We start from the raw sequence: 57,671 nt of genomic DNA on the forward strand, positions 1-57,671 counted from the left end.
CGTAGCGTCAGCAACAAATGTTTTCTGTGCGAAAGCGTAGCGTCAGCAACAAATGTTTTCTGTGCGAAAGCGTAGCGTCAGCAACAAATGTTTTCATGTAGCGAAAGCAAAGCGACAGCTACAAATGTTTTCATGTAGCGAAAGCAAAGCGACAGCTACAAAGCGCCAAGCCGGAACGGAAATCAACCCGTCGTTTTGCCATTGAACTATACTTGATTTAATAAGACACCTTAATTTCATTGACATATTAGTTTTTCAACATTGTGAAGGCTGAGTTATAGAAATTAATATAATTGTGTATGCATGGATTAATTTTAGAGTGTTATGATAGGTGAGTATAAATTGCTATGAGAGGAGAGTTTTGGATTGTTTATTCGATTAACAAAAGAACAACAAGAAACAATAATAGCTGATATTCAACGATTTTTCTATAATAATCGAGATGAGGATATTACAGAATTCGAAGCAGAAAGAGTATTAGATTTTATAAAGGAAAATATTGCTCCGCATATTTATAATGCGGCTATCTCGGATGCAAAATATGTTGTAGAAAGACAATATGCATCGATTGAGGATGAACTTGCAGCATTAGAAAGACCGATTAAAATAAAATAATTTTATTCGAATCAAATAATTGGAAATTTTTGTGATTATATGATATTTTTATCTTGGATTAAAGATAATTTAATTCAAAGTAAAAAATAATGATTTTAATTAACCATCAATGCATTGAATAAAGGAATGGATTCCTGTACAACATGGTTAGGGAAACCGCTTTTAAATTCAAATGAATGATTCGGTCACAATTTGAGGGATGAATGAAGGAGGAGTATATGTTGAAAATTGGGGTTATTTTAGGAAGTACACGTGAGGGACGTTTAAGTCCACAAGTTGGAGAATGGGTAAAGGCAGTAGCTGAAAAACGCGGTGATGCAGAGTATGAAATAATTGATATCGCTGATTTTAAATTACCACTTCTAGGTGAGCCAGGAGGAGATACTTCTGGAGTAGCTGCTTGGTCAGAAAAGGTAGCTGCCTGTGATGGTTTTGTATTTATCGCTGCAGAATATAACCATTCCATTACGGGTGCATTAAAAAATGCGTTAGATTATTTACGTAACGAATGGAATAATAAAGCAGCAGGTATTGTTTCTTACGGTTCTGTTGGTGGTGCAAGAGCAGCTGAACATTTACGTGGTATTCTTGGTGAATTATTAGTAGCAGATGTTCGCGTACATCCTGCTTTATCATTATTTACAGACTTCGAAAACGGCGTGATTAAACCAAAGGATGTACAAACAGATTCAGTAAATCAAATGTTAGATCAACTGATCCCTTGGGCAACAGCATTGAAAACAATTCGATAAGAGTTTTAAGCAGTATGTACAGTAAATTGTGCATATTGCTTTTTTTATGGAAAAACGTTTTAGAATTACTTAGGTTTTTTTATGAGCTTTGTCTCAGCTTCGATGCTTTGAATTTATGAAACTTTTCAAGTGGAAATTCGTATCCATTAATGTGAGTGAATTGGATATTAGAGAAGAAAGATTGGAGTGTAATGTGTGATACAAAGGGACAGCTTTAAAAAGGAAAGGAAAAGAAAAGCATATGAAAATTATTACTGTTCATCATTATGATGCGTTTAGTGTGATACCTAATATGGGGAATCCAGCGGGTGTCGTCGTAGAGGGAGATCAATATAGTGAAATAGAAATGCAAGCGATTGCTAAGCAAGTAGGCTTTAATGAAACAGCTTTTGCGCTAAAATCGGAAAAAGCAGATTTACGTATACGTTATTTCACGCCAGGCCATGAGGTAAATTTATGTGGGCATGCTACGATGGCAACGATTTATGCACTAAAAACAAAAGGAATACTAGTAGATAAGCCAAAAATAACTATTGAGACAAAAGCAGGAATTCTTCCGATTGAAATAAAAGAACAAAAAGCAGGGGAAATTTACATTACTATGCAACATGCAGAGCCTCAGTTTAAAGAATTTAATGGTTCAAAAGCTAAGCTTGCACAATCAATAGGGCTAACAGAGGAAGCGATACACCCTGAATTACCGATAGTATATGGAAGTACAGGAATTTGGACATTGCTAATCCCTATTAAAAATTTAACATATTTTAGTAAAATGACACCGCAATCTGCAGATTTTCCAGCTATCCTAGAAGAAATGCCGAAAGCATCCTTGCATCCTTTTTGCTTAGAGGCATTTGATAATAATGCTGATATGCATGCAAGGCATTTTTCATCTCCTTACTCGGGGACAATTGAAGATATTGCTACAGGTACTGCCTCTGGTGTTATGGGAGCGTATTTTGCAAAGTATATTCAACGACAAGCACAATTACCGAAAACGCTAATCGTCGAACAAGGTCAGGAACTTGGCAAGGATGGACGTGTCCTTGTTCATGTGAATAGTGATGAGGGGAACTTGAATATATCGATCACGGGAACTGCTGTGCATGTGAAGGAACTAAAGGTGCAAATATAATAAGAAGGGCCGCTTAAAGTATTTTCATCACTTAAAAAGCGGCCATTTTTTCTGAAATGTCATCCATTCCATTAATGTTTTATTTCTTCAATAACTTTTTCTTTTAAATCTGCATCCATTGAGGAAAGTTTAACATTATTAGTGAGACGTTCTTTCAATTCTCTATCTGTCATAATACCACGTTCTTCTAGAATTTGAACAAGTAAATCTAACGTCATTAAATTTTTAATTTCTGCTGCTTTTGTATCCAATTTAAATGCCTCCAAAGTATAGTATTTCTACCTCTTTAGTGTACTCCTTTTTTAGAAGGACGGCGTAAAATGGTCAAAACAAAGCAAAAATATTTCGTGTCCCGGAATATATTGAATGATTCTAGCAGTAGTGGAAGACAAGTAATAGCTAGAAATTAGCGACAAATAATTGTAAATGCAATAAAGTAATAAATAATTTCTATTTCAAAAAACTCCTAACAATAGGAGTTTATTTTTCATTATCTATTTAAACCGGTATGTATTTTTGTTAATTAGGAGCTTACTCTCCGTTGATAGAACTTTGTTTTCCGCCGCTAAAGCTATCCACTTCGCCGCTAAAAGTGCTATTTCCGCCGCTAAAGCCGTCCACTTCGCCGCTAAAAGTGCTATTTCCGCCGCTAAAGCCGTCCACTTCGCCGCCAAAACTGCTATTTCCGCCGCTAAAGCCGAAACGGAAATCAACCCCACTCAAAGGTGATGAGCCTCCTAATTACTCATTGAAAATAATGCCTGATACAGAGTTGCAAGCAAAGCAACAAAAAGTGAATCATCTGAGTTAAAAAGCTTAATAGATACACCAGTACGCACAAGTTCAGTTTCTATATTACTAGCGCTTGCTATTTTTTCATCGTTACAATATAAATAGGCGGTTGAGGTAAAATCTTTTTCAAAGCGAAAAGCGAGTCCATCCATTGTAAAATAGTAGGAGGATTCAAGTAATTGAACCGTCTTCCGTTGTATTGGTAAAATGGATCCATCTGGCATAATAAGCTGATGGCTAACCCCCTTTGTTAATAGCGTAGATTGAACTTGAAAAAGTGGTGCACCTAAAGTAGTACGAGTTTCATAGCGATGTGGTAATGACTGTTGTGCAGCAACTAGCATTACCGCGTTGATTACCTTTCCAACGGATGAACGTTCTACCTTTTGTAGCACACAAACCGTCTCATTTTGTTCATTTACAATAGGGATATTTGAAAAGCTTTCAAAAGCTTTTGGGTATGTAAGGGTAAATATAGTCATAAAAAGCCTCCAATCTACTTACTATACGGAGATGCTTTACTTCAGGTTTCATCTTTAACGAAAATTTTGATTAGCAGGTAAATAGGTACATCCAAAGGGATCAATTATGCTGAGACATAATTAATCAATGAAAAAGGCTGACCGAATGTGAATTTTTCACGTCCGGACAGCCTTCATTTTTATGATTGAGGTGTGACTTTTCCTGCAAGAGCACGTTTTTCCTGCTCTGGATCGAATTCTTTTTCCATTTTTGAAACGACAACTGTTGCTACCCCATTACCAATTAAGTTTGTAACGGCGCGAGCCTCTGACATAAAGCGGTCCACCCCGATTAAAAGTGCAATCCCTTCCACTGGAATCATAGGGAATGCTGCTAATGTTGCTGCGAGCGTAATAAAGCCTGATCCTGTTACACCGGCTGCTCCTTTAGAGGTTAGCATTAAAATAGCAAGCAATGTAATTTGATGCCAAATATCTAAATCAACTCCATAAGCTTGTGCGATAAAGATAGCCGCCATGGATAAGTAAATGGACGTACCATCTAAGTTAAAGGAGTACCCCGTTGGAACGACAAGACCAACGACCTGTTTAGAGCAACCATAGTTTTCTAATTTACGCATCATCGAAGGTAGTGCAGACTCTGATGACGATGTCCCAATAACGATAAAAATTTCATCTTTAATATATTTAATAAACTTAAAAATATCGAACCCGAAGTAACGTGTAATTAGGCCGAGGATGACTACGATAAAAATAAACATCGTAACATAAACGGATAACATTAAAAATCCTAAGTTTCCAAGAGATTTAAAACCGAAATTTCCGATTGTGTAGCTCATTGCACCAAATGCACCAATCGGGGAAACCTTCATGACCATATTAACAATTTTAAAGAATATATCTGCTACTTGTTCGAAAAATTTAATAACTGGTTTAGCTGGTTCACCAATAGCAGCAGCCGCTAAGCCAAATAAAACAGCTGAGAATAATACGGGTAATAACTCTCCATTTGCAAGTGCTCCGACAACATTATCAGGAATAATTTGCATAATAAATGCACCAAAGCCATGCTCTGTAGCAGCCGCAGCCTGTGTATATTGAGAAATATCTGCACCGTTTGCAGCAGCTGTATTAAAGCCTTTACCAGGTTTTACAATATTGACAACGATTAAGCCGATTGCTAGTGCGAAAGTAGAGACAATTTCAAAATAAATTAATGCCTTCCCGCCAATTTTACCAACTTTTTTTACATCGCCCATACTACCAATTCCAATAACAACTGTTAAGAAAATGATAGGAGCTATTAACATCTTAATTAATTTAATAAAAATATCTGCTAATATTTTTAACTTCGCTCCGAACTCTGGAAACGTAGCACCTACAATAATACCTAGCACAATGGCAATCAGTACTTGTACAGTTAAGTTTTTAAAATTTATACGCATGAAGTTCTCCCCTTACTCTATTTATGAATATTATGTGAACGCTTTCATGAGGTTTATCATAGCTGAAATTTTCCGACAATAGTTTTTATGACCGTAATGTTTCTATTGTTCATTTTGTTCATTTTTAGTTGGATGGCGAATGAACCTAGGAATAGCAAGGGTTAGGGGCTGTTTTATAGTAGTTTGCAATTTTGGGATCTATTATAATACAAAAGAAAAATCCCCACGTTAGTGAGGATTTTATCATTAATGAACAAAAGTATCGATCTCGTAATAAAGGGGAGTGTAGAAAACTCCCGCTGATTAAAGTTGCACGTTAAGGGGAAACAATTTTTTCAATTTCCGATAAAACATCGTTATTTTGTACATTGTTTCTATAAAAATCATAGACAGGCGCTAGCTTTTCTTTAAAGCGTTGGCGTTCCTTATTGCTCATCGTATAAATCTCGAAATTATCCTGCTGTTCAAGTTTTTGCAAATCTTCTTCGTTCATTTTTACTGCCTGTTTAAATTGCCAGTCTGTTGTTTCTTTCATAGCCTCTATAATCTGTTTTTGGATTTTTAAAGGTAAGGACTTCCAAAACCTTTCGTTCATTAAAACAGTATATCCTAAAATGCCATGATTAGTTAATGTCATATTCTTCTGCACCTTATAGAAACCTTTAGAATAAATATTTGATGATGTGTTTTCCTGAGCATCAATAGTATTCGATTCTAAATCAGTAAAAACCTCGCTAAAAGGAGTCGGGATTGGTGTAGCCCCAACAGCTTCGAATTGCTTTTGAAGAGTTTTACTTGGCATTGTACGGACACGCAAGCCTTTTAAATCTTCAAATTTATGAATAGGGTGATCGACAGAGGTTAATTGTTTAAAGCCATTATGCCAAAAGCCCAGTCCTTTTATGTGAAAAGGTTTAAGCTCGTTTAACAATTGTTCACCGATCGAACCTGTAAGTACCTCATGAACTTCATCATCCGTAGTAAAAAGGTAAGGTAAATCAAGAACCTGCCAATTTGTTATGTAGGATGTCAACTTTGAGAAAGAAGGGATAATCATTTCCACTTCTCCATTTTGCAAAGCTTGAAACTCATTTTCATCATTAAATAAGGAGGAGTTTGGGTAGACGTGTACCTTCACCTCACCATTTGTTTTCTCTTCAACAAGCTCGGCGAATTTACTTGCAGCTTGTCCTTTTGGTGTATTCTCAGCTACAACATGACTTAAATGAATCGTAATTTGTGTATCCAAGCCTTTTTGTTCATCGTCATAGGGGAGGGGTTTGGCGAATAGTAAGCCTTGCTGAACACCAATTGCTATTGTTAATAGTAGAACGGTTGCTATTGTTCCAATAATAAATTTTTTCATCTATTACACCCATTTTATTCGTATTTTCTGATGTTTTTGTTATTCTAACATATGGAGTAAGCTAAAATATAGTAAGAGGGAGGCGTACATCTTGAAATTTCAAAAATTATCGATGAAGAGAAAAATCATGTCTCTGACTTTTTTTATTCTTATGCTCTCCTTTAGTATAGGTGGCACATTTTTGCTAGGGTTCGTAATGAATGAACAAAAGGATAAGCTAGGAAATCAGGCTTTACGTGTGGCAAAAACAGTATCACAACTTCCTGAGCTGAAAACTTACATTTCAAATAATAATTTTAACGAAGCTACGAAACATATTAATCCTGTAGTGGATGAAATACGAGATATAAATGGCGCACAGTATATTGTTGTACTTGATATGCAAAGGCGCAAGTACTCACATCCAAATACAGAGGAAATCGGACAAATCTCGAAGTCAGATGATCTAAACGCTGCGTTTTCTGAGCATTATTATACATCCATCGCACATGGTGAACATGGAAATATGGTACGAGCATTTGTCCCGATCATGAGTAAAGAAGGTAGACAAATAGGTGTAGTAGTAGTAGGCTATAGTGTTTTAACTGTTGCAGAGTTACTACATTCTATTCAAACAGAATTAATGATTACTATCTTATTGTCTCTTTTCTTTAGTGCATGGGGGGCTCATACTTTAGGGCTCCATATGAAAAAGCAAATGTTTGGGCTAGAGCCCCATGAAATTGCTAAAATGTATGTAGAACGAACAGAAACCTTTAACTCAATGCATGAAGGTATTATTGCCATTGATAATGAATTGACAATCACAATATTTAATGAAAAAGCATGTGAAATATTAGGTGTTCACAAACAACCATCCACATTAATAGGGAAGAAAATTTTTGACATATTACCTGATACACGATTACCAGAAATTTTGGAGCTAGATCAACCCATTTTCAATCGTGAGCTCTATATTAATGATAACAGTATTATGAGTAATCGTATTCCTATACAAGTTAATGGAAAAACGGTTGGAGCAGTGGCCATGTTTAAGGATCGTACGGAAGTGAAAAAGCTTGCAGAGGAATTAACCGGTGTTAAGGCATTTGTACAAGCATTACGCGTACAAACACATGAGCATAAAAATAAATTGCACACTATTGCTGGCCTTTTGCAGCTTGGTCATCATGAACAAGCACTTTCTTACTTAACGCAAGTTAAAGAAGAACACGATGAAATTACAAACTTTTTAAATGAACGGATTAAAAATGAAAATATTTCAGGGCTATTGCTTAGTAAAATTTCCTATGCAAAAGAACAGGGAATTCTACTGGAGATTGACAGAGAAAGCCGTTTGACAACATTCCCTAACAATTTAGATCATCATGATTTCGTTATTTTATTTGGTAACTTAATTGAAAATGCTTTTGATGCCTTAAGGGATGTACAAATTGAAGAAAAAATGATCCATGTTTCTGTTGATGAGGATGAGGATGTGCTAGCCATCTTAGTAACGGATAATGGTATAGGCATGACAAATGAAGTAAAGGCACAGATTTTTGATAATGGCTATTCAACAAAAGAAAATAAAGGTCGAGGCATTGGACTTTTCTTGATAAAAGAAATTGTACAGAAAGGAAATGGCGAAATAGAAGTCATAAGTGAACCGCATAAGGGAACAAGCTTTTTAATAACTTTTTATCATACTTAAATAGTTGAAGTAGAAGCGAAAAATTCTATGGGAAAAGCGTGGTGCTCTCTTAGATAGCTTCCTTAAGTGAAAATTTGCACATATAGAGATAGAACAGAGTGTATGGAGGGCTAATAGTGACACAAACAAAGGTTTTATTAATAGAGGACGATCCAATGGTGAGAGAGGTTAATCGCCAATTTATTGAAAAGATAGCTGGATTTGAAGTAATTGGACAGGCTTCAAATGGAGTTGAAGGGATTGCTCAAATTCGAAAACTTAAACCAGATTTAGTATTTATGGATATTTTCATGCCAGAACAGGATGGAGTGACAAGCTTACGAAAAATTCGTGAACTTAAGTTACCAGTAGATGTAATTACGGTAACTGCCGCAAATGATATGGAAACTGTAAAACAGGTCCTGCATCTTGGCGTCTTTGATTATATTATGAAACCTTTTTCATTTGAACGAGTACAAGGAACGCTTGAAAATTATTTGCGCTTTAAAAAACAAATGCAAACTGAACGTGAGCTAACACAAGGCGAGCTTGATCAGTTATTCCATTATCATAGTGGGCATAATGAGGTTCAGCAATCAAATGTCTTACGGTCAGAAAAAAGTTTACCAAAGGGTTTTAATCGTGCAACACTTGAGAAAGTTGTGCACTATTTGCAATCTGTAGAAGGAGCATCTGCAGAAGAAGTTGCCAGTGGTGTAGGTATTGCGCGCGTAACAGCGAGACGATACTTAGATTATTTAGAGAAACAAGAGGAAATTACAATGGATGTTCATTATGGTGGCATTGGTCGTCCAATCAATTATTATTTTAGTAAATAATGAAAAAATCCTGATTGTCAGTTTTGCAATCAGGATTTTTTTAGTTAGTAAGGCATAATTTTTTCAACAGGCTTTGGCGTTTTAATTTTAGGTAAAATTTTATCTAATGTAACTGTACGATTAATGATATGTGTTGATTCATCATTTTCATCGAATTGTTCTAGGAATGAAATAACTTCTTTTACAATTGGTGTTGGCGTTGAAGCACCTGCTGTAACAGCTACGGAATTAATTCCTTTTAACCATTCAATTTTTAGCTCAGAAACGTCTGCAATTCGATAGGATGGTGTCCCTGCTATTTCAACAGACACCTGCGTTAAACGATTCGAGTTATTGGATTTTGGGTCACCAACAACAATAAGTAAATCTGATTCCCCAGCTTGCTGAGCAACTGCCTCTTGACGTACCTGTGTTGCCAAACAAATCTCCTTATGCACTTCAATATGTGGGAATTTCTCTTTTAAACTATCCATTAGATGAGCAACATCCCATTGACTCATCGTCGTTTGATTAGTTACTAGTAATTTATCATTCGTTAAATTTAACGCATCAATATCAAATGATGATTGCACTAAATGGACATGATCTGGTGCAACGCCGATTGCTCCTTCAGGCTCAGGATGACCTTTTTTACCGATATAAATAATATCATAACCATCGGCAGATTTTTCACGAATTAAATCGTGTGTAACTGTTACGTCAGGACATGTAGCATCAATGGATACTAAGCCTTTTCGCTTCGCAATTTCACGAATTTCGGGTGAAACACCATGCGCTGTGAAAATAACAGTGCCAGTTTCAACTTGTTCAATAATTTCTAAACGATTCTCGCCATCTAATGTGATGATGCCATCCTCTTCAAAGGCATCCGTGACATGTTTATTATGCACAATCATACCTAAAATGTAGATAGGTCTTGGTAATGTTTTATCGAGTGCGGCGTTTCGAGCGATGACCATCGCATCAACAACACCGTAGCAATAGCCACGTGGATTAATTTTTAATACTTGCATGGTTGTGACTCCTTTCAAGCTTACCTACCTACATTATAACGGACAGGGACGGCGAATACAAAGAAACGTTCATCTACATAGGTGGCTGAAAAATACGTGGCTTGGATGGAAGTGGGTCAGGAGGATTAAATGATGCACTTTGCCGCGACGCTCTTCGACTTTTAGTAGAAGTTGCTCCTTCGCTCGCCGCTGCTCCAGCTGCCACTGCTCCTGTCCCTGCGGCAGCTCCTGCAGCAGGGAGACCTTGAAATCCTTTATACAATTTTAAAAGTGACGGAATATTTTTTACCATTGGCATTGCTTGCTGAATGTAAGGCGTATATGTTTTCGCAGAGTTAAATAAGTTATTCGCCTGCTGCAAAAATGAACCGATTTTTGAAGGTTCCTGCATTGACGCCATTTGTCCTCCAAATGATCCTATTCCACTGGACATAGGAAAGCCACCCGGCATTCGTGGATTTTGGAAGCCTCCAGGCGGGAAAAAGGACTGCGGTGACATTTGTGGAGGTGTTGGCATTTGCATGGGCATTTGCATGGGCATTTGCATAGGCATTTGCATAGGCATTCTCATGCCACCAGGATACATCGGGAACTGTGGTCTAAATACCATAACGATCTCCTTTCGATAGTGATTTATCATTGATGACATACCTGATTATAAATATGATATGCAGAAGGGTAAGTTAGCGTTCGACACGCACAAATAAATAACTAGGGCGATTGTAAACGCATCTCACTATATCCTGTAAGGTTTACTTATTTCATATCGTAGTCAATATGTAGTTGAAATTCTTAAAAACTACACATTTTTTTCACTTTTCTGGCCGATCGTAAGAGTATAATGTTATGTTGGTAATTCATTATCTTTGAAAAAGATGATTTTTGAAAGTTAATTAAGTGAAATATATTACATTAATGTAAATAAATTGTTAAAATATTCTTGCTAGACTAAAATAGCAGAGGTTAAAAATAGGAGGTATTCTGTGACAATTAAGGTTAGAAGTATAGTGTCATTTGGTCTTATCGTAATATTAGTTTTAATAATGGGGATTTTCCAAGAACAAAATGCCAAATCCCAACTTGAGCAAGTACATTTAATGAAAGAAAAAACACTTCAAACGACATTACTAGCAGATGAGATGAAGTTGTCGGTAGTACAGGTTCAGCAGTATTTGACTGATATTAGTGCCACAAGAGCACTCAATAATTTAGATGATGGATTTGAGCAAGCAGAAAAATATAGCAAAGTTTTTTATCAGAATTTGGAGAAACTGAAAAATTTGCATTCGGAGGATCAGAAAAGATTAGAATCGATTAAAGTAGCGTTTGATGAGTATTATAGTACTGGTCAGAAAATGGCTAATAGCTATATTCAAGGTGGACCTGAGCTAGGGAATAAAATTATGCTAGAATTTGACACTACATCGGTTGAGATTAATGAAAAAGTAGATATGTTTCAGCAAGAAAACATTACAGAAATACAAAACTCTTTAGCGAATGTTGAAAAACTCATTGATGATAATATGCAGTGGTTCTTATGGATGTTCATCATTATTGTAATTATTTGTATAGTAGTTGGGGTTGTATTTGCACGTTCCATTGTTGTTCCTGTAAAAAAGCTAACTTCTGCAGCTAAGGTAATTGCTAAAGGAGATTTATGTCAAAAGGATATTGAAGTCAGGGCAAAGGATGAAATTAAAGATTTGGCAGATTCTTTTAATGTGATGAAGTCTAATTTACATTCACTAATACATAGCATGACCGTAAATGTTGAGCATACAACATCAGCAGCTGAACAATTAGCAGCAAGTACAGATGAAATTTCACATTCATCTCATGATATTGCAAACCTCGTAGAGAGAATGGCCATCAGTGATAATCAAGCAGCTGCTACTGGTCGTGAAAGTTCGGTAGCAATGGATGAAACAGCACAAGGGGTTCAACGTATAGCAGAGGCTACTCAAATGCTTCATTCTAAAGCAGTAGACACACAATCTATTGCAAACGATGGAGAAAAAACGTTGCATATCGCAGAAAACCAAATGTCGATTATCCAACAATCTTCAAATACAACAAATGAACGTATTAAGAAGCTAAGCACACAATCGGCTGAGATCGTTAATATAACGAAAGTAATAACTGAGATTACTGAGCAAACAAATCTTCTAGCACTAAATGCTGCGATTGAGGCGGCTCGTGCAGGAGAGCATGGCAAAGGCTTTGCGGTCGTGGCAGATGAAGTTCGCAAATTAGCTGAGGAATCCAAAACATCTGCTAATCAAATAGTGGATGTAATCGAACTTATTCAGCAAGAAACGAAAGAAGTAGAAAAGGCGGTAAGTGTAACTGTAGTGAATGTGGATGAGGGTGTCACATTTATTCAAAATGCGCAAAATTCCTTCGATGAAATTTTACATGCGATTGGTGATATGACATCTCAAATCGAGGACGTGTCAGCTTCTACACAACAAATTTCAGCAAGTATTGAAGAAATGGCAGCATCGGTCAATGAAATGTCTTCTTCTGCCGTTCATGCCGCAGAGCAATCTGATACAATTGCATCGACAATAGAAGAGCAAGCTGCAACCATTCAAGAAATTAATGCAGTTGCAAAATCATTAAGTGACGAAGCGGTGTCCGTGAAGGAAGAAATCAATAAATTTAAGATTTAACGATAGGGGACTATAGTGGACAAGACACTATAGTCTTTTTAATCATACTCTAGTACGTTAGATAAGAAAACTTAAAAAAGCGAGGTAGCCTCCAAAGGATTTGGAACTACCTCGCTTTATTTTCTACAAATTTATTTATGGGTAACATCATTCAGTTTAGAAGGAGGGGCACAGACGTTAGAAGAACAACTCTTCTGTAATGAGCATGCTGCGCATTTGCCCTTCTTCTGCTTTTTAATGCTCTTATATAAGGTAATACCAGCATAGCCAAATATAATAGAACCGATTAAGATATTAATTAATAAAGTCATTCTCTACACCTCACATCAATAAATTCCCAATACCATAAATCATAAGTGCAATAAGGTAAGCTACAACAAACGGATATATTGTTGCAAATAGAGTCCATTTCACAGACTGTGTTTCCCTTTTTATTGCACCTACTGTGGCTAAACAAGGCATATAAAGTAAAACAAAGGCCAAGAATGTATAGGCGCTTAAAGCAGTAAAATGAGTTGTCATTGTAGACGATAAGACACCTTCACTTACGCCATAAATAATCGCCATTGTCGAAACAATCACTTCTTTTGCTAGGAATCCAGCAATAAGGGATGCACCGGCTTGCCATGTTCCAAAGCCAAGTGGGATAAACAACACACCAAAAGCGCCTCCAATAATTGCTAAAAAGCTGTCATCCATATTGACATTAGCACCATGTGGTCCTAAATAAGAAAGAAGCCAAATAATAACGGAACCAGCAAAGATTATAGTACCAGCTTTGCGGAAAAATCCTTTTCCTTTTTCCCAAGTGGAACGCCAAAGTGTTTTAAGCTGTGGTACATGATAGGCTGGTAATTCAACAATAAAAACTGAAGTTTCATTTTTTAAAATTGTCATAGATAATAATTTTGTTACAATAAGCGCTACCACAATACCCATAACATATAGGGAGAATACTACTAACGATTGATGTGCAGAAAAGAAAGCTGCACCGAATAAAGCGTATACAGGTAACCTTGCTGAGCAGCTCATAAACGGTGCAACAAGAATTGTTAAAAGTCGTTCTTTTGGCTGTTCAATTGTTCTCGCAGCCATTACACCTGGAACGTTACATCCGAAGCTTACAATCATAGGTATAAATGCCTTGCCATTTAAGCCGAAAAATTCCATAAGACGATCCATAACAACAGCAATTCTCGCCATATATCCTGAATCTTCTAATAGTGAAATAAAGAAAAATAGGACAAAGATTTGTGGAATGAAAACTAAGACGCCGCCAACACCTGCAATGATCCCATCACATATTAAATTAATAATAAAAGGGGCTGCACCAATAGCTTCTAAGCCCTGAGTAACCGTATCTGTTAGAGGGCCACCAACAAAGCCATCCAAGAAATCCGAAAGCGGGGTACCGATCCATGCAAACGTTGCTTGAAACATTAAAAACATAAGCGCTAAGAAAATCGGAATACCTAAAATCGGATGTGTTAGAATTTTATCAACTTTCTCTGACCATTGTGTTTCACTTTTCTCTTGTATGATTACTTCGCTGTAGATATTAGAAATATACAAATCACGTTTTTTAGCAATAGCCTTATTTAATGGCTCACCTATTTGCTTCTCTAAAGCATCTCGCATTGCAGCAAGCTGTTCAAAGTATTCCTTTTCTTTCAAATAAGCGTCAACAGCTTCATTTCCCATTAAAAATTGAATGGTACACCATCTTCTTTGTTCCTCAGGAATATACTGTAACAAGGCTTCCATTTTTGCGATACCTTCTTCAATTAGGTCATCGTAGGTTAATGTAAAACGTTGTTGAGTACGATCTGAGGCTTGAATCGCGGCATAAATACCTTCGATACCTTTCCCGGTACGAGCACTTATTGGAATAACAGGTACTCCCAAAGAACTCTGTAATTTCTCGACATCAATTGATATGCCTTTCTTTTTCGCAACGTCTATCATATTTAAACAAACGAAAACAGGCTTTCTAAGTTCAAGTATATCCACAGTTAATTGCATATTTCGTTCGAAATTAGAGGCATCGATAATATTTAAAATTCCATCTACCTGATCTTCGAGTAAAAATGTAGTAACAACACTTTCATCTCTTGAAATGGGGTTAAGAGTATATACACCAGGTAAATCAATAATTTCCTTTTGTAGTTTTTTTACTTGTCCTACTTTTTTTTCAACGGTTACACCACTCCAATTGCCAACGTATTCATATGAATTTGTCAACGTATTGAACAATGATGTTTTACCGATATTGGGGTTTCCTATTAAAGCTAATCTACTCATACTTGTTCGACCTTTATATCCATCAAATCTTTTTTTCTAAGTCCGATTTTCTGTCCTTGACATTCCAATATACAAGCTCCAGAAAACCATCCTTTTTGGACCATACAAATTTGACAGCCTTCCTTTATACCAAAAGCATTTAATCGTTTACATAAAAGAGTGTCAATTTGATGAAGATCTTTCACTTTAACTTTTTCACCCAATTGAACCGCGTGAAGGTTCATAAGATCTACCTACTTTCATTGTGAGTGATAATCATTATCAAATAAATAGTATCACTTTTTATCCTGTCTATCAATAATAAGTTTACTGTTTAAAGTAATATTGGATTAGCAAAGTTAAAGCAAAATCAAACCTTATTCTTCATCATGACAACGAAGCATCCTGTACCCAACGCGGACATGTGTCTGGATTAACTTTGGGTTAGCTGGATTGTCCTCTATTTTCTTTCGAAGAGTAGCCATAAAAACTCTTAGACTTGGAACGTCCGATTGAAGTGCGTTGTGCCAAATTTCCTTTAAAATAAAATTATGTGTTAAAACTTTACCGACATGCTTTGATAAAATAACTAAGAGTTTATATTCAATAGGTGTTAAATGTACTTCTTTTCCATTTACAAACACTGTATTTGCTGCGTAGTTTATTTGTAAATGACCATTTACAAAGACAGAGTGTTCATTTTCTAACTGATGCTCAAAAGACATTCTTCTCAAAGCTACTCGAATTCGGGCTAATAGCTCTTCAACACTGAAAGGCTTTGTAACATAATCGTCTGCACCGGCATCTAAAGCATTGATTTTATCGTGCTCTTCGCCACGTGCACTAACTACGATAATAGGTGTTTGAGTCCAGCTTCTAATTTTCGTTATAAGCTCGACACCGTCTATGTCTGGTAGTCCTAAATCCAAAATAAAAACATCTGGTTTCATGACGAGAGCCTTTTGTAGTGCGCTGTTACCATCTCGTGCAATATCGAATTCATAATGTTGTGTAGCTAAAGTCATTTTAATTAAATTGCCAATGGCTACATCATCTTCTATTACAAGAATTCGTTTATTCATCAAATTTCATTACTCCTTTTGGCGCATCACCATAACGTGAGGTTGATTTCCGTTCCGACTGGGCGCTTTTATCGCTGCCGCTTCGCTTTCGCGCAGAAAAGCTTCCTGGGGGCGTCTGATGAGCCGCTTGGGCCGACACGATGTTGGTCACGAAGGCGTTATCACAGGACGTGATGCTCTTAGCCTTCGTTCCTCTAAATCACTGATCCCCAAGGAGTCGCCCATTTTCCACTCCAATCAACTTATATAAACGACATATTTTTAATAAATGTCATTCCTAACTTTTGGTAATGGACCTTTTTTCAGTGTAAAGTTAAAAATCGTTCCTTTAGGTTTATTATCTGAAACAGTTATTTCACTATCATGTAATTTTAATATAGTCTGACAGAGCGCTAAGCCTAAACCCAAGCCTCTTCGACTATCGCTACGCTGTACTTTTCCGGTAGTAAATGGCTCAAAGAGGCTGTTTTTTATAGCATCATCAATGCCAGGTCCATCATCAGAAATGCTAAAGTGTACTAAACGTTCAGATTCTTTTACCTTAATACTAATAACACTACCTGAGGGAGTGTAAGTCAATGCATTATCAATAATATTAATTAGAACTTGAATAATCAGTCGCGCATCCATTAAAGCAAATAAAAATTCTGGTTCAATATGATAGGATATTTCATGTGTATTGTTTAGACGAACGACATGGGTTAGTGCCTCTTGAATAATATCTTCTACAAGTTCTAATTGCATTTCCAAAGCAAATTGTCCATCTTCTAACTTAGACACAGCAAGTAAATTTTCAACCATTTGTACAAGCCATTTCGAATTTTTATAAATATCCTCATATATTTTGCTTTTTTCATCCTCTCGAATTTGTGATGCATTGGATAGTAATATATCTGCATTACCAGAAATAGCAGTTAGTGGTGTTCTTAAATCATGAGAAACTGCGCGCAAAAGGTTTGCTCGCATTTGTTCCATTTCAGCTTCTCTAGCTACTTCTTCATTGAGTTTTTGTAAATACCATTTATCAAGTGCGAAAGAAAAATCATTGATAATGGCATGCAAAATATTACGCTCAAATGCAGGTAATGCTAATTGTTTTGATAGTGCAATGCCAATAACACCCTTAACATTTCCGTTAGAAATAACAGGTAAATAATAGGCATTCACTTCAGGAAATATATCAGTAGACACTCCTGCTACATGCTTATTATTTATGACCCAGCTAACTACACCATGTTCATTCGGATTCTCAAATAGGGAAGCTTTCTTTTTATTTTCAATGCTAGACATGCTCTCGGAACGGAAAAAAATAGATTTCACAACTAAATTATTCTCTATTTCAAAAAATTGTACTGGTTTTTCTACTAATTTAACGATTTGTGACATGCCTTCGGTAATAATTTCTTCTATTGACTTAGCATGTTGAAGCCTGCGATTTGTATCAAGGAGCACCTCCATTCGATAAGATTTACGAACAGCTACAATGGTTTGCTCCTTTATTTTTTTTGTTAAGCTACTTGTAATCACTCCTGAAAGGAACATGATAATAAAGGTTATCGGATAGTCGCGATGATAGGCCTCAAATGAAAAACGTGGTTCTGTAAATAAATAATTAAAAAGCAGGACTGCTATGCTGGAGCTAATGATGCTCATCAGCCATCCTGATGACCAAATGGCGAGAATTAAGACACCTAAAATATAGATCGTGATAATATTCGAATCACTTACACCAATTGTATAGAAGTACAACCCGATAATTGATGCTATCGCAAACACAATGATCATTTTAAATATATCAAGCCATTCAATTGACAACTTATTTTTCACATTAGGAAAGTAAAATTGTTCATTTTCCTGATCTGGTACTATGTGAATTGCTAAATTCGGCACCAACTCGTTTAGTCGATCGCTGATTTTTGTGCTTGATTGCCACCATTTTTTTCTCATGCTAGTTCTACCAATGACAAATTTAGTGACACCACTAATTTGTGCATAATTGGCTAGAGCAGCAGCTACATCATCTTCCTGAACTATTACGACATGGCCGCCAAGCTGTTCAACAAGTTTTATATGCTGCTGAAGCCGTTCAGAATTAGCGTTATTCCTATCATGCTCCTGTACGTTTTGAACGTAAAGAGCTGTAAATTTCCCATGTAATGCCTGTGCAAGTCGCGCGGTAGTTCGAATAACCTTGGCATTAGTAGGAGAGCTACTAATACCAACAAGTAAATGCTCTTCGATTTGTACAGATTGCTTCATAGATTCACTGCTGTTAATCTGCTTATAGTTAATCGTATCTGCAGCTCTCCGTAGTGCAATTTCTCGAAGGGATACTAAATTTTGTTTACGAAAAAAAGATTGCAACGCTTTTTCAGCTTGTTGTTTTACATAAATTTTTCCTTCTTGTAAGCGTTGGATTAACTCATCTGGTTCAATATCGACAATCTTTATTTGTGCAGCTTGATCAATTAAATAATCTGGAATACGCTCTCGTACTTTTATTCCGGTTATTTCCTCTACTAAATCGTGTAGACTTTCAATATGTTGAATGTTTACTGTTGTATAGACATGAATACCTTTTGCAAGTAATTCCTCTACATCTCCAAAACGTTTTTTGTGACGCATCGTTGGAACGTTGGTATGTGCTAATTCATCAATAAGGATAATTTCCGGCTTGCGCTTCAGCACTGCATCAATATCTAATTCCTGAAAAGGTTTCCCCTTATAAATTGTTTTTTTCGTAGGGATTTGCTCAAGCCCTTCGAGTAAAGCTAACGTATCTGGACGAGGATGTGGTTCAACATAGCCAACAACCACATCTTTACCAAGTTTCTGTGCTTGATGTGCTGCATCTAGCATTGCATAAGTTTTACCTACTCCAGCAGCATAACCAAGAAAGATCTTTAGTTTTCCTGCAAATTGTTCCTCCTGTTGAAGCCTCGCTAAAAACGTCTCTGGAGTTGGACGTGTATTTTCCATCCTCTTTCACCTCATTTGTATTATAGCGTTATCTGCCATTAAGAAAGTGTTAAGATTTTCGCTCTTTATAGTTTCTTAATAAAAAAAGCGAATTCCTAACACTACATTAATTTGAAAGTCAGTATGATGAGAGCATCCTAATTGGAAGAGGGGTGTTTCGATTGATGGACTTTTATATGATTGGCTTACTCATCATAAGCTTTGCATGTCTGTATGCGTTGACAGCTTGGTGTTTCAAGCTTGTCGAAGAAAAGTAAGGGGGAATAAAAATGTGGATCATTATGGGGATTGTACTTGTGTTCCTTTTCGGTTATCTAGGGCATGCATTACTATATCCTGAAAACTATTAATAGGCTGGTAGGAGGTACTACAGTATGTGGCAAATCGCCATTGTATTAATTATTTATTTACCGCTCGTGATTTTAACTGGGCACTATCTTTTTCGGGTGACGATGCAACAAAAAACATGGCTTGATCCAATTATGGATAGATTTGATGCTGTTATTTATAAGTTATGCGGCATTAAACAAGTCGATATGACTGGTAAACAGTATGTACTTTCATTAATTCTTTCAAACGCTTTTATGGTGTTTATTGGATATGTTCTATTACGCATTCAAGCGATGCTTTTTTTAAACCCAAATAATATTGACAATATGGAATCAACACTTTCATTTAATACCATTATTTCATTTATGACGAATACGAATCTTCAACATTATAGTGGCGAATCAGGACTCAGTTATTTATCACAAATGCTAGTCATTATCTTTATGATGTTTACATCTGCAGCTACTGGTTATGCCGCGTGTATGGCGTTCTGCCGTCGTCTAGTTGCTAAAACTGACACTTTAGGGAATTTCTTTGTGGATTTCGTTCGTGTTATTACACGTGTGTTAATGCCTCTATCTATTATTGTTGCTATTGTTTTAGTAGCACAAGGTACTCCGCAGACCCTTAGTGCGAATAAAACTGTCCAAACAATAGAAGGTAAATTACAAGATATTGCCCTTGGACCTGTAGCTTCTCTTGAATCCATCAAGCATATAGGCACTAATGGTGGTGGTTTTAATGGAGCGAATTCAACGACGCCTTTTGAAAATCCAACGGTCATTTCTAATATTGTGGAAATGCTTTCTATGATGTTATTACCAGGTGCTTGTGTAGTTGCATTTAGTTTAATGGTCGCATATAGAAAAAAGAAAACTATATTTGGGAAACAAGGGCTAGCCATTTTTGCGGCAATGGGTGTGCTGTTCCTAGTCGGACTTGCAACTGTGTATGTAGCGGAGAAAGCTGGTAATCCAATCATTAGTGAGCTCGGAATTTCGCAGGAGCTGGGAAGTATGGAAGGCAAAGAGATGCGCTTTGGGGTAGCGCAATCAGCGTTATTTACAACAGTAACTACTGCTTTTACAACGGGGTCTGTCAACAATATGCATGATACATTAACGCCGCTTGGTGGCCTTGTACCGATGTTTAATATGATGCTTAATGTTGTGTTTGGAGGCAAGGGAGTTGGCCTGATGAACATGATGATGTATGTGTTACTAACGATATTCATCGCCTGTTTAATGATCGGTCGAACACCGCAGTTTTTAGGTAAGAAAATTGAAGAGAAGGAAATGAAGCTAATTGCTCTTTGTATATTGATCCACCCTGCTATTATTCTACTATTTTCAGCACTTGCAGTTGCAACAACAGCAGGGGTAGCGGGCATAACGAATCCAGGTGCACATGGTTTATCACAGGTTCTATATGAATTTGCATCGGCCTCTGCAAACAACGGTTCAGGTTTTGAAGGATTAGCTGACAATTCAACATTTTGGAATGTGACGACAGGTCTTGCCATGTTCTTTGGACGTTATTTAACGATTATTATTCAACTAGCTATAGCGTCTTTACTTGCTAAAAAGATGTTTCATAGTGATTCGGTGGGGACATTGAAAACGGATAATACTATTTTTACATTTTTACTTGTTGCTATCGTTTTAATGATTGGTGCTCTTACATTTTTACCAGCATTAGCTCTTGGGCCAATTACAGAGCACTTACAACTTTATCTTCATTCAGCTTAAGACTCACACCTTTTAATGTGGTGAGATGAATGCGTATGTGGTCCCTTTTCAGTGGGTATCCAAATACCAACTGAATGAAGAGCCTCCGGCGGATGTCATGGATTTTGAAAGGAATGAATGGTGCGTGCACAATTCAAAATCCGGACGCATTGTTTTTCTGCGCGAAAGCGAAGCGACAGCTACAAATGTTTTCTGCGCGAATGCAAAGCGTCAGCTACAAATGTTTTCTGTAGCGAAAGCAAAGCGTCAGCTACAATTACGCCAAGGAGAAATTGATTTTTAATGAGGAGAGACACTTATGGAAACAACAAGAAAAAGTTTTATTACGGGCAAAATGTTTAAAAGCTCGATAATAGACGCTTTAAAGAAGTTTAGCCCGGTTTATATGGTGAAAAATCCTGTTATGTTTGTAGTAGAAATCGGATTTATGTTTGTCCTTTTATTAACCTTTTTTCCGAACATATTTGGTAATGAAGTAGGGGAACATGACCGTTTGTATAATGCGATCGTCGCCGTTATTCTTTTTGTAACGATTCTATTTGCTAATTTTGCTGAGTCGATTGCGGAAGGACGAGGGAAGGCACAGGTTCAAACGTTAAAAAAGACGAAAACAGTGACACAGGCTCGTGTTTTGCTTAGTGATGGCACTGAAATACTTAAACAGGCACATGAGTTAAAAAAGGGCGATATCGTTTTAGTTCAGGCAGGAGAGGTTATTCCGAACGATGGAGAAGTCATTGATGGAATTGCTACCGTCGATGAATCTGCGATAACGGGTGAATCTGCACCAGTTGTAAAGGAGCGGGGCGGTGATTTTTCATCAGTTACAGGTGGTACGACGGTTACAAGTGATTGGCTGATGATCGAAATTACTTCAATGCCTGGTGAATCATTTTTAGATAAAATGATATCGCTCATCGAAGGAGCTAGTCGTAAAAAAACGCCAAATGAAGTAGCGCTCAATACACTTTTAGTAAGCTTAACAATTATTTTCTTATTAGTTGTTGTGACACTCTATCCAATGACAACTTATTTAAATGTACCGATTTCTATCGCAACGTTAATTGCCCTGACAGTTTGTTTAATTCCTACAACGATTGGTGGATTATTGTCGGCAATCGGAATTGCAGGAATGGATAGGGTTACACAGTTTAATGTAATTGCGATGTCTGGAAGAGCTGTAGAGGCGTGTGGAGACGTGGATACATTAATATTAGATAAAACCGGAACGATTACTTATGGCAATCGTATGGCAGCTGAATTTCTGCCAGTAACGGGCGTGGAAAGTAAAAATTTAATCCGAGCTGCATGGCTCAGTTCCTTAACAGATGATACACCTGAAGGAAAGTCTATTTTATCACTTGCTTGTGAATTAGGAGTAAATACTGAAGGTGAAGAAAACATTATCAAGTCAAGTGAACATATCCCATTTACTGCACAGACACGGATGAGTGGATTGGATATGAAGGATGGCACAAAAATTAGAAAAGGAGCCTACGATACGATAAAAAAAGAAAGTATGAAAGCAGGTTATAGCATTCCTGCAAATTTGGAACAGCTGATCCATCAAGTATCTTCTGTTGGTGGGACACCGCTTGTAGTAACGTTAAACGACAAAATTTTAGGTGTTATTTACTTAAAGGATGTTGTAAAGGCCGGACTTAAGGAACGCTTTGAACAGCTTCGTGCAATGGGTATTAAAACGATCATGTGTACAGGAGATAACCCACTTACAGCAGCATCTATCGCAAAGGAAGCTGGAGTGGACAGCTTTATTGCAGAAAGTAAGCCGGAAGACAAAATTCAAGTCATTAAAGATGAGCAGGCGCAAGGGAAAGTCGTAGCTATGACTGGTGATGGTACGAATGATGCGCCAGCACTAGCACAGGCGAATGTAGGGCTTGCTATGAACTCAGGTACAAATGCAGCGAAGGAAGCTGCTAACATGGTCGATTTAGATTCAAATCCAACTAAAATTATTGAAGTTGTAGAGATTGGGAAACAATTGCTAATGACTCGGGGAGCACTAACGACTTTCAGTATTGCCAATGATATTGCAAAGTATTTTGCCATTATCCCTGCTATGCTAATGGTCGCTGTACCTGAGATGAGTGCATTAAACATTATGAATCTCAATTCACCTTCAAGTGCTATTATATCTGCATTAATTTTTAATGCGGTCATCATTCCATTGTTAATTCCAATTGCAATGAAAGGCGTAAAATATAAGCCGATGAGTGCTGCAAAATTATTAAATAAAAACTTACTTGTTTATGGCGTAGGAGGAATAATAGCTCCCTTTATTGGCATTAAGTTAATTGATTTACTAGTTGGACCATTATTCCGAACGTTTGGGTTATAGGAGGAAAGTATATGCGGAAATTTTTTGAGAACTCAAAGCAAGCATTATTAATCACAATGACCATGTTTGTTCTATGCGGTTTTATATACCCGTTTGCTGTGACTGCATTAGCTCAAGGGTTATTTCATCATAAAGCAAATGGTAGTTTAATAGAAAAGAATGGTGAAGCTGTTGGTTCAGAATTAATAGGTCAAGCTTTTACAGCACCCGAGTACTTCTGGGGACGTGTTTCATCCGTTAATTACAATGTTTATACGGAAGAGGATACGATACCAGATGAAAATGGTCAGGTGAATTATAGCGGCGTTAGCTCTGGAACTTTTAACTATGCACCATCTAATCCAGAATTGAAGAAGAGAATAGAAGCAGATATCGAGAAGTTTTTATTAGCAAATCCAACCGTAAAACGACAAGACATACCTGCGGATTTAATGACTGCTTCAGGTTCAGGGTTAGATCCCCATATCAGTGTAAAAGCTGCACAAATACAAGTAAAACGTATTGCCCAAGCAAGTGGGCTCTCTGAGGAAGAGGTTGAAAAAATTATAAATGCAAATACCGAAAAACGGTCATTTGGGGTTTTTGGAGAAAATAAGGTGAACTTCCTAATGGCCAATCTAGATATTATGAAAAAAATGGAGGGAAATGAGGCTCATCAATAAAAGTTGGGATGACATATGTTAAAGCGTAATCGCCCCCACGTTATGGTGATGAGTAAAAGAGGGATACCAATGAACAAATCAAAAACAGGTAGAGAAAAGTTTCTTTATTTTCTCTACCTGACTTTATTTTACGCTTGTGAATTTACAAGGATTTTAATATGGTTTCGCTCTTTCATTAGTGCTTCGAAGCCTTCTGTTACGACTTCATCAAGAGCAATTCGTTTCGTAACAAGTTTTTCAGCAGGGAAGTAACCTTGTTTCATTAATTCCATAACTGCTGGGAAAATATCGCGATAAGCAATAATACCCTTTACAGAACGCTCTGTTAGAACGATATTGTTTGGCTGAATGGAAGCCGAAGATTCCCAAATGGAAACGATAATTGTTTCACCTTCGAATGTTGTTGAATCAATTGCTTGTTGTAATACTACAGGGACACCTGTTACTTCAAATGCAACATCTACGCCACCATTAGTTAATTCATGTAGGCGAGCTACTGCATCCTCGTCTTTAGGATTAATAACTGCTGTTGCGCCTAACTCTAAAGCCTTGGCAGCACGCTCTGCTGAAAGTTCTACTGCGTAAATTTCAGCTGCTCCAGCAGCACGCAATGCTTCGATAACAAGAAGACCGATTGGACCTGTACCAAAGACCGCTGCTTTATCACCAGCTTTTAATTTACTTTGACGAACTGAATGTAATGCTACTGCTGCTGGTTCAACTAGTGCACCTTGTTCATAGGAAAGCCCCTCTGGCATTTTATGTACCATTTTTTCATCTACCATTGTATATTCAGAGAAACCTCCGCCACCGCCAGAAAGACCGTGGAATCCTAAGTGCTTACAAATATTGTATTTTCCTTTTTTACAAGCAGCACATTCGCCACATGCAAGAATAGGTTCTACAACTACAGGATCACCAACTTGTACTTTTGTAACACCTTCACCAACTTCTACTACTTCACCAGAGAACTCATGTCCCATAACAATTGGCGCAATATCTTTACTTATAAAGTGAGGTTGTTCCACTGGAATGAAAATTGGGCCAGCTGCGTATTCATGTAAATCACTACCACATATCCCTGTCCAATGTACTTTGATTTTTACTTTTCCTGATGCAATTACTGGTTCTTCAATGTTTTCTACTCGGATGTCTTTTGCTTTATACCATCTTGCTGCTTTCATGATAAGTCAACCTCCTCTAGTATCTTACATTTTTATCGTATCATATGGTAATTCTACGAGGCATTAGTTAACAATTAATTGCCATAAAAAATACTAATTCTTGTTCTTCTTTTCGACAAAATATAAATAAGGTGTGTCGAAAAAACAAAGGTTGATTTTCATTCCGAGTAGTGTTTTTCGCGCAAGCTCATTCCGAAGGAGTCGCCACTCCCCATGAGTACATCATTATAATAAGTAGCAAACTGAATCAAAATATTATTAATTTTTACATACTTAGAAAATATCGACTAAATTATATTGGAAACTCATCCCGGAAGAAAACGAGTCAATTTCGACGTTCCTCACAAAATGGGAATGTCAAGGTCTTACGATTACATTACTAAACAGCTTTATGCAATTAGGAGTAGCGTTTGTCTAAAGGTCTGAATGCTTTTTTTATTGCATATTCACAGTATTTCGAGTAACTTTGATAAGGGCTTCGCTACAGCCATGATAAAAATATAAAATTATGTTCATGCTTTAGATAATGGGACGTTAATATACCTAAAAGTTGAATCATGATACAATGGGAAAGATGTTAGGAGGAACGAATTATGTCAAAATATACTGATTATAATTTTCAGCCATTTTTGCAGGACGCAATTGCAAAACTTGGCTTTACAGAACCAACGCCGATTCAAAAGGAAATCATTCCGCTATTATTAAAAGGAAAGAGTGCAATCGGTCAAGCGCATACAGGGACGGGAAAAACACATAGTTTTTTAATTCCGATTGTGCAACGAATTAATGCTGATAAGCAGGAAGTACAAGCTGTTATTACGTCACCTACACGTGAGCTTGCACAACAAATTTTTGATGCATTAAATCAATTAATAGAAGGAACAACTATTCAAGCGAAACTATTTATTGGAGGTACGGACAAACAACGCTCCATTGATAAGTTAAAAACGCAACCACAAATTGTTGTCGGAACGCCAGGACGTATTCGTGATCTCGTATCAGAGCAAGCGTTATTTGTGCATACGGCGCCAATTTTAGTTGTCGATGAGGCAGATTTAGCCTTCGATATGGGCTTTATAGAGGAAATCGATGGTTTTGCTTCCCAAATGCCAGAAAACCTTGAAATGTTTGTATTCTCAGCAACAATTCCAGAAAAGCTTCAGCCTTTCTTGAAAAAATATATGGAAGCACCTGTTCATATCCATATGAACGATAAACGACCGGTCGCAGAAGGAATTGACTTTGTGCTTGTCCCAGTACGTTCTAAATCTCGTAACAAACGTTTGTTGGAAGTTATTGAAGGGATCAATCCATTTTTAGCTGTAATTTTCACTAACACACGTAAAACAGCAGAGCACGTTGCTGGCTACTTAAATGAAAATGGAATTCGCTGTGGTCAAATTCATGGTGACTTAAGTCCACGTGATCGTAAGAGGATGATGAAGCAAATTCGAGAATTGGACTATCAATATATCGTTGCAACAGACCTTGCAGCACGTGGTATCGATATTCAAGGAATTTCACATGTCATTAACTACGAAATTCCAGAGGACTTAGAGTTCTTTATTCATCGTGTGGGACGTACAGCGCGTGCAGGGAATAAAGGAACGGCTATCACGTTGTTTGAGCCATCAGATGAGGATGCAGTAGTACGTGTTGAAAAAATGGGCATTCCATTTGTTCAAAAAGATGTAAAAGATGGCGAATGGTCTGAACTAAAAGAGCGCCATGCACGTAAAAATCGTGTGAAGCAAGAAAATGAAATCGATGTGAAGGCTAAAGCATTAGTGCGTAAGCCGAAAAAAGTAAAACCAGGCTATAAGCGTAATATGAAATGGGAAATGGAAAAAATTAAAAAACGTGAACGTCGTTTAAAAGCTCGCGGTAAAAAATAAGGAGGCATTCAAATGCTACTTGGATCACATGTTTCAATGAGCGGAAAAGAGATGCTGCTTGGATCAAGTAAAGAGGCCCTTTCATATGGGGCAAATACCTTTATGATTTATACAGGTGCACCGCAAAACACTCGTCGTAAAGCAATTGCTGATCTTAATATTATGAATGGTTTACTACACATGAAAGAGCATGGCATGACAAATATTGTTGTCCATGCTCCATACATTATAAATATTGCGAACACAGAAAAACCCGAAACTTTCCGTCTAGGTGTAGATTTTTTACAGACTGAAATCGAACGAACAGCAGCATTGGAAGCAACACAAATTGTTTTACATCCAGGTGCGCATGTAGGTGCGGGAGCAGACGCAGGTATTACCAAGATTATTGAAGGTTTAAACGAAGTGTTGTCACAGGATTTCCCTGTACAAATCGCATTAGAGACAATGGCGGGGAAAGGAACTGAATGTGGTCGTTCCTTTGAAGAGCTTGCTAAAATTATAGATGGTGTAACACATAATGAACGTCTTTCAGTATGCTTTGATACATGTCATACTCATGACGCTGGTTATAATGTTGTAGAAGATTTTGATGGTGTCTTAAATGAGTTTGATAAAATGATAGGTGTTGACCGTATCAAAGTCCTTCATATCAATGATTCAAAAAATGTTCGTGGTGCAGGAAAAGACCGTCACGAAAATATCGGCTTTGGTCATATTGGCTTTGATGCATTAAAATATATTGTCCATCATCCACAATTAATGGAGATTCCTAAAATCCTAGAAACACCATTTGTCGCATTAAATAGTGATGCCAAATCAAAATCGGCTCCTTATAAGCATGAAATTGAAATGCTTCGTAATGGAGAATTTAAACCAGAGTTAATCGATGCTCTAAGAGGATAGAATAAATAGCCCGAAATCAGCTAGCATAAGACTGATTTTCGGGCCTTTCTTTTATTTCGTAAACAATGCAATTAGTTGTCTGGAACGCTTTCTACCTAAAACAGCTTCAACCTCTACAAGAATATCTTTTGGAATACCTAAAAAGAGCCACGTAAATGAGAATTGCTCCAAATAAGGCCGGAGTTTTCTTACTTCAGAACTAGTAATTTCAAATCCTTCAGCACGTGCAATCGCAACAACTTCCTTATCACTACTTTGTGTTAATTGCTGTAAAAATTGAATACTCAAAGCTAATCCTCCTTTTAAAATTGTTTAGTTCTTGAGACAAAATCATTCTTGTGAACGTCGTAATGGCTTTGGAAATCCTTTACATTAGTGTGCCGGAATTAATGTCTATAACAACTTGAAAAATAAAATAGTAGAATAGCAATCTTATTTTCTTTACAAAAACTGTACTTTCATTTATACTTACAATTTGTAAATCGTAATGATTTTGAATTAGAAAGAAGAGAATATACATGAAAAAATCATTAATTGACATTGAAAATGTGTCATTTCAATATGACTATACGCAAGTATTAAAAAATATCTCTTTCCGTGTAGAAGAGGGAGACTTTTTAGCACTTCTTGGTCCAAATGGTTCAGGGAAATCTACATTATTAAAAATTATTTTAGGGTTACTAAAGCCAATGTCTGGAGAAATAAAGTTATTTGGTGAACCGAGTACGACTTTTAAGCATCGTGAATGGATAGGGTATGTGTCGCAAAAATCTAATGCCTTCAATTCCGGGTTTCCAGCAACCGTCCAAGAAGTAGTGAAAAGTGGATTATCCAAAAAATTAGGGTTATTTAAAAGACCTGGACGAGATGCAAAGGAAAAAGTGTTAGAAGCATTAAAAGCTGTTGGAATGGACGCATTTATGAATCGTAATATTGGTGAGTTATCTGGTGGGCAACAACAACGTGTCTTTATTGCAAGAGCGTTAGTTAGTGAACCGAGGCTATTAATATTAGATGAACCAACTGTCGGCATTGATCATGAGAATGTGCAGTCATTTTATGATATGCTGGCAAAATTGAATCGGGAACAGGGAATTACAATGATTCTTGTTACACACGATGTTGATACAGTATCGAACCGCATCAGTCATGTGGCATGTTTAAATCAAACCATACACTTCCACGGTTATAAAAATGAATTTGATACAATTTCTCACGATGCGCTTGATGCTTGGTATGGCCATTCTGTGAGAAAGATTCACTAGAAGGAGAAGGCATAATGATTGAAGCAATTTTTAACTATGAATTTTTACAAAACGCCTTTTTCTCTGGGCTATTAATTGGCATAATTGCACCACTACTAGGTGTATTTATTGTCGTTCGCAGGCTTTCGCTTATTGCTGATGCCTTGTCACATGTAACACTGGCAGGTATAGCGGGGAGCTTATATATCAGTCAATCAGTTACAGCTTTGGCAATGCTAAATCCAATTTACTTAGGCATACTGGCCTCTGTCAGCGGTTCAATTTTAATTGAGCGTCTTAGACGTTTATATAAGCACTATGAAGAGCTTGCCATTCCAATTATTATGTCAGGTGGGATTGGTATTAGTGCTATATTTATCTCGCTTGCAAGTGGCTTTAGCACGGATTTAATGAGCTATTTATTTGGTTCAGTGTCAGCTGTATCACGTCAGGATTTATGGGTAGTAGTAGGAATTGCTGTTGTTGTCATTATCTTTTTATTTATATTTTTTAAGGAACTTTTTGTTTTATCTTTCGACGAGGAATATGCAAAAGCTAGCGGTCTGCCTGCACGTTGGATTCATCTCTTATTTATGATCGTTACAGCGCTTGTTATTGCTGCAAGTATGCGCATCGTTGGTATTTTACTTGTATCATCACTTATGACGTTACCAGTTGCTGCTGCAATGCGACTTGCAAAGGGCTTTAAGCAAACAATCATCTATGCAATTGTCTTTGGCGAAACGGCTGTGTTAATCGGTTTAGTTAGTGCTTTTTATTTAGATTTAGCACCTGGTGGTACAATTGTCGTTACTTCTATCTTAATTTTGTTACTTGTTATACTAGTGAAGAAAATAGTATTTAAAATAGCTGCAAAACGGGAGGAGGTAGCGCAGTGAATGTTTCTAGAGCGTGGGAAATTTTAAAAGAAAACGGCTTTAAAAAAACAGATAAGCGGGAGTTAATATTAGATATGTTTGCAGCAACAGATAAATATTTAACTGCTCGAGATTTATTAGATGTTTTGAAAAAAGATTTTCCTGGTATGAGTTTCGATACGATTTATCGCAACCTTGCAACGTTTGTGAAGCTAGGAATACTGGAGGAAACTGAGTTATCTGGAGAGCGAAATTTCCGTATGCATTGTGAGTCTGAACATCATCACCATCATTTCATTTGTATGGATTGTGGAAATGTTAAGGAGCTGAACCTCTGCCCTATGGAAATGCTTGGAGAAAAGCTGCCAGACTATGAAATTGAAAATCATAAATTTGAGATCTATGGAAGATGTCCAGAGTGTAAGCATGAAACTTTGTAAAATCTGAAATGACAATATTTGAAGAAAGGGGTAGTTCCAAGTGAGGTTTCACTTGGAGCTACCCCTTTTTTATAGTAACTATGCTGTTATAGAGTAGCTTCAATTTTTTTGTACAAAGGTCTTCCCCGACTAATATTGCGCAATACTCTAATAATCTATGATTTTTGAGTGAAAGGAAATTGGTATTATGTCCGCTAGGCATTTAAAAAGATGTATTCCTTAAAAATTGAATAGAAGGTATTTGTCTTCTTTCCGCAAATATTAAAAAGACGAATGATTACGTGAGTAAATCATTCGTCGATTTTTTTATTATTGATGTTTTTGTTGGAATTCTACCATAAAGTCACGTAATGCTTCACAAGCCTCTAATGGTACAGCGTTATAAGTAGAAGCACGGCAGCCTCCTACAGAACGGTGTCCATTAAGTCCAACAAATCCTGCTGCTTTTGCTTCAACAAGGAATTGTTTTTCAAGCTCTTCATCAGCAACACGGAAAGTAATATTCATTAAAGAACGGCTTTCAGGTGTTGCATGACCTGTATAGAATCCGTTGCTATTGTCGATAGCATCATAAATTACTTTTGCTTTTAACTCGTTATGCTTTGCAATTTCAGCAACGCCGCCTTTTGATTCTACCCATTTTAATACCTCACCTAACATATAGATACCAAAAGTTGGTGGTGTATTGTATAAAGAGTTGCTGTCAGCATGCGTTGAATATTTAAGCATTGTAGGAATATTTTTATTCGCTTTCTCTAACAAATCTTTGCGAATAATGACTACTGTTACACCAGAAGGACCAAGATTTTTTTGAGCCCCTGCATAAATAAGACCAAATTTACTTACATCGACTGGTTTAGAAAGAATATCACTAGACATATCCGCAATTAATGGTACATTACCTGTTTCAGGGAATTCTTTCCATTGTGTACCATAAATCGTATTGTTTGAAGTGATATGCAAATATGCATCCTCTTCATTGAATTGAATGTCTGCTAAAGCTGGGATATTGCGATATTGATTTTCTTTTGTACTAGCAGCTTCTACGGGCGTACCAAATAATTTAGCCTCTTTGAATGCTTTTTCAGACCATGATCCTGATAATACGTAGCTTGCTTTTTGATCTGCTTGTAGGAAGTTCATCGGTATCATAGTAAATTGAAGACTAGCTCCACCTTGTAGGAAAAGAACTTCGTAGTTTTCTGGGATAGCATAAAGCTTTTTCAATAAAGCAATTGCTTCATTATGTACTTCGTCGAAAATGGCACTGCGGTGGCTCATTTCCATAATTGACATGCCTGAGTCACGGAAGTTTACTAATTGTTGTTGGGCTTTTTCTAATACTTCTAGTGGTAGGGCAGAAGGGCCTGCGTTAAAATTGTATGCTCGTTGTGTCAAAGTGGTACACTCCTTGTTTGTTTTATAAGGTTAAACCTTAATTATAGGGTATTTAGCCCCTACTAATTGATGTTGAATCTATCAGGCTTTTACAATCAGTTCATAGTCATCTAGCTAACTTTTTTCATGTATAGATAATAGATTAAGCGGAATACTGACCGTTAAAAGCACTTTACTGGATTATAACTCAATTTTCAAGAGAAAAAATAAAATTCTCACTATTCAAGCAGAATAATGACAGGCTCGCAACAAAATGTACACAATTGAGTTAAAATTTATATTAGCCTTTTCGGTTTAAATACGAACAAACGGAAATATAGGTGTACATATATGAGTTAATATTTCGTGATTTACACGTTGCTTAAACAGTGAAATTGTAAAATGTTCGTGTTTGTTCGAATGGAATTTCTCCTATCAACTATGTGCTCGCTTGCACATTCCACTCCAGAAGGACGCTTCATGAGGGTGTAGTCTAAGCTCTTATAGGTATGGATTAATACATTGAAAAGGAATAGTTACAGAGAGAGAAAGGAATATAAAAAAGCAGCCAACATTGCCTACCTTTCATTAAGTTTTTACACTAGCAATAAATGTTCTATTTATTTATGTAATTCTATCTATTATCATTTAAAATTAAAGTTATATGTTTCTAAACGAAAAAATCTTTGAACGAATTTTAAGATGGACGGAAAATTTCTAACCTTCAACATAAACCAAGTAACTTTAGGTATAATGAATTGTGAATATAGATATAAGGGGTGTTTTAAATGTTTACAATAGAAGAAGCATGTTTAGTTGTCGTTGATGTACAAGGGAAGTTAGCGACAATTGTTGATGACAGTGAAGCGATGATTGATAATGTGGCCAAGCTGGTACAAGCTATGCAAGCATTGGAGGTACCTATTTTATGGCTCGAGCAAAATCCTAGTCGTTTAGGTGGGACTGCGTTAAATATTGCTCAGCATATTCAAAGTCAACAACCTATTGCTAAAATGGCTTTTAGTGCGTGCCAGGAACAAGAATTTGTTGATGCATTGAAGGCAAGTGGGCGTTCTCAATTTATCGTGACAGGTATCGAAACTCATATTTGTGTCTATCAAACAGCCCGACAGCTAAAAGAACAAGGGTTTGAGGTTGAAGTGGTTGCAGATGCAGTCTCGTCTCGTACTAAGGCCAATAAAGAGATAGGGCTAGAGAAGATGAAGGCACTTGGAATTTTACCAACAAGTGTGGAAATGATTTTATACGAGTTACTACAACGTGCAGATCATCCACATTTTAAAACGGTGCTACAACTCGTTAAATAACAAAAAAACTCATCATAACGATGAGTTTTTTTGTTATTAAGCAGGCATATCAGTAGGTGTTGGTTTTGCGTAGCCTTCTTTATATTTGTTATCAATTGTTTGGCGAATTTCTTTCAGGCTCATACCGTCTTTATGCATTTTGGCAGATTGTACAGCAATTTCTAGGCAAACGAGACAACGGGTACCGTGATCATCCCAGACAATTGTGCCATCTTCTCGCTTTTCCTGAATAAAGCAGTTTAAATTACTTTTATGTCCAGCTGATTCGCCACATCCACAATAGCATGGGATCCACTCTAAAACTTCTGTAGACTGTCCAGCAATTTGATACACTAAGCGAATATCTTCTGATTTATTATCTAAAAACGATGGTAAAACATCAGCAGATGCTGTTTCCTCCTGAATATCTCCGGAAGCATGTCCATGCTCTTCATGTGAAGCTTCTTTTTGCGCTTCATTTTGATTTTTTTCAACAACCTTTTTATCTTCACTACAAGCACTTAACACTAATAACGACAAAACAAAAATAGATAGAAGTTTTTTCAACAAAAGCGCCTCCTAATGTTTACAATACTGCCATTATAACATCGTTCGCATAAATATTTATAGGAAGCGCAAGTGAAAATCAATGAAATATATCTAATCCACGTGTTTTGTTCATGAAAAGTTCCATTTTCTCACTCAGTAATTTTTTCAAGAAGAAACCAAATAGAATAAAAATGAGCCAGAAGGAAGATAAAAAGGCAAGATCAGCCCATACCTTTGACCAAATGATACCACCAACGGCCTCTCGCATCATTCCAATTGCATAAGTGAAAGGCAGAAATGGATTTATCATTTGGAAAAACTTGGGTAGTAATTCTACGGGATATGTGCCACCAGAACCTGCGATTTGTAACACTAACATGATAATGGCTAACGCTTTTCCAACATTTCCGAATACGGATACTAGCGTATAGACAACCGTAATGAACACTAAACTAATAAATAGTCCAAATGGAATAAAGAAGTAAGGTGCACTAATTGATCCATCTAAAAGAACAATATCTCCTATTGTAATAATGAGCGTTTGAATAAATGAAAAAGTTGCAAATGTTAATAAACGTCCAAAGTATATTTGGCGAATACTATATTGATTATTGTCGTGAATATCTACAGATAAAAGAGAAATTAATAATAAACAACCAACCCAAACGGAAAGCACAGTGTAAAACGGTGTCATAGCTGTCCCGTAATTAGCAATTGGAAACATTCTATGTTCCTGAAGCTTAATAGGCTCCTCAAAGAAGTCTCGCTCAGCGTTAACGTCGTTTTTCAATAATTGAACGATTTCCGAAATATCAGCTTCACTTTCTAATTTTCTCAGCTTGTCTGCAAGAGCCTTTATTTTTGTACTTAAAGCAGGGAAATCTGATTGTACTGTACCAATTGTCTTATTAGCTGTTGCTAACATATTTTTAGCATTTGTTAAACGATCTGTTGCTTGAGGCAGAAAACTTTTTACATTCGTTAGCATAGTTGATGCATTTGTTAACGTATTTCTCGCAGAAGATAAGGTCGTATGAATTTGTGGCTCTAGACTATCGTTATAATGTGTAAGGAATTGATGAAGATTGTTAGAAGCATTTTGCGCAACACTTTGAACATCAGCGAGATCTTTTCTGATTGTTTCGACATCAATATTATTTAACTGCTGTACTTTAGTTGAAACGTCTGTTAGTAATGTGTTTAGCTGATTTAGTGCGGTTAAAGAGCTTAAAGAATAATCGGTTAAACTAGGATTCGCCTTTAAATCTCCACGAATAGCTTCAAGTTGTTCAATAATTTTATTATTAGCTAGCAACGTCTTAACATCTTCAGAATTGCTTTGCTGTAGCGCCGTTTGGATGTTTTGCACCTTGTTTTCAAGCTGTTTACGAGTCGAAGCATCAGCTTGTGTTAATTTTTGAAGTGCTTCAAGCGTTTGGATGCTAGTATTTACTTTCTTGCGAGATGCATCTAACTGGTTATTAATCGTATCCTTTATTTGTGCAATCGTAGCTGAATCTACATTGGCATTTTGTAGCTTCCCTATTATATCTGTAAATCGTTGAGCAATATCTTGCACAGTTTTTAAATCTTTTTTTATGATAGGGGACAACTGGTTGAACAATGTATCAGCTTCATTAATCAATTTTAAACCTGAGTTAATAGTTGTTAGACCATCATTTGTTAATTTTTCAACTTCAGGAACTTGGGTAATCGTATGATTCAGTAATGTCTCAGCTTCTTTTCCGCCTTTTGCAGACTTCGCTAAAAATGTTTCAATATCAGGAAGATGATGTTCGATTGTAAAAATATAATTTTCGAATTTCTTAAAATCTGGAATTTCCTTTTCCATCTCAACACCAATCGTATTAAAAATAGAAAAAAGTGTTCCATTGACAGTAGAGATAAACTCACTAGATACTTGTTGCGTCAGACCGCTTGCACCTTTAATTGTAATTTTGGGTGCGATTGGATTTATTTTTTCATTTACATAATAATCGATATGCGCTTTAGTAGGTACATTTGACAGTATGGAGGTTAGCTTTTGAGAAAAATCACTAGGGACAACAATAACCGCAAAATAGTTACCGTTTTTTAGATTATCAATGGCTTGTTCATGAGATGTAAATTCCCAAGAAAAGTTTTGATTTGTACTTAAATTGTCTACCACTTCATTACCAACATTAATATCCTCTCCTCTAACATTAGCCCCTGTGTCTTCATTAACAATTGCAATTTTCATGTTGGCTGTATGCGCATAGGGATCCATAGAGGCATAGATATTGAGCCACGCATAAAGAGAAGGTAAAAAAATAAGCCCACCAATAATGACAGCAACTACCCAGTTTGTTAAGATATTATGGATATCACTTTTATAAATTTGAAAAATATTTCGGATAGTGTGTTTCATTTTACCACTCCATATTCGTATTGAGCATTATATATGTATGTTCCCAAACTTGGGCCAAATTATGTTTGAATTATGGAAAAACTTATTTTCAAAGACTAATTAGTTTACTAGGATTTAAAAACAATTTATAATCAATCGCGAATACACTAAAACTAGGGTTTTTTGGTGAGAAAAAGGAGGAATACATTCTAGTGAAAAAACTACTAATTATTGGCTCAGTTATTGTCTTGTTATTTGTGGCAATTATTGTGCTAACGAATGTATCGAACAAAAGTAAATTAGCAAGTGAAAATAATCCTTATGGCGACAAAGAACTGAAACAAGAAACAATCGATCAATTGAATGACAAAAATTACCAAAACATTATGTTACCTGATGAGCTTGAGAAAAAAATAAAAGCTGGTGAAGATGTAAATGCTTATTTCTTCAGTCCAGTTTGTGTGCACTGTAAAGCTTTTACACCTGAGTTAATGCCGATTGCTAAAGAGCTTGGTGTTGATATTGCCCAATTAAATGTATATGAATTCGATGATTTATGGGGAAAATACAATTTTGATAGGACTCCAACATTCATTCGCTTTGAAGGTGGTAAAGAGGTTAGTCGTTTTGTAGGTGCCTTATCAGAAAAAGATTTACGTACATTTTTTAATAAAGAAGTACTAAAAAAATAAGCAAAGCTGAGACTGTATCAAAAGTTATTTTTGATCAGTCTTTTTTTAACTTCTAGTAAAAGCCTCTGGACGCAATTATGCCGAGGCATAATTGATTTTTGTAGTGTATACTAAATATACTGAAGAGTTGTACATTGGAGGAATATTGAATGACAATGGATGATTATTTTTATAATGGTGAGTTAATGAAGTGCTATGAGGCGGCTAAGCAAGTTACAAATGATAATGAGATAGCGTTAGCTGATAAATATATTAAATTATTAGAAGAGTACGATTTTGCTAGCTATTCAAAGCCTACACTGGGCGTTGAAACTCAACATGCAGAACGAGCGGATGAAAGTTATCCTGAATCGGATACCGTCGTCGAAATTCGCGCGATAAAAGATGAAGCAGAGTTTTCAAAGCGTATTAAAGAACTAGAGGATGTAGCGGCAACAGGTACTCCATATGAAAAGGCACATTCATTTTTCACACAGGGTGAATTGTTTTTATTTGCACATCATTACAATGAGAGTGTCCATAGTTTTAGACAAGCAGTAAAAGAAAACCCTAACAAGGCACTATATTGGGGCATTACAGGTCAAACGATGCATCGCTTTGGATGGATGCCATTTGATGCACTTGGCTACTTAGAGCAAGCTATTAACTTAGATTCAAAAAATGCGCGTTGGAAATGGAATAAGGCACTTGTCCTTATTCAATTAGCGAAGGATTTGCAGATGGCTCCGTTTATGGCAAATGCTGCGATTATATTAGAAGAGGCAATAGCCGATTGTGGCGAGCATCAGCGTTCATTAAAAGATGCTGTCCAAAATACAATAGATAATATGGATAGCTATGTATTTTCATAACATTCAATAGATGCCTCAATAAGTTGGAGGGCACTGAAAAAGTCCATATCTTCTCACATTGCGAGGTATTCAACGATTAAATCGTTGAATACCTCGCTTTTTTCATTTGGCATTGTGACTCTACTGTTGTTTTCCGAAGCATTCCGCTCGCTTTCCGCGGGCGAGCGCCGAGCCTCCTCCTATGCGGGGTCTCGTTTGTCTCGCTTTCCCGCAGGAGTCGAGCGATGCTTCTCCAAACAACGCAATTTATCATACTATTATTTTAGTCACACTTTCCATAATAAAAGAATTAATATATAGGTGGTGTCCCCGATGATTTCAAATCAAGAAACCCTTCATTTAAGTCCATACATGTCGATCTACGATATTGTTGTGCCAAAAGATAATATACTTCGCTAAATCAATGAACTTGTTGATTTTTCATTCATTTTAGAAGAGTTAAAAACAAAATATTGTTTAGACAATGGACGTCATGCCATTCCCAAAATTCGCATGTTTAAGTACTTATTATTAAAAGCGATTTATGATGTATCAGACGTCGACCTAGTAGAACGCTCAAAGTATGATATGTCATTCAAATATTTCTTGGATATGGCGCCAGAAGATCCGTTGCTGACGCTGCTCTTTCGCACAAAAAACATCTGTTGCTGACGCTACGCTTTCGCACAAAAAACATCTGTTGCTGACGCTACGCTTCGAGTGGCTCATTGGGCCCGCATATGAAGGCTCACAGTCAAACAGAATTATACAATATTTTATGATAATGAGCCTATTTTTCCGTATTTTATCCCTATTTCTTTTCGGTTTTGAGTTTTGATTGAAAAGTCGATATTTCATGGTAATCTTAAAGTATAATTATCCCAAAATTTCTATACGAATTAGATATCATGGATTTATTTAAGGTGAAACTCGTTATTTTTCTAGAACTACTAGCTGGGTGAATTCAGCTTTCGATTTGACGGTAAATATAGTGAATCAACACATCTGTGAAAATGTTTGGGATCATAGGAGGGCGTTAAATGTGGAAATTTAATGAGAATTTTTCATCTTTGAGGCATGGTATTCAATTCATCCTATTCTCAATGATTTTCTTAATCGTAATTGGTTTAGGAAGTGAAAAATTTTATGGAATATTTGGTGAGAACAACTATTCTGCGATTCATTTAATGATGGAAATTCTCATCATTGTGGTGACGATGTCTATTTCGATTCAGACGTGGTTAATATCGCCGTACATTCTATCAAATAGAGTCCTCTATATCGGATCATTATTTTTAACAATTAGCTTCATAGAAATTGCACATACACTTACCTATAAAGGAATGCCGTTCTTCATTACTGAAAGTACACCGTATGCGGCAACTTGGTTTTATATGCTTGGTCGATTACTATTATCAATTGGTGTCCTTTGTATTTATTTTGTCAAGGAGAAGGAAATCAAATTAATTTATCGGTGGCTTATTTATAGTTTGCCATTTGTAATAATCATTAGTTGTTTTGGCATTCTTTATGCTCCAACGCCTATTTTGCCACCTCTTATGATAGAAGGTGAAGGTCCTAATCTTTTAAAAAATACTTTACAATATACAGCTATAGCGCTTCATTTGGTGATTATGGTCATATCGCTTAAAAATTTTAAGAAAGCACCTAAAATTATATTTTTATTATTATGTAGTTCGATTTATTTAATAATGAGTGATTATCTTTATACAATTTATAAAGATGTTTATGATATAAAAAACTTCACTGGTCATATTTTTGAGTTAGGTGCATTTTATCTTTTATTTAGAGCTATTTATTTTTCATCGATTGAAAGACCTTTTAAGCAGTTAGTTGATACACAAGAACATTTAGAAAAGTCACGTGAAAAGATGCATTATATGGCATACCATAATGAAATTACGAATTTACCCAATGAGCGTTTTTTAATGGAATCATTAAAAAGAGATTTATACATATCTAAATCACAAAAGGCAATTCTTGCTATCGGTATAGAAAGAATTTCTGCTATTAAAGCGTCTTTAGGTAGTACATATGCAGACCAAATGATAAGTCTAATCGCGCATAGATTAAAAAATGCTTTACCAGAGAAGCATCTACTATGCATGCTGAGAGAAGATTATTTTGTCGTTTATATTGATGAGGTGAAGAGTACCCATCAATTGACCCACCTAAGTCAACAGCTTCAATTTGTCATGGAAGAATCATTCCAAATACAACATTTTTCTCTAAATAGCCAATTAAATATTGGTATTGCTTTATTTCCAACAAATTCTTATAGGGAAGAGGAACTTATCAGATTTGCACTATATGCTATGCACGAAGCACAGAAAACGTCAACACGTATACGCTTTTATGAGTCTTCAATATCTAACGAAACGACTCAACGACTTTTATTAGAAAATGATTTACACGACGCATTAGCTAATCAAGAGCTTTTTTTAGAGTATCAGCCACAACTAGATTTACATACAGGTCAAATTAAGTCAGTGGAGGCTTTAGTCAGATGGCAGCATCCCAAAAAGGGGTGGATTTCACCAGGAGTCTTTATTCCAATCGCTGAGGAATCGGGATTAATTATTCCTATTGGACAATGGGTGCTAGAAACAGCATGTAAACAAGTGAAGAAGTGGGAAGCAGCTGGGCTACCGCCAATTAAAGTAGCAGTCAATCTGTCATTAGGTCAACTTTTTCAGCAAAATTTAGTTGAAATGATTCTTAATGTTCTTGAGAAAACACAATTAGAACCACAATATTTACAGCTAGAGATAACCGAAAGTATGACCATCAACATCGATCATATGACGACAATCTTACATAAATTGAAGGCACTTGGAGTTACAATCGCAGTAGATGATTTTGGGACGGGCTATTCGTCATTGTCTTATTTAAAGGATTTTCCTATCGATTGTTTAAAAATTGATCGGTCCTTTGTTCAGAAAATACAATCGAATTCCACAGATAAGGCATTAGTAGATATGATTCTTTCTATGGCAAAGCATCTACAGTTAAAGGTAGTTGCAGAAGGGATAGAAGAGATAGAACAGCTATCGTATCTAGTAGAAAGCAAATGTGATACTGTACAGGGCTTCTTATTCAGTAAACCAATACCTCCAAATATATTACAGGAGAACTACCAAAGACTTCACAATGATGCAAAGTATATTTTAGATTCAATTACTGATTCAATTACTGTATCTGAATAATTAAGTGTTTTTTTACAACATCCTTGTTTCATCTTATGACGAGGATGTTTTTTTGAGCTACGGAAATCTATGATAATCTACATTGCAGAGCTAAACGTTACCCGTTTCTTTATGTTCTACAATCATGGTATGATAATGGGGAAATGATTTGTAGATATAAAGGACGGGTTTTTTGATGGCACAAGAAGTGGCAAATAAATTTATTGAAAATGTTTGTAATCATTTAGTACGCAATATGAATATTACGAAGGTTGAGGAGCACTTTAAAGAGACAATAGAGATACAACGTAAATCAGCGCAATCTCAAATTGATTTTTGGGATAATTTAATGATGAATATGCTGTATTTTACTGAAAATGAGCAGGTTTGGGAAAACGAATTTTTGAAGATGCTTGAAAAGAAAGAGTGGTTAAAGACCACTGTACTTGAGGAAGAGCTATTAATGCATCAAATGCGTATTCGTCAACATGTCGCGGAGCAAATGGATGCTGCTAAAGAATTGTTCCATAAGCAGTATGAGACAGAAAATTTGACAGAGGAAGATATTGTTTATGATTATGCTTATAGCTCTGCTGGACATTCAATGCGCGTAGATTTATTAACAGTACTTGTCTCGACACCAGAACAATCAAAAGTGCTATTTAACGCAGATCCACAAGAAACGATTCGCATAATTAACGGCTATATTGCTTATCACACTGACGGGATTATTAATAAAGTGAAACTTTAATAGCAAAGAGCCTTTGTGGGATGGCGAATAATGAAGCATCCTGTTTTTGACCAAGTATAATAAGGTGGTACTAAGTTTCACCTGAAAGGAATTTTTATCATGAATACACCATTTACATTTAAACATACACAACCAACGAATATGGACCCAAATAAAAAATATCCAGCGATTTTTTTATTGCATGGAATGGGAAGCGATGAAGATGATTTACCGCAATTAGTGCAGGATTTTAAAGAGCAATGCCATGTTTTTAGTTTACGTGGACCTATTACACATAAGCCGGGCTATGCCTTTTTCACGATTCAAGAGGTCGGTAAACCAGACCGTGAAATTTTCGATAAAGTGTTAGTTGCTCTACAACGATTTATATTAGAGGCTATTGATGAATATCAAATTGATCCACATAAAGTGTACTTGCTTGGATTCAGTCAAGGGGCAGTTTTGACACAGTCACTTGCTTTTGCAATGGGGAATTTAATTACGGGAATAGTAGCATTAAGTGGCTACACGCCAAAATTCGTGACAGAGGAATATGCAATTCGCCCAGTCAATCATTTACATGCATTTATTTCTCATGGTGATTATGATTATGTCATCCCGTCGCAATGGGGTGCTGAAAGTAAAGAAAAATTTGAGCAATTTGGTGCTACTGTGACATTTAAAAAGTATCCAGATGGTCATGGTGTTACACCGGAAAATCTGCGTGATCTAACTGCATTTTTAGCACAGGAATTACAAGATAATATTCAATGAAATGAAAAACCGAGACATTTAGGATGTCTCGGTTTCATTTTTTTCTTTAGTAGATCAATCAAGCTCTATTTTGATAAGCTTCGATCTTTGTCAGTCACGGCAGCTACTGCATCGTGAATCGTTGTTTCAAAATGATTGCTTTGTAAAGAGGATACACCTTGAATAGTTGTCCCTCCCGGTGAGCATACCTGATCTACAAGTGCCCAAGGATGTTCCTGTGATTGTAAAATCATTTTTGCACTGCCGAGTACTGCATTTGCCGCAATATCAAGCGCCATGTTTTTTGGCATCCCTTCACGTACAGCAGCACGTGCTAAAGCGTCAATATACATATAGGTGAATGCTGGTGATGCACCACCAATCGTTGTAAATATGGAAAATAAGTGTTCAGGCACTTCGATAATTGTGCCAACTGTTTCAAATAGTGAAATGACACGCTGAAGCTGAACATCTGATACTTGTTCACTCGCTGTATAGCAACTTGTCGAGGCACCGATAAGCGCATTAATATTTGGCATTACACGAATAATAGGGGTAACTTCAGATAGGTAACCTTGTAAATATGTTATATTTTTACCAGCAGCAATAGAAACAATGACATGGTTGTCTTGTAAATGCTTTTTCACCTCTGGTAAAACATCTGGTAACATTTGGGGTTTGACACCGAGGATAATAACGTCACAATTTGACATAATATCTTCAATAGAGCTTGCGGCTTGAATACCGTAAGAGGTTGCTAATTTAGTTGTTTTTGCTTTGGTACGATTATAGCCGTAAATTAAAGTAGAATTAAAATCTCCGCTTTTACACATACCTTTAATAATGGCTGTAGTCATATTTCCAAGGCCGATAAATCCGTATTTCACGTGTTAGACACTCCTTCATATAGTTAAAACATACACCTTAGTATAGAGTAGATTGTTTTACTTGAATAGTAATATGCAAAGAATCAAGTCAATTAGGTTCAAATTCATGTCAGTCGGTGGTATCATAGAAGATGTTGTGAATGAACGTGTATCTCTATGTTCATTAGGTAGAACATAGAGAGTAAAGAAATCATGTACTTTATGTGAACATTGAGACAGACTCTATCTAAAAGAGGTAGAATAATAATTTGATATGTAATGCAAAATTTGTCGCTTTCTAATGGTAAAGCGTGTAGAAATTAAGAGAGAAAAGGAATTAAGATGAATGGAACAAAATCTAAAAACGGAGCAGAAACTACAATCTTCCAAGAAGTCATTGGAGAAGTCCTCACGCTCTTCTATTTTAGCTCAGACAGTAAAAACAGGAATCATTAAATCCAATTTAATCCCAATGTGGGCTGGTTTAACACTAGGTATGTACAAAAATAAAATGACTTTTGTAGAGAATATACCTGAAATTATTTTCGCAACGATTGGCTCAGCACTTGTTATTGGTGCTGCTGGGGCATTTAATAATGTGTATGACCGCGACATCGACGCTGTAATGCCACGTACGCAAAGTCGGCCAACAGTAACTGGTGAAATGTCAGCTAAATCAGCGTTAACTTTAGCTTTTGCCATGCTCATTATCGGGGCAGCCGTGTTGGCACTTGCTTCTCCATTAGCTGCAGGTTTTGGTCTCTTAGGGGTATTTTTATATGTAGTACCTTATACAATGTGGACAAAACGACATACGATTTATAATACGGAAATAGGGAGTATAGGTGGGGCGATTCCAGCTTATATTGGTTGGGCCGCTGTTTCTTCTGATATTACACATCCTGCGATACTTGGCCTATTTTTAGTTATGGTTATTTGGCAGATGCCCCATTTCTATGCCATTGCCATTCGTAAGCACGCTGATTACGAAGCGGCCAGCGTTCCAATGCTTCCAGTTGTAAAAGGGATGCGACGAACTTATTATCAAACGAACTTTTATTTAATCTTATTAATATTATCAAGCTTATTATTTGGTACTTTAAGTGTAGGCATTATGCTTGTTGCACTATTGCTAAGCATTGCGTGGCTTATTATGAGTATTTACGGTTATCATAGTAATAAAGATCAAATAAAGTGGGCGACAAAAATGTTTGTTTTCTCACTTATCCATATGACAATTTTATTTACAACAGTTATTGTATACTCTTTAGTAGGTGTTATTTTTAAATTGTATTAAACCTATATCTAGCACGAAAAGCCAACAGGTTATTCTACACTTGTTGGCTTTTCCTTTTCCACCGATGTTATTTGACGACTTGGCCATTCCAATGCGTGTAACATACCTCCAAAAACAGCTCCACCATCAATACCGATAATATTATTTTCACCAAAATAGACACTGTAATCTGTTGGATTTTGGCGAAGTCTATAGGTAGGTGTATGGCCAAAGATTACAGTTTTCTCACCTTGATAACCTACATGAAAATCTTCACGAATCCATAGAAATTGTATAGGATCTGTCTCTGCCAAAGCTATTCCAGGCACAACACCGCCATGTACAAAAATGGCATCCTCTAATTCGATGTAAGTATCAAAAGTTTCGATAAGTTGTAAATGTTCTTCGAGCTTTGGTAAGGTCTGAATAAAGCTAGATAATGAATCGTTTTCAATGGCTTCCTTAAAATCGTCTAATTGATATCCATAGCTTGCAAGTGTTGCATCGCCACCGCAAAGTCCCACCCAATGATTCCAGGGCTTAGGATGGCCAGAGCGACAAGCTTTTAGCATTATGGCTTCATGATTTCCTAGTAGAACACGTGCACCTTTTGCTTGCAATTCACCCACTAAGTTTAAAACGCCACATGATGCAGGTCCTCTATCAATATAATCGCCAAGTAAAAATAACTGATCTTGCATAGTATCATAATTAGCTTTTAATAATAATTCTTCAAAAAGTTCTAATTCCCCATGTATATCACTAATTGCTAGTATTCGATCCATAAAAGAGCATCCTTTCCAGTATTAGAGAAGCTATTATTAAGTATAGAGAATAGTTTTACAAATTTCGACTAATGTAACTTTAACCAAAAGGTTGAAGGTAAGTTTCTCACTCCATACTATCGGTTTCTAGTTACACTTTAGCATATGACAAAGTGATTCCATTTCTTTATTCATTTGTCTTTAGGGTTTGAATAGTGAAGGGAGAGAATTATATGCTACAGCCATCTCAGCAAAATATGAAGAAAATAGTGATGTCATTTTAAATAGATTTATCTTCATCCAGTGATATTTTTGTATCGAAAGAAAAAGATATCCTCCCTCTAAATCCGGGAGATGAAGGTAATTTAAAGACACAAGGTATAAAGGCATTGTGAATAGGGCTAGAAGGGGGAGAGGAAGCCATAAATAAAGAAAAAGAGCGATAGCGGCACAAGTGTAGCATTACAAAGGTTTTTGCAATGCTAATACTACTTGTGCATAACGTAAAAGTATTTGTATGTAATGCTTCTACGTTATGCAGAGTATTTAATTATTCTTGAAGCTTTTCCCATGCTTGCTTGGCTATTGACTCGTCAAATGTTGATACTAGTCGATAGTTTTCTGTATCTAAAATTCGAAAATGCTGACTAATGACATTTTGCTGTAAGCGATAACCATTGTACTCGCTAAGATTTTTCCACCATATGTATCCACCCATCGTTTTTTCCTTAGGTTGTAGTGTTCCGTTATTAGCGATTAAGTCGACAACCTCAAGTGGATCCCCGCCAAGCTCATGCTGTAAAATTGAGCTTTCTCGGCATAATGCACAAACTGCAACCGTTGTAGTCCAGCCAGTATGAATACGACCTTTTTCAATTTGAACAAGTGTTTTTTTAGAGAGGCCTAGTAAATCACTCATTTGATCCTGTGTTAAATCTTTTTCGGTACGGATTAATTTCAGTTTTTCTGAAATAAGTGTGATTAATTGTTCACGATCCATCCAAACACCCTTTCTTTCAGATAGTTAAATACTATTATACATGAAAGTGTGAAGAGGTGGTTTCTGTTTCGAGAGTAACTGAGGTTAAATTGCGAGTAGAGAAGTTAATCATTGTAACGTAAAAAAAAGACTGTCCCTCAATCTATTCATTGGGACAATCTGTTGGATGTTTAAATCTCGTATTTTTTCGTGTCAGAAATAACTCGGAAATGAATACCTTTAATTTGAGCGCTTACTTTATGACGTAGTGTATCAATATCTACTAGCTCATCGTTATCATTGACACATTCTGCAATTTCTTGTAATAGCATCGTAAATGCCTCTTTGAAGAGTAAACGCATATTATCGAAATCTAAGCTACGGAAGTTTCCGTCAATATCAAATGCCTCTACAGAATTTAATTGCTTTGAAGCACCAGCAAAGCGATCATCGTACACCGTATAGTTTTCATCTGTTACTACGATAATATATAATACTTCACCTGTAATTGTTTTTAATTCAATGTTAGTTTTGTGTTTTTTGACGTCGGTAATGATGTGAATACCGTCCGAATGATATAGCTTAAACAATTTCATATGTAATACCCCCTGAAAATAGAATCATATCCATATAATTATTATATATGGATATGCCTAATAATGGAATAAGAAAAAAGTATTTGGAAAAACTGGAATAGCCCTATTTGAATGATAATTGTAATGCTAAATTGTTAAAAACTATCAAAAAATTGTATCGTATTATGCTTCTAATACAGTAGGCATAATATTGCGAAGGGGACGAACCTCGATGAAATGAATTCGATGGCCTTGCTGCTCATAAATACTAAATAGATATGGGGCTAGCTCAATATTTTTAGTTGCTTTAATGCCATTATTCACTGTTAAAAACCAACCGCCCAATGTTTCGACTTCTTCTGCTTCAAGTGTCACATTTAATAGTTTTTCAACATCTTCAATAAGCATTTTTGCATTTAAAATATAGTGATTGTCACTTACTTTTCGGATTTCTGCAATTTCATCATCATCGAATTCATCACGAATCTCACCGACAATTTCTTCTAAAATATCCTCGACTGTTACAAGTCCTGATGTCCCACCGTATTCATCCATTAAAATGGCTAAATGAATTCGCTCTTTTTGCATACGCACAAGTAAGTCTTGAATTGGAATAGTTTCAATTACTCGTATGACAGGATTAATGAAATCTTCAAGGACTAATGAATCATCTGTAAGTTGTTCAAGCAAACCATGAGTAAACAATTCCTTGGCATTGATGAAGCCTAAAATATCATCACGATCACCATCATAAATAGGATAACGAGTATATTTTTCAGCAGCGATAAAATGAATCATATTTGTAAAAGATTCATTTTTTTCAATTCCAACAATCTCTGTTCGAGGAACCATAATTTCACGAGCAATACGTTCATCAAATTCAAAGACATTATTTACAAACTTTAGCTCTGTTTTATTGATCTCACCATTTTTAAAACTTTCAGATAGCAGTAATCGTATTTCTTCCTCTGTATGTGATAACTCGTACTCAGAAGCAGGCTTCATACCAAATATGCCAACTAATACTCGAGCTGAGCCATTCAAGAACCAGATAAATGGATACATCACTTTATAGAACAACATAATAGGCTTGGCAAAATGAAGTGTAATCGTTTCAGCTTTTTGAATCGCAGCAGTTTTTGGTGCCAACTCCCCGACAACAACGTGTAAAAATGTTGCAATGGCAAACGCACTCCCAATTGTAAAAGCCGTCATATATTTATCTGAAATGCCGATCAAATCAAAAAGAGGGTGTAGCATAAATTCAAAGGTTTTTTCACCGACCATCCCGATACCAAGTGCTGTTACAGTTATACCAAGCTGACAGGCAGATAAGTACTCGTCTAAATGATTAACAACATACTTTGCAGAAATGGCTCTTTTATTGCCTTCCGCAATCAATTGGTCAAGCCTTGAGGAACGCACTTTTACAATGGCAAATTCTGTTGCCACAAAAAATCCAGTTAAAGTTAATAAAATGGTGAAAATCGATAAGTTGAGTATGGTCTCCAAATAGTCGTTCTGTATGAACAGAACGTCACCTCCTAATTATGAATAAGTAAAAGTAAAGATTGCATGAGTGCAATACTTTCGGGTGAAACATTTTTTTTTATTTTTTCAATATCTTTATTATCTTGTTTATTTATTTGTTCAAGTAGAGAAGTTACATCTTGCTCTAAATCTTGCATTTTTACACGTAGCATTTGTACATTGATTTCTTCATACGGAGTGATGTTTAGTTCATGTTGTATTTCTATGAGTGAACGACCTTGTTGTTTACGTTGCTCAATAAAATGAAGTCGTTCAATCATTGCAGGGGCATAGTAGCGATAATTGGATGCAGAACGTTCTGCTTCTAATAAGCCGATGGTTGTATAATAATCGATTGTTCTTTTTGTAATGCCTGTTTTTTCTGCAAGCTCGCCAATTTTTAATTTCTCTGTCCCAATGCAAACACCTCCAAACCATCACGTGATACTTTGATTATAACTTGCTGGTTTAGTTAGTTTCAAATAGAAGAGCCCGATATTTCTAAATTGTAAGATTTCTTGAGGGAAGTGGACTTATTTACAAAAGAACTGCCACCGGGCGAGATTGTTTTAGGCGCAGATGTTATAATTATATTTTGGACATCAACAATACAATTTTCTATTCTGAGCTCAGTAACTGTCTTTTTATATTTATTCCTCAGACTATTTGAAAAGATATAAAGAGTAGTAATAGCAACAATCTTTTAGAAAACAGCTTAAAAAAACAATCTCATATATTGAAATTTGCTACTGATAATTTATATAATGTCAATCGTTACAGTGTATAAGGGAGGTTATTATGAAGAAGTTATATAAGCTTATCACTATATTGCTCACGGCAGTATTTGTTTTTTTCCTTTGCTTACACTTACTAATCGTGTCTCAAGGCAAAAATACTGCGATAGAAAATGCAGATTACCTCATTATTTTAGGTACACGTTTATCGGGGGATCAACCGTCTAGTCTGCTGTTCGAGCGCATCAAGACCGCAGCTACATACTTAAAAGAAAATCCAAATACAATTGCAATAGCTTCTGGTGGCCAGGGGCAGGACGAAATTGTGTCTGAAGCTTCTGTAATTAAAGAATCATTAATGCAATTAGGTATTGATGAAAAACGTATCATCACCGAATCAAAATCTACTCGCACTCTTGAAAACTTTCAGTATTCATTGGATTACATAGACAAAGATTCCACAGTTGTAGTTGTGACAAACCGATTCCATCTATATCGAGCCGAATCCATTGCTGAAGATTTAGGACTTAACGTTACCGGTTTACCAGCTGCAACACCTTCAGAATATCGTATTAAGTACTACTCCAGAGAATATTTAGCTATCGTGAAGTATTATTTAGAAAAAATACATATCCTCACCTAGCATCACATTCTTCTTGCGATTCACGAAATATCAAAACAAAAAGACAGAATTTAATCTACATGCGTTGTAGATTAAATCTGCCTTTTTTTTAACAGTAACAATCTTTGAGGAAACAGCTTTGTTTAAAAGCCACGGAGTTTATTTTTGTAAATATGTATCATATAGGTGATGAAGCGCATCTTCACCAGTCATTTCTAGAATAGTTTTGTCATTAAAAATAAGTGTTACATTTGTGAGAGTGCTATCAATTTTATTGTTCTTAATAGTGCACGTAACCCTTACTACTCCTGTTTCTGCTAGTTGTTTTTTCATCGAATCATCCCACGGTTGTTCAGAAAATAGAGGTGCTTGCCATGTGCCCCTCACATGAAGCTCATTTTTTTCAGCGTCATAATCCCAGCGTACGTCACGTAAAATAGTTTTAAATAGGTCATTAACCGTAAAAGATGTATCTTTATAGTTAATGTCAATTGCTCGTATAGCATGTACATCACGACCAACTGCACTAGCTGCAGTTTCTGCTGCTGAATTTATGCCTGAAACCGCTTCTTTAATTTCAGATAGTCGATTATCACAGCCAGCTAGCAACGCACAAAGACATGTTATACAAGCTACCTTTGTCATCCATCTCACAAGTAGTCCCTCCAATATTGCAAGTTGTTACTACTATATTAACGAAAAGAAAACTGTGAAGAAAGGGCATGAAGGCGGTAGATTGTGACGGTTTTGCAACGATGCGATCTTCACTAGAATGTACGAGGAATTGGAAGTTTAAGTATCTGAAAATTTAGTAAAATTATCTTCGTTCAGCATATGTTTTAGTGGCGAAAGCGAAGCGTTAGCTACAAATGTTTTTGCATCGATAGGTACAGTAAACTTTCACTTCTGAAGGTGGTGAGATGAATGCTGGTGTAGTTTATTTTCCGTAAGTGTCCAAGCACCAGCTGAATGAAGATAAGCCTCCGGCGGATGTCACGGATTTTGAAAGGAATGAATTGTGCGGGCACAATTCAAAATCCGGACGCAATTTCGCCAAGGCGAAATTGATAAAAGAAAAGGAGCGGTTTGTGATGAAGATTAATGATGAATTACTTGAGCGATTAGGAACTTATTTCGTGTACCATGCTGTTTATGATAATTATGGCATTACCTTTGAAAATTTTGTGGAGCGTTGGTTACGAGGGATACTTGATGTATAAAAGATGAAGAGTCGTGTTCTATGCATGAACACGACTCCTCTTTTTATTTAAAATAATTTGAGATAAATTGGTTGGCTTCTTGCCAGTTATAAACTCGCACGACATTGTCCGGAACAGCAAGACGATTATATGGAGTGTCAAATAATACGACCGGTATTTTTAATTCCTCCGCAAGCATGACCGCATTATCATGTTTATCTTCAAAAAATGCCTCAACACCATGCTTTTTTGCTACAGAAACCTTATCATGACTACCGATGAGCTCGATATGATCGTACGGAATAAATTGTGATTTAAACCAATTTACCGTAACCTCTGATACATTTTCACCACGAGCAGAGATGTAATAAAGTTCGTAGTTTTCTTTCCACGTATTTAAAATATCTTGTGCATCTTTAGCAGCTTCAGATACTTCGTACATAAACGGCTCATTTTCTTTAAACCATGTATTAAATGCTACACGATCAACGGGGTGGGGGAATGCTGATAAAAAATCATATTCGCACACATCGTCAAGCGTAATATTTACATTGTATTGTTTATTTATATGTGGAATGAGTGTACTAGGACATGTCACTGTTCCATCGATATCAATACCAAAGCGGGGCTTTTTCATGCCAGCACCTCCTTAGGCGTTTGCTTTTTCTGCTTCTTCAGCTGCGCGTTTTTCTGCCATTTCAGCTGCTAATTTATCGATTTCCTTTTTCAACTCTTCAACCATTGTTTCTTCAGGCACTTTACGAACTGTTTTGCCCTTCATAAATAGTAAACCTTCACCACGAGCACCAGCAATACCGATGTCGGCTTCGCGTGCTTCACCAGGACCGTTTACCGCACAACCAAGAACAGCGACTTTTAACGGTACATTAAGTTTGGAAATATATTCCTCAACTTCGTTGGCAATTGAAATTAAATCAATTTCGATACGACCACATGTTGGGCAAGAAATAAGGGTTGCCATATTAGAAGCAAGACCGAATGATTTTAATAGCTCACGTGCTACTTTTACCTCTTCAACAGGGTCTGCAGATAGTGAAATACGTAACGTATTACCAATACCTTTTGAAAGGATTGCACCAAGGCCAGCCGCTGATTTTACAGTACCAGCAAATAATGTACCTGATTCAGTAATTCCTAAATGTAGAGGATAATTAAATGCTTTAGCCGCTTTCTCATAAGCTTCAATTGCTAAATTTACGTCTGATGCCTTCATTGATACGATAATATCGTGGAAGTCCAAGTCTTCCAAAATTTTAATATGATGAAGTGCAGATTCTACCATACCATCTGCAGTAGGGTAACCATATTTTTCTAAAATGTGACGCTCTAATGAACCAGCGTTTACCCCGATACGGATTGGAATACCTTTAGCCTTAGCTGCATTAACAACAGCCTCCACTTTTTCTTTACGCCCAATATTACCTGGGTTAATACGAACTTTATCGATACCATTTTCAATCGCTTTTAATGCTAATTTATAGTCAAAGTGAATATCAGCTACTAATGGAATATGGATACGTTTTTTAATTTCTGCAATCGCATCAGCTGCACGCTCATCTGGTACTGCTACGCGAACAATTTGACAGCCTGCTTCCTCGAGACGAAGAATTTCTGCTACTGTTGCTTCGACATCATGTGTTTTTGTTGTACACATACTTTGAATGAATAATTCATTACTACCACCTATTGTTAAGTTACCGACACGCACGGGACGTGTATTTGTACGGTGACAAATTTCACTCATTAACTTTCTCTCCTTTTCGGGCCATACTTTCGACCGTCACTGACATTTATTTTAGCAGTGTAAGAAAATAAGGACAAGGAAGAAACGCTAACTTTTCATTTTCCGCATTTATTTTCAAATTCAAATGACAGAGGAAGCTTAATATTTTCACCAGGAATAAGTGCCTGTAATTGTAAGTGTGGGTTTAATTCATAAAATAGCTGTAAACGTTCAGGGAAGGTCATGGGTACTTTTGCAGGATGAAGTGCAAATAAACTGTGAATGGTATCGCCTTGTATAGTCTGTATAGTGATATAATTTGGCTCTCGCTGCTTTTCACAAAGGGCGTTTTCTGTATTTTTCGGATACAAGGTAGCAAAATGTAATGATCCTTCTGTTAAATCTACTTTCACGACAAAAGCAAAAATAATGATGATAGCTGTTAACACTAAAGCACGCAAAAAATCCCCTCCTTTTCTAACACTATATTTAGAAGAGAGGGGAATCATGCACATTATTTTTTTGCAATTGGTTGTTTTGGATATTTTGTGATGGCTACGATTAATAGAGTCACGGTTAAAAGTAGAGAAAAAACAGAGATAATTGTACTGTTAATCGGTAGATAATCTGATAGCATACTTATAAGAACTGCCCAAGTCATGGCAAATGTTGTTGTACGCCAAATATGACGGTATTCTCCGCGACGCTTCATAACTTTTAAGATAAATAGTCCTGCCAGGGCATAAAGGGCAATTTGTGCAAAAATAAGCATCGTTGTAAAAACAAAAAGCATGATGAATGTCACGGGGTATAATAACCATTTAACGCCTTCTATGTATTCAGTTATACCATTTAAACTATTCATATCAAATGTATCAACAGACATACCAGCCGTAAAACGACCAAAAGAGAAAACTGTAACAACAGTTATTAGAAGAAAGGTATATTGAATGACTTTTCCGATAGGTAATATACGATAGGCAGCAAGTTTTTTGGGATGAATTAAGCTATCGATAAATAGTTGTGAGTGTTTCATAACATATCTCCTCCAATCGCTATTTTACCATGTTCAACTTTGACAAGATATGAAATAAGTAATAATAACTGAGAATACGATAATTAAATGTTAATATTGTGTAAAGAAGTTAAAGGTTTTCTTTACTTTTTCTATACTATCATTTAAAGATTAGGAATAGAGTAGTAGAGACGTAGGAATTGGAGCGAATACAATTGACAATAGATTGGCAAAGCATACTGTTTCAATTTTTAGGCGGTTTAGGAGTCTTTTTATTTTCCATTAAATTCATGGGGGATGGGCTCCAAAAATCGGCAGATGATCGACTGCGTGAATGGCTGAATCGTTTTACAACAAATCCTTTAATGGGAGTGTTAGTAGGCATTGTTGTGACGGTTTGTATCCAGTCGAGCTCTGCAACGACAGTGATTACAGTTGGCCTAGTTAGTGCAGGGTTTTTAACATTGCGTCAAGCAATCGGTATAATCATGGGAGCAAATATTGGCACGACAATAACCGCATTTATTATCGGTATTAATATTGGGGTTTATTTTTATCCGTTATTGGCAATTGGTGCTGGGTTGTTATTTTTCTTTAAGAAATCAACATATCAGTATATCGGGCAAATATTATTTGGCTTCGGGGGATTATTTTTAGGATTAGAGTTAATGAGTGCAAGCATGCAGACACTTCATCAATTAGCGGACTTTGCATCATTAACGATCCATCTAAGCGATCAGCCAATTATAGGGATTTTTTTAGGAACAGTTTTTACATTGCTTGTTCAAAGCTCAACAGCGACTGTTGGTGTGCTACAGGGCTTATATGCTGAGCATTTAATTGGCTTAGATAGTGCTTTACCTATTTTATTTGGTGAAAATATAGGTACGACCATTACAGCAGTATTAGCTTCACTTGGTGCTTCTATATATGCTAAACGTGCGGCAGCGGCACATGTGCTATTTAATATTATAGGTACTTTTATTTTCATGGTGTTCTTTACACCATTTATGCATTACGTTCAGTGGATTAGCGGGCTATTCCATTTAGAAGCGAAAATGCAAATAGCCATAGCGCATGGCTCATTTAACATTATTAATATGATGATTCAGCTGCCATTTATCGGAGGATTGGCTGCGCTTGTCACGAAGCTAGTTCCTGGCCATGATGGAAATATTGATGTGACAACGAAGCATTTAGATCCATCATTCATTGATTCTTCTCCAGCGATTGCACTTGGGCAAGCGAAGGAGGAGGTGTTACGTATGGGAGAGCATGCACTTCATGGTTTAGAAGAAACATTTTTATATATGAAAACAGGTGAGGCTGCTCATATTCCTACAGTTTTACAACTAGAGATGGCTCTAAATCATTTAGATAAGGAAATCACGAATTATTTAGTGATGGTGTCTAAGCAGCCACTTTCTCGTGCAGACTCAGTAAGACACCATACACTTCTAACAAATGTACGAGACATTGAACGTATTGGTGATCATTTTGAAAATATTTTAGAGCTTTTACAATATAAAGATCATCATGAGGTAAATTTAAGTAAGTCAGCTCGACAAGATTTAATAGGCATGTTTAGCTTAGCTATTGAAGCTGTACGAAAAAGTATAGCGGCTCTGGATACAGCTAGTTTGAGTTTGGCACAGGAAGTAACTGAGCTCGAAAGCTTGATAGATGATATGGAAGATAAGCTAAGACAAAAGCATATTGCACGCTTAAATACAAATGAATGTAATGGAGCGGCGGGAATCGTCTATACGGATATCGTTAGTAATTTAGAGCGTATAGGAGATCATGCTGTAAATATAGCTGACTCTATTTTAGGAATTAGACATTAGGGCGTAATTGTTGCTATAGCTGCGCTTTCGCTACAGAAAACAACCGCTGAATGAAGATAAATGAAACCTTTAGCTTTGTAAATCCGTATGAAAGGCACTGCACGATTAGGCGGGTTAATTAGGATTATTGACTGATAAAAGGATTTCTTTTTGAGATTGAGCTATGTAAGCCTATTTTTAGTTGATTGTAGCGGTGGAAGTGGCTCAGCTCTCGCTTAAAGCGAAGATCAGCGTTTTCTAATTAACTAACCTGGTGAGACAAAGGAGAGAATTTTTTATGGAAGTAGTTGGCTGGATCTTAGTGATTGCCTGCTTTATCATTTCATTCGTTGGATTGGTATACCCGATAATTCCAGGTGTGCTTTTTTTACTCGGTGGTTTTTTAGTATATGGATTATTTTTTTCATTTGCAGAGTTAAGCTGGTGGTTCTGGGCGAGTGAAATTATATTTGTTGTCATAATATTTGTTGCTGATTCTGTAGCAAATGCCTTTGGTATTAAAAAATTTGGTGGTTCAAATGCTGGTATGTGGGGCAGTACCATAGGTTTATTAATAGGTCCGTTCGTCATTCCTGTTGCAGGTATATTAATTGGCCCATTTTTAGGAGCGGTAATTGCAGAGTTAATCGTAGAGCGTCGTACGTTTGGGGAGGCTGTGAAAAGCGGTGTTGGGTCTCTCGTTGGCTTCTTAGCATCAACACTTTCAAAAGCAGTAATTCAAATCGTCATGATCGTTTTGTTCTTTATAGCGATATGATTTTCTTTCATATGAAGTTTATCAATTATGCAGAGGCATAATTGATAAAACAACAGGGTAAGATAGTAATCGTATTGGTTTTTCAGTCAAAAGGCTGAAATCTTCAATTTGAAGTATTTTTCGTTGAATGGTTTGACCAATTTTGATAATCTATGAATGTACTAATTATTTCTTTACTTTAGGGAGGAACTTAACAATGGCTTACGAATTACCACAATTAACTTACGCTTATGACGCATTAGAACCACATATCGATGCAAAAACAATGGAAATTCACCATTCGAAACACCACAATACTTATGTAACAAACTTAAACGCAGCAGTAGAAGGCACTGAATTTGCTGAAAAAGACATTAACGATCTTATCGCAAACATTGATGCTCTTCCAGCTGACAAACAAACTGCTGTACGTAACAACGGTGGCGGACATGCTAACCATACATTATTCTGGGAAGTAATCGCTCCAGGCGGTTCAAAAACTCCAGTTGGCGAAGTTGCAAAAGCAATCGATGCTAAATTCGGTTCTTTCGATGCATTCAAAGAAGAATTTGCAAAAGCTGCTACAACTCGCTTCGGTTCAGGTTGGGCTTGGTTAATCGTTGATGGTGACTCAGTTGCTGTTACATCTACTCCAAACCAAGACTCTCCAGTTATGGAAGGTAAAACTCCAATCCTAGGTTTAGACGTTTGGGAGCATGCTTACTACTTAAACTACCAAAACCGTCGTCCAGATTACATCGGTGCATTCTGGAACGTAGTAAACTGGGATGTAGTGGAAGCTAAATTCCAAGCTGCAAAATAATTTTTGTCTAATAGAAGGCTATGTCAAAGGTGATGAGTCACCGAGGCATAGCCTTTTTTGCTGTCTTTTTTAGGTTCTATAATCTTTGGAGTATCCAATATAATTTAAGATGGAGATGAATGCCCCAACACCCTGCTAAAAAAATTCGCAGTTAGTCAGCTAAAAGGGAGGGGGGGTCGCCGGAACATTTGGGGGAAGCTTCACATTGTGCCTCACCCTCCTAATATTTAATGTAAAAACTATTTTTCAAGCAATCCGTAAAAAAGAGAAACTTTTCATCTTAAAGTGCCGTCAAATAAATGATGTTTTCAAGCATAAATTCACAAGTGCATGCTTTCCTGTCGTACCTTCGAAT

General features: G+C 36.4%; 55 protein-coding genes and 1 pseudogene. 28 read left to right on the plus strand and 28 right to left on the minus strand.

Annotation, left to right across the window (positions count from 1 at the left end):
• Positions 1 to 366: 366 nt before the first annotated feature.
• The 3 genes from ACQKMV_RS19800 (at position 367) to ACQKMV_RS19810 (ending at position 2,502) form a co-directional block, all read left to right on the plus strand.
• Positions 367 to 615 carry a DUF2164 domain-containing protein gene (locus ACQKMV_RS19800; RefSeq protein WP_053484638.1) on the plus strand — a complete coding sequence of 83 codons (249 nt, stop codon included), beginning with the start codon at positions 367 to 369 and terminating at the stop codon, positions 613 to 615.
• A gap of 218 nt (positions 616 to 833) precedes the next feature.
• Positions 834 to 1,367: an NADPH-dependent FMN reductase gene (locus ACQKMV_RS19805; RefSeq protein ID WP_427505994.1), complete on the plus strand. Its 534-nt coding sequence runs from the start codon at positions 834 to 836 to the stop codon at positions 1,365 to 1,367.
• 241 nt (positions 1,368 to 1,608) lie between these two features.
• Positions 1,609 to 2,502, plus strand: coding sequence for a PhzF family phenazine biosynthesis isomerase (locus tag ACQKMV_RS19810; RefSeq protein WP_427505995.1), 894 nt, complete (start codon positions 1,609 to 1,611; stop codon positions 2,500 to 2,502).
• 71 nt (positions 2,503 to 2,573) lie between these two features.
• Here the strand turns inward: ACQKMV_RS19810 and ACQKMV_RS19815 are convergent, their stop codons facing one another.
• From ACQKMV_RS19815 to ACQKMV_RS19835, 5 genes are all read right to left on the minus strand, one after another.
• Complete coding sequence (locus ACQKMV_RS19815; protein ID WP_415731405.1) at positions 2,574 to 2,753, minus strand: hypothetical protein; 180 nt, start codon at positions 2,751 to 2,753, stop codon at positions 2,574 to 2,576.
• Between the two features lie 280 nt (positions 2,754 to 3,033).
• A complete protein-coding gene (locus ACQKMV_RS19820) occupies positions 3,034 to 3,225 on the minus strand; it encodes a hypothetical protein (protein WP_427505997.1) in 192 nt (63 codons plus the stop codon).
• 14 nt (positions 3,226 to 3,239) lie between these two features.
• Positions 3,240 to 3,776 (minus strand): tubby C-terminal domain-like protein, encoded by a 537-nt coding sequence (locus tag ACQKMV_RS19825; protein WP_427505998.1) that lies wholly within the window; start codon positions 3,774 to 3,776, stop codon positions 3,240 to 3,242.
• A 179-nt stretch (positions 3,777 to 3,955) separates the two neighbouring features.
• Positions 3,956 to 5,221 carry a dicarboxylate/amino acid:cation symporter gene (locus ACQKMV_RS19830; RefSeq protein ID WP_427506000.1) on the minus strand — a complete coding sequence of 422 codons (1,266 nt, stop codon included), beginning with the start codon at positions 5,219 to 5,221 and terminating at the stop codon, positions 3,956 to 3,958.
• Between the two features lie 316 nt (positions 5,222 to 5,537).
• Positions 5,538 to 6,587, minus strand: coding sequence for a TRAP transporter substrate-binding protein (locus tag ACQKMV_RS19835; RefSeq protein ID WP_427506002.1), 1,050 nt, complete (start codon positions 6,585 to 6,587; stop codon positions 5,538 to 5,540).
• Between the two features lie 112 nt (positions 6,588 to 6,699).
• On the opposite strand from ACQKMV_RS19835, the gene ACQKMV_RS19840 reads away from it, so the two are divergent.
• Positions 6,700 to 8,280: an ATP-binding protein gene (locus ACQKMV_RS19840; protein WP_427506073.1), complete on the plus strand. Its 1,581-nt coding sequence runs from the start codon at positions 6,700 to 6,702 to the stop codon at positions 8,278 to 8,280.
• Positions 8,281 to 8,396: 116 nt separating this feature from the next.
• Positions 8,397 to 9,098, plus strand: coding sequence for a response regulator (locus ACQKMV_RS19845; RefSeq protein WP_427506003.1), 702 nt, complete (start codon positions 8,397 to 8,399; stop codon positions 9,096 to 9,098).
• A gap of 44 nt (positions 9,099 to 9,142) precedes the next feature.
• Here the strand turns inward: ACQKMV_RS19845 and ACQKMV_RS19850 are convergent, their stop codons facing one another.
• Together ACQKMV_RS19850 and vrrA are read right to left on the minus strand one after the other, a co-directional pair.
• Positions 9,143 to 10,111, minus strand: a complete 969-nt coding sequence (locus ACQKMV_RS19850) for a 4-hydroxy-3-methylbut-2-enyl diphosphate reductase (RefSeq protein ID WP_427506005.1) — start codon at positions 10,109 to 10,111, stop codon at positions 9,143 to 9,145.
• 73 nt (positions 10,112 to 10,184) lie between these two features.
• Positions 10,185 to 10,721 (minus strand): VrrA/YqfQ family protein, encoded by a 537-nt coding sequence (gene vrrA, locus ACQKMV_RS19855; RefSeq protein WP_427506006.1) that lies wholly within the window; start codon positions 10,719 to 10,721, stop codon positions 10,185 to 10,187.
• A 373-nt stretch (positions 10,722 to 11,094) separates the two neighbouring features.
• Between vrrA and ACQKMV_RS19860 the strand changes: the two genes are divergently transcribed.
• The gene (locus ACQKMV_RS19860) at positions 11,095 to 12,783 is read left to right on the plus strand and encodes a methyl-accepting chemotaxis protein (RefSeq protein WP_427506007.1); all 1,689 of its coding nucleotides are present in this window, start codon (positions 11,095 to 11,097) and stop codon (positions 12,781 to 12,783) included.
• 131 nt (positions 12,784 to 12,914) lie between these two features.
• Here the strand turns inward: ACQKMV_RS19860 and ACQKMV_RS19865 are convergent, their stop codons facing one another.
• The 5 genes from ACQKMV_RS19865 to ACQKMV_RS19885 all read right to left on the minus strand — a co-directional run bounded on the left by ACQKMV_RS19865 (position 12,915) and on the right by ACQKMV_RS19885 (position 19,124).
• A complete protein-coding gene (locus ACQKMV_RS19865) occupies positions 12,915 to 13,094 on the minus strand; it encodes a FeoB-associated Cys-rich membrane protein (RefSeq protein WP_427506008.1) in 180 nt (59 codons plus the stop codon).
• A gap of 10 nt (positions 13,095 to 13,104) precedes the next feature.
• The gene (gene feoB / locus ACQKMV_RS19870; RefSeq protein ID WP_427506009.1) at positions 13,105 to 15,084 is read right to left on the minus strand and encodes a ferrous iron transport protein B; all 1,980 of its coding nucleotides are present in this window, start codon (positions 15,082 to 15,084) and stop codon (positions 13,105 to 13,107) included.
• Complete coding sequence (locus tag ACQKMV_RS19875; RefSeq protein WP_427423202.1) at positions 15,081 to 15,308, minus strand: FeoA family protein; 228 nt, start codon at positions 15,306 to 15,308, stop codon at positions 15,081 to 15,083. Before ACQKMV_RS19875 ends, feoB begins: the two co-directional genes overlap by 4 nt.
• A 132-nt stretch (positions 15,309 to 15,440) precedes the next feature.
• Positions 15,441 to 16,145, minus strand: coding sequence for a response regulator transcription factor (locus ACQKMV_RS19880; RefSeq protein WP_427506011.1), 705 nt, complete (start codon positions 16,143 to 16,145; stop codon positions 15,441 to 15,443).
• A 261-nt stretch (positions 16,146 to 16,406) separates the two neighbouring features.
• On the minus strand, positions 16,407 to 19,124 hold the full coding sequence (locus ACQKMV_RS19885) for a DUF4118 domain-containing protein (protein ID WP_427506013.1): 2,718 nt from the start codon (positions 19,122 to 19,124) through the stop codon (positions 16,407 to 16,409).
• Between the two features lie 374 nt (positions 19,125 to 19,498).
• Here ACQKMV_RS19885 and kdpA point away from each other — a divergent pair, with 374 nt between their 5' ends.
• Genes kdpA through kdpC form a run of 4 tightly spaced genes read left to right on the plus strand, consistent with a single transcriptional unit; the run spans position 19,499 to position 24,226 of the window.
• Complete coding sequence (gene kdpA, locus ACQKMV_RS19890; RefSeq protein ID WP_427506014.1) at positions 19,499 to 21,202, plus strand: potassium-transporting ATPase subunit KdpA; 1,704 nt, start codon at positions 19,499 to 19,501, stop codon at positions 21,200 to 21,202.
• A 25-nt stretch (positions 21,203 to 21,227) separates the two neighbouring features.
• Entirely contained in the window at positions 21,228 to 21,485 is a 258-nt protein-coding gene (locus ACQKMV_RS19895) for a hypothetical protein (RefSeq protein ID WP_427506015.1), read from the plus strand.
• Positions 21,486 to 21,500: 15 nt separating this feature from the next.
• Positions 21,501 to 23,564, plus strand: a complete 2,064-nt coding sequence (kdpB, locus tag ACQKMV_RS19900) for a potassium-transporting ATPase subunit KdpB (protein WP_427506016.1) — start codon at positions 21,501 to 21,503, stop codon at positions 23,562 to 23,564.
• Between the two features lie 11 nt (positions 23,565 to 23,575).
• Positions 23,576 to 24,226 (plus strand): potassium-transporting ATPase subunit KdpC, encoded by a 651-nt coding sequence (gene kdpC, locus ACQKMV_RS19905; protein WP_427506018.1) that lies wholly within the window; start codon positions 23,576 to 23,578, stop codon positions 24,224 to 24,226.
• A 128-nt stretch (positions 24,227 to 24,354) separates the two neighbouring features.
• Here kdpC and ACQKMV_RS19910 read toward each other — a convergent pair whose 3' ends face one another.
• Positions 24,355 to 25,410, minus strand: coding sequence for a 2,3-butanediol dehydrogenase (locus tag ACQKMV_RS19910; protein WP_427506019.1), 1,056 nt, complete (start codon positions 25,408 to 25,410; stop codon positions 24,355 to 24,357).
• A 593-nt stretch (positions 25,411 to 26,003) separates the two neighbouring features.
• Here ACQKMV_RS19910 and ACQKMV_RS19915 point away from each other — a divergent pair.
• Positions 26,004 to 27,305, plus strand: a complete 1,302-nt coding sequence (locus ACQKMV_RS19915) for a DEAD/DEAH box helicase (RefSeq protein ID WP_427506021.1) — start codon at positions 26,004 to 26,006, stop codon at positions 27,303 to 27,305.
• A gap of 12 nt (positions 27,306 to 27,317) precedes the next feature.
• Positions 27,318 to 28,211, plus strand: coding sequence for a deoxyribonuclease IV (locus ACQKMV_RS19920; protein ID WP_427506023.1), 894 nt, complete (start codon positions 27,318 to 27,320; stop codon positions 28,209 to 28,211).
• A 51-nt stretch (positions 28,212 to 28,262) separates the two neighbouring features.
• Here ACQKMV_RS19920 and ACQKMV_RS19925 read toward each other — a convergent pair whose 3' ends face one another.
• On the minus strand, positions 28,263 to 28,499 hold the full coding sequence (locus ACQKMV_RS19925) for a Nif11-like leader peptide family natural product precursor (RefSeq protein WP_427423192.1): 237 nt from the start codon (positions 28,497 to 28,499) through the stop codon (positions 28,263 to 28,265).
• Between the two features lie 230 nt (positions 28,500 to 28,729).
• On the opposite strand from ACQKMV_RS19925, the gene ACQKMV_RS19930 reads away from it, so the two are divergent.
• From ACQKMV_RS19930 to ACQKMV_RS19940, 3 genes are read left to right on the plus strand one after another with little or no spacing between them, the layout of a single operon-like run.
• A complete protein-coding gene (locus ACQKMV_RS19930) occupies positions 28,730 to 29,476 on the plus strand; it encodes a metal ABC transporter ATP-binding protein (protein WP_427423191.1) in 747 nt (248 codons plus the stop codon).
• A gap of 14 nt (positions 29,477 to 29,490) precedes the next feature.
• Positions 29,491 to 30,354: a metal ABC transporter permease gene (locus ACQKMV_RS19935; protein WP_427423190.1), complete on the plus strand. Its 864-nt coding sequence runs from the start codon at positions 29,491 to 29,493 to the stop codon at positions 30,352 to 30,354.
• Complete coding sequence (locus ACQKMV_RS19940) at positions 30,351 to 30,773, plus strand: Fur family transcriptional regulator (protein WP_427423189.1); 423 nt, start codon at positions 30,351 to 30,353, stop codon at positions 30,771 to 30,773. Before ACQKMV_RS19935 ends, ACQKMV_RS19940 begins: the two co-directional genes overlap by 4 nt.
• Before the next feature lie 309 nt (positions 30,774 to 31,082).
• On the opposite strand, the gene serC is transcribed toward ACQKMV_RS19940, so the two are convergent.
• The gene (gene serC / locus ACQKMV_RS19945; protein WP_427506024.1) at positions 31,083 to 32,171 is read right to left on the minus strand and encodes a 3-phosphoserine/phosphohydroxythreonine transaminase; all 1,089 of its coding nucleotides are present in this window, start codon (positions 32,169 to 32,171) and stop codon (positions 31,083 to 31,085) included.
• Positions 32,172 to 32,938: 767 nt separating this feature from the next.
• Here serC and ACQKMV_RS19950 point away from each other — a divergent pair.
• Positions 32,939 to 33,478 carry a hydrolase gene (locus tag ACQKMV_RS19950; protein ID WP_427506025.1) on the plus strand — a complete coding sequence of 180 codons (540 nt, stop codon included), beginning with the start codon at positions 32,939 to 32,941 and terminating at the stop codon, positions 33,476 to 33,478.
• A gap of 36 nt (positions 33,479 to 33,514) precedes the next feature.
• Here the strand turns inward: ACQKMV_RS19950 and ACQKMV_RS19955 are convergent, their stop codons facing one another.
• Positions 33,515 to 34,024, minus strand: a complete 510-nt coding sequence (locus ACQKMV_RS19955; protein WP_427506027.1) for a PCYCGC motif-containing (lipo)protein — start codon at positions 34,022 to 34,024, stop codon at positions 33,515 to 33,517.
• Between the two features lie 79 nt (positions 34,025 to 34,103).
• Entirely contained in the window at positions 34,104 to 36,416 is a 2,313-nt protein-coding gene (locus ACQKMV_RS19960) for a YhgE/Pip family protein (protein WP_427506029.1), read from the minus strand.
• Between the two features lie 191 nt (positions 36,417 to 36,607).
• Here ACQKMV_RS19960 and ACQKMV_RS19965 point away from each other — a divergent pair, with 191 nt between their 5' ends.
• From ACQKMV_RS19965 to ACQKMV_RS19990, 6 genes and pseudogenes are all read left to right on the plus strand, one after another.
• Positions 36,608 to 37,087, plus strand: coding sequence for a thioredoxin family protein (locus ACQKMV_RS19965; protein ID WP_427506030.1), 480 nt, complete (start codon positions 36,608 to 36,610; stop codon positions 37,085 to 37,087).
• A gap of 149 nt (positions 37,088 to 37,236) precedes the next feature.
• Positions 37,237 to 37,938, plus strand: coding sequence for an O-linked GlcNAc transferase (locus ACQKMV_RS19970; protein ID WP_427506032.1), 702 nt, complete (start codon positions 37,237 to 37,239; stop codon positions 37,936 to 37,938).
• A gap of 312 nt (positions 37,939 to 38,250) precedes the next feature.
• Positions 38,251 to 38,553 (plus strand): annotated as a pseudogene (locus ACQKMV_RS19975) (transposase); the annotation flags it as partial.
• 404 nt (positions 38,554 to 38,957) lie between these two features.
• On the plus strand, positions 38,958 to 41,144 hold the full coding sequence (locus tag ACQKMV_RS19980; RefSeq protein ID WP_427506034.1) for a bifunctional diguanylate cyclase/phosphodiesterase: 2,187 nt from the start codon (positions 38,958 to 38,960) through the stop codon (positions 41,142 to 41,144).
• 175 nt (positions 41,145 to 41,319) lie between these two features.
• Positions 41,320 to 41,874 (plus strand): hypothetical protein, encoded by a 555-nt coding sequence (locus ACQKMV_RS19985; RefSeq protein ID WP_427506035.1) that lies wholly within the window; start codon positions 41,320 to 41,322, stop codon positions 41,872 to 41,874.
• 99 nt (positions 41,875 to 41,973) lie between these two features.
• Positions 41,974 to 42,627, plus strand: coding sequence for an alpha/beta hydrolase (locus tag ACQKMV_RS19990; protein ID WP_427506036.1), 654 nt, complete (start codon positions 41,974 to 41,976; stop codon positions 42,625 to 42,627).
• A gap of 65 nt (positions 42,628 to 42,692) precedes the next feature.
• Here the strand turns inward: ACQKMV_RS19990 and proC are convergent, their stop codons facing one another.
• The gene (proC, locus tag ACQKMV_RS19995; RefSeq protein ID WP_427506038.1) at positions 42,693 to 43,493 is read right to left on the minus strand and encodes a pyrroline-5-carboxylate reductase; all 801 of its coding nucleotides are present in this window, start codon (positions 43,491 to 43,493) and stop codon (positions 42,693 to 42,695) included.
• A 325-nt stretch (positions 43,494 to 43,818) separates the two neighbouring features.
• Between proC and cyoE the strand changes: the two genes are divergently transcribed.
• Positions 43,819 to 44,769 carry a heme o synthase gene (gene cyoE, locus ACQKMV_RS20000; protein ID WP_427506040.1) on the plus strand — a complete coding sequence of 317 codons (951 nt, stop codon included), beginning with the start codon at positions 43,819 to 43,821 and terminating at the stop codon, positions 44,767 to 44,769.
• 29 nt (positions 44,770 to 44,798) lie between these two features.
• On the opposite strand, the gene ACQKMV_RS20005 is transcribed toward cyoE, so the two are convergent.
• The 5 genes from ACQKMV_RS20005 to ACQKMV_RS20025 all read right to left on the minus strand — a co-directional run bounded on the left by ACQKMV_RS20005 (position 44,799) and on the right by ACQKMV_RS20025 (position 49,015).
• Positions 44,799 to 45,533, minus strand: coding sequence for a metallophosphoesterase (locus ACQKMV_RS20005; RefSeq protein WP_427506041.1), 735 nt, complete (start codon positions 45,531 to 45,533; stop codon positions 44,799 to 44,801).
• Between the two features lie 529 nt (positions 45,534 to 46,062).
• The gene (locus ACQKMV_RS20010; protein ID WP_427423176.1) at positions 46,063 to 46,512 is read right to left on the minus strand and encodes a helix-turn-helix transcriptional regulator; all 450 of its coding nucleotides are present in this window, start codon (positions 46,510 to 46,512) and stop codon (positions 46,063 to 46,065) included.
• Positions 46,513 to 46,682: 170 nt separating this feature from the next.
• Positions 46,683 to 47,087: a hypothetical protein gene (locus ACQKMV_RS20015; RefSeq protein WP_427423175.1), complete on the minus strand. Its 405-nt coding sequence runs from the start codon at positions 47,085 to 47,087 to the stop codon at positions 46,683 to 46,685.
• A gap of 162 nt (positions 47,088 to 47,249) precedes the next feature.
• Entirely contained in the window at positions 47,250 to 48,578 is a 1,329-nt protein-coding gene (locus ACQKMV_RS20020; protein WP_427506043.1) for a hemolysin family protein, read from the minus strand.
• A gap of 32 nt (positions 48,579 to 48,610) precedes the next feature.
• Complete coding sequence (locus tag ACQKMV_RS20025; RefSeq protein WP_427506074.1) at positions 48,611 to 49,015, minus strand: MerR family transcriptional regulator; 405 nt, start codon at positions 49,013 to 49,015, stop codon at positions 48,611 to 48,613.
• A 379-nt stretch (positions 49,016 to 49,394) separates the two neighbouring features.
• Here ACQKMV_RS20025 and ACQKMV_RS20030 point away from each other — a divergent pair, with 379 nt between their 5' ends.
• Positions 49,395 to 49,973, plus strand: a complete 579-nt coding sequence (locus ACQKMV_RS20030) for a YdcF family protein (RefSeq protein WP_427506045.1) — start codon at positions 49,395 to 49,397, stop codon at positions 49,971 to 49,973.
• A gap of 138 nt (positions 49,974 to 50,111) precedes the next feature.
• Here ACQKMV_RS20030 and ACQKMV_RS20035 read toward each other — a convergent pair whose 3' ends face one another.
• Positions 50,112 to 50,597: a hypothetical protein gene (locus tag ACQKMV_RS20035; RefSeq protein ID WP_427506076.1), complete on the minus strand. Its 486-nt coding sequence runs from the start codon at positions 50,595 to 50,597 to the stop codon at positions 50,112 to 50,114.
• A 446-nt stretch (positions 50,598 to 51,043) separates the two neighbouring features.
• On the opposite strand from ACQKMV_RS20035, the gene ACQKMV_RS20040 reads away from it, so the two are divergent.
• Positions 51,044 to 51,172 carry a hypothetical protein gene (locus ACQKMV_RS20040; protein WP_427506046.1) on the plus strand — a complete coding sequence of 43 codons (129 nt, stop codon included), beginning with the start codon at positions 51,044 to 51,046 and terminating at the stop codon, positions 51,170 to 51,172.
• 43 nt (positions 51,173 to 51,215) lie between these two features.
• Here ACQKMV_RS20040 and ACQKMV_RS20045 read toward each other — a convergent pair whose 3' ends face one another.
• From ACQKMV_RS20045 to ACQKMV_RS20060, 4 genes are all read right to left on the minus strand, one after another.
• Positions 51,216 to 51,788 carry a 5' nucleotidase, NT5C type gene (locus ACQKMV_RS20045; RefSeq protein WP_427506047.1) on the minus strand — a complete coding sequence of 191 codons (573 nt, stop codon included), beginning with the start codon at positions 51,786 to 51,788 and terminating at the stop codon, positions 51,216 to 51,218.
• Positions 51,789 to 51,800: 12 nt separating this feature from the next.
• On the minus strand, positions 51,801 to 52,916 hold the full coding sequence (ispG, locus tag ACQKMV_RS20050) for a flavodoxin-dependent (E)-4-hydroxy-3-methylbut-2-enyl-diphosphate synthase (RefSeq protein ID WP_427423170.1): 1,116 nt from the start codon (positions 52,914 to 52,916) through the stop codon (positions 51,801 to 51,803).
• Positions 52,917 to 53,011: 95 nt separating this feature from the next.
• Positions 53,012 to 53,356 (minus strand): hypothetical protein, encoded by a 345-nt coding sequence (locus tag ACQKMV_RS20055; RefSeq protein WP_427423169.1) that lies wholly within the window; start codon positions 53,354 to 53,356, stop codon positions 53,012 to 53,014.
• A gap of 53 nt (positions 53,357 to 53,409) precedes the next feature.
• A complete protein-coding gene (locus ACQKMV_RS20060; protein ID WP_427423168.1) occupies positions 53,410 to 53,931 on the minus strand; it encodes a DUF1189 family protein in 522 nt (173 codons plus the stop codon).
• A gap of 194 nt (positions 53,932 to 54,125) precedes the next feature.
• Between ACQKMV_RS20060 and ACQKMV_RS20065 the strand changes: the two genes are divergently transcribed.
• The 3 genes from ACQKMV_RS20065 (at position 54,126) to ACQKMV_RS20075 (ending at position 57,316) form a co-directional block, all read left to right on the plus strand.
• Positions 54,126 to 55,757: a Na/Pi cotransporter family protein gene (locus tag ACQKMV_RS20065; protein ID WP_427506048.1), complete on the plus strand. Its 1,632-nt coding sequence runs from the start codon at positions 54,126 to 54,128 to the stop codon at positions 55,755 to 55,757.
• 277 nt (positions 55,758 to 56,034) lie between these two features.
• Entirely contained in the window at positions 56,035 to 56,514 is a 480-nt protein-coding gene (locus tag ACQKMV_RS20070; protein ID WP_427423166.1) for a DUF456 domain-containing protein, read from the plus strand.
• A 196-nt stretch (positions 56,515 to 56,710) separates the two neighbouring features.
• Complete coding sequence (locus ACQKMV_RS20075; RefSeq protein ID WP_427506050.1) at positions 56,711 to 57,316, plus strand: superoxide dismutase; 606 nt, start codon at positions 56,711 to 56,713, stop codon at positions 57,314 to 57,316.
• The last annotated feature ends 355 nt before the right edge of the window (positions 57,317 to 57,671 follow it).

It is taken from the genome of Lysinibacillus sp. NPDC094403 (genome assembly GCF_050278745.1).
Taxonomy (GTDB): domain Bacteria; phylum Bacillota; class Bacilli; order Bacillales_A; family Planococcaceae; genus Lysinibacillus.

Excerpts from the sequence above, each read along its gene's own strand:
- ACQKMV_RS19805 (WP_427505994.1), top strand. The coding sequence starts at position 834 with ATGTTGAAAATTGGGGTTATTTTAGGAAGTACACGTGAGGGACGTTTA.
- ACQKMV_RS19810 (WP_427505995.1), top strand. The coding sequence starts at position 1,609 with ATGAAAATTATTACTGTTCATCATTATGATGCGTTTAGTGTGATACCT.
- ACQKMV_RS19825 (WP_427505998.1), bottom strand. The coding sequence starts at position 3,776 with ATGACTATATTTACCCTTACATACCCAAAAGCTTTTGAAAGCTTTTCA.
- ACQKMV_RS19830 (WP_427506000.1), bottom strand. The coding sequence starts at position 5,221 with ATGCGTATAAATTTTAAAAACTTAACTGTACAAGTACTGATTGCCATT.
- ACQKMV_RS19835 (WP_427506002.1), bottom strand. The coding sequence starts at position 6,587 with ATGAAAAAATTTATTATTGGAACAATAGCAACCGTTCTACTATTAACA.
- ACQKMV_RS19840 (WP_427506073.1), top strand. The coding sequence starts at position 6,700 with ATGAAGAGAAAAATCATGTCTCTGACTTTTTTTATTCTTATGCTCTCC.
- ACQKMV_RS19850 (WP_427506005.1), bottom strand. The coding sequence starts at position 10,111 with ATGCAAGTATTAAAAATTAATCCACGTGGCTATTGCTACGGTGTTGTT.
- vrrA (WP_427506006.1), bottom strand. The coding sequence starts at position 10,721 with ATGGTATTTAGACCACAGTTCCCGATGTATCCTGGTGGCATGAGAATG.
- ACQKMV_RS19865 (WP_427506008.1), bottom strand. The coding sequence starts at position 13,094 with ATGACTTTATTAATTAATATCTTAATCGGTTCTATTATATTTGGCTAT.
- feoB (WP_427506009.1), bottom strand. The coding sequence starts at position 15,084 with ATGAGTAGATTAGCTTTAATAGGAAACCCCAATATCGGTAAAACATCA.
- ACQKMV_RS19875 (WP_427423202.1), bottom strand. The coding sequence starts at position 15,308 with ATGAACCTTCACGCGGTTCAATTGGGTGAAAAAGTTAAAGTGAAAGAT.
- ACQKMV_RS19880 (WP_427506011.1), bottom strand. The coding sequence starts at position 16,145 with ATGAATAAACGAATTCTTGTAATAGAAGATGATGTAGCCATTGGCAAT.
- ACQKMV_RS19885 (WP_427506013.1), bottom strand. The coding sequence starts at position 19,124 with ATGGAAAATACACGTCCAACTCCAGAGACGTTTTTAGCGAGGCTTCAA.
- kdpA (WP_427506014.1), top strand. The coding sequence starts at position 19,499 with ATGTGGCAAATCGCCATTGTATTAATTATTTATTTACCGCTCGTGATT.
- ACQKMV_RS19895 (WP_427506015.1), top strand. The coding sequence starts at position 21,228 with ATGAATGCGTATGTGGTCCCTTTTCAGTGGGTATCCAAATACCAACTG.
- kdpB (WP_427506016.1), top strand. The coding sequence starts at position 21,501 with ATGGAAACAACAAGAAAAAGTTTTATTACGGGCAAAATGTTTAAAAGC.
- kdpC (WP_427506018.1), top strand. The coding sequence starts at position 23,576 with ATGCGGAAATTTTTTGAGAACTCAAAGCAAGCATTATTAATCACAATG.
- ACQKMV_RS19910 (WP_427506019.1), bottom strand. The coding sequence starts at position 25,410 with ATGAAAGCAGCAAGATGGTATAAAGCAAAAGACATCCGAGTAGAAAAC.
- ACQKMV_RS19915 (WP_427506021.1), top strand. The coding sequence starts at position 26,004 with ATGTCAAAATATACTGATTATAATTTTCAGCCATTTTTGCAGGACGCA.
- ACQKMV_RS19920 (WP_427506023.1), top strand. The coding sequence starts at position 27,318 with ATGCTACTTGGATCACATGTTTCAATGAGCGGAAAAGAGATGCTGCTT.
- ACQKMV_RS19930 (WP_427423191.1), top strand. The coding sequence starts at position 28,730 with ATGAAAAAATCATTAATTGACATTGAAAATGTGTCATTTCAATATGAC.
- ACQKMV_RS19935 (WP_427423190.1), top strand. The coding sequence starts at position 29,491 with ATGATTGAAGCAATTTTTAACTATGAATTTTTACAAAACGCCTTTTTC.
- ACQKMV_RS19950 (WP_427506025.1), top strand. The coding sequence starts at position 32,939 with ATGTTTACAATAGAAGAAGCATGTTTAGTTGTCGTTGATGTACAAGGG.
- ACQKMV_RS19960 (WP_427506029.1), bottom strand. The coding sequence starts at position 36,416 with ATGAAACACACTATCCGAAATATTTTTCAAATTTATAAAAGTGATATC.
- ACQKMV_RS19970 (WP_427506032.1), top strand. The coding sequence starts at position 37,237 with ATGACAATGGATGATTATTTTTATAATGGTGAGTTAATGAAGTGCTAT.
- ACQKMV_RS19980 (WP_427506034.1), top strand. The coding sequence starts at position 38,958 with ATGTGGAAATTTAATGAGAATTTTTCATCTTTGAGGCATGGTATTCAA.
- ACQKMV_RS19985 (WP_427506035.1), top strand. The coding sequence starts at position 41,320 with ATGGCACAAGAAGTGGCAAATAAATTTATTGAAAATGTTTGTAATCAT.
- ACQKMV_RS19990 (WP_427506036.1), top strand. The coding sequence starts at position 41,974 with ATGAATACACCATTTACATTTAAACATACACAACCAACGAATATGGAC.
- cyoE (WP_427506040.1), top strand. The coding sequence starts at position 43,819 with ATGGAACAAAATCTAAAAACGGAGCAGAAACTACAATCTTCCAAGAAG.
- ACQKMV_RS20005 (WP_427506041.1), bottom strand. The coding sequence starts at position 45,533 with ATGGATCGAATACTAGCAATTAGTGATATACATGGGGAATTAGAACTT.
- ACQKMV_RS20010 (WP_427423176.1), bottom strand. The coding sequence starts at position 46,512 with ATGGATCGTGAACAATTAATCACACTTATTTCAGAAAAACTGAAATTA.
- ACQKMV_RS20015 (WP_427423175.1), bottom strand. The coding sequence starts at position 47,087 with ATGAAATTGTTTAAGCTATATCATTCGGACGGTATTCACATCATTACC.
- ACQKMV_RS20030 (WP_427506045.1), top strand. The coding sequence starts at position 49,395 with ATGAAGAAGTTATATAAGCTTATCACTATATTGCTCACGGCAGTATTT.
- ACQKMV_RS20035 (WP_427506076.1), bottom strand. The coding sequence starts at position 50,597 with ATGACAAAGGTAGCTTGTATAACATGTCTTTGTGCGTTGCTAGCTGGC.
- ACQKMV_RS20040 (WP_427506046.1), top strand. The coding sequence starts at position 51,044 with ATGAAGATTAATGATGAATTACTTGAGCGATTAGGAACTTATTTCGTG.
- ACQKMV_RS20045 (WP_427506047.1), bottom strand. The coding sequence starts at position 51,788 with ATGAAAAAGCCCCGCTTTGGTATTGATATCGATGGAACAGTGACATGT.
- ispG (WP_427423170.1), bottom strand. The coding sequence starts at position 52,916 with ATGAGTGAAATTTGTCACCGTACAAATACACGTCCCGTGCGTGTCGGT.
- ACQKMV_RS20060 (WP_427423168.1), bottom strand. The coding sequence starts at position 53,931 with ATGAAACACTCACAACTATTTATCGATAGCTTAATTCATCCCAAAAAA.
- ACQKMV_RS20070 (WP_427423166.1), top strand. The coding sequence starts at position 56,035 with ATGGAAGTAGTTGGCTGGATCTTAGTGATTGCCTGCTTTATCATTTCA.
- ACQKMV_RS20075 (WP_427506050.1), top strand. The coding sequence starts at position 56,711 with ATGGCTTACGAATTACCACAATTAACTTACGCTTATGACGCATTAGAA.